This is a genomic window from Zooshikella sp. RANM57, from assembly GCF_050749885.1.
GTDB lineage: Bacteria > Pseudomonadota > Gammaproteobacteria > Pseudomonadales > Zooshikellaceae > Zooshikella.
Genome location: NZ_JBOIUB010000002.1, coordinates 403,700 through 461,370, shown reverse-complemented (window position 1 = coordinate 461,370; position 57,671 = coordinate 403,700). Strand labels below are relative to the sequence as shown.

The following is a 57,671-nucleotide window of genomic DNA, read 5'->3' as shown; positions in this document are numbered from 1 at the left end:
TTTTTCAACCAGCAAGTCGAGCGTTTCCTTTTGGGTGTAACGGGGGTGGAATTGCTTGAGATAATGGGCTGGCATATAGATAAATAAAGGGCTGGGTGCCGCTAAAGCCGTTAAAAACTTAGGGTTGGGGTCTGCCCATTCATAACGCACAGCATGCTTATCAATCACCGTAAACTTGGGAGGTTTACCATTGACCATCAGCTGAATGGGAGGGCCAAAGGGCGATAACTTTTTATTGAGTGCGACATCTTCCCAGTAGTAACGAAAATCTTCACTGGTAAAGGGTTCGCCGTCTGACCAGCGATGTCCTGGTCGGAGGTAAAGTGTGAAGATACGGTCTTCTTTAATATCAATCCCTTGCAGGATATCAGGTACCAGCTCGAAATCCTGGTTATATGCCACCAGACGAGCATAACCATAAACCGTCATCATTCGTATGTCTTTATTTTTAGCCATGAGGGTACGCAGGGTTCCCCCTGGCTTACCCTGCTTATAGGGCGCTTTAAATGTGACGACGGCGGGAATGTCAGGCAAGCGGTCGTTGGCCAGTAGACTACAGGTGAAAATCAGGGAGATGAAAAAACAGCTTAGCGTGCAGGTCAGATGCAGGTTGAACTGATAAGGATGAAAGTGTGGATGCTGATGATTGCTGCTCATATCAGTCACTCACCGTGCACATCCGGACAAAATGTTGATCACTGATCTCCACTAACGCATTGGGAATATGAGGAGATAAGGTGTAGGGAGCAGGCCAATATTCGGGCTGTGATAATGGGGTGACCATATGCTCAAAATCAAGCCGTGCATTGAGGTCGGGTACAGGGACTGCTTCCATTAAGGCCTGGGTATAAGGGTGTTGTGGGTTATAAAATAAATCTTTGGTGGGTGCTATTTCTACCAACTGGCCTCGACACATCACGGCGATTCGGTCTGCTATGTAATCCACAACGGCCAGGTTATGGCTGATAAACAAATACGTAAGTTGTAGCTGGGCTTGTAAGTCTTTCAAAAGGTTGAGGATTTGTGCTTGTACAGAAACATCCAATGCTGACACGGGTTCATCTAAAATTAAAAAGTCGGGTGCCAGAGCCAAGGCCCGTGCGATGCTGATACGTTGTCGTTGCCCTCCTGAAAAGCTGTGGGGGTAACGGTTGAGTAAGGCTGGATCAAGTCCTACCAGGCTCATTAAGTCTTTGACTCGGTTTTCCCGATACTTAGCATCGCCAAGTTGGTGAATGCAAAATGGTTCACTGAGAATTTCCCGAATGGTCATACGCGGGCTGAGAGCACTGTAGGGGTCCTGAAAAACCAGCTGCATTTTGGTACGAAACTGTTGTAATTGACTACCTTGTATGGCTCTCAGGTCTGTTATCTGGCCTCGATCATTGTATTGAATCTGGCCAGTGGTCGGTGAAATAGCCTGCATGACGAGTTTGGAGATAGTGGACTTACCGCAGCCACTCTCTCCTACCAGACCAACACACTCACCTACCCCAATATCCAGTGAAAAATCCAGAACGGCTTTTATTTCCTGTTTTGGCCCGCGACGTAACCAGCCCTGCTTGCGAGTAACATAAATTTTGCTGAGTTCTTTGATGCTAAGGTGTGGACCTGCTTGTTTCGCTTCTTCTGACCAGGGCTCAAAAGACCCCGCTACCTGCTCTACCGAATTTTCAATGCCGCGGATAGGAATAAGGCGCTCATCCGGCTGCATACCAAACCGGGGAATCGCTGTGAAGAGTGAGCGAAGGTATTTATGCTGAGGATGTAGAAAAATATTGCTGACAGGGCCGCGTTCAACGACCTGCCCGTGATACATAACCACCACTTCATCTGCCATGTTAGCAACAACACCCAAATCATGGGTGATTAACAGAATAGCCATATTTAATTCTTGCTGTAATCGCTTCATCAGCTTCAGAATCTGCATTTGTACAGTGACATCTAATGCTGTGGTGGGCTCGTCAGCAATCAATATGACGGGGTGACAAATCAACGCCATAGCAATCATCGCCCGTTGGCGTAATCCACCCGAAAGCTCAAAAGGATATAGATTCATTGCCTGTTCGGAATTACGGAAGCCGACCAGTGATAACATTTCCCGGGTGAGTCGAAGGCCTTCTTTTCGGCTGATATTACGATGGAGAAATAGGGCTTCACTGACTTGGTTGCCAATCGTGTGCATGGCTGACATTGACACCATGGGTTCCTGGAAAATCATGGAAATTTTTCCACCACGAATGGTGCGCAGCTCTGGTCCTCGGCGAGTAAGTTGAGCAATATCTATTGCGGCGGTAGTAGGGTGTTCTTGCAGTAGAATTTGTCCACTGCTGATATAACCATTGCTTGGCAAAATTCCCAGAATAGCCTGTGCTGTAACCGATTTTCCTGACCCAGACTCGCCAACCAAAGCAATGGTTGAGCCATGACGAAGATTAAAGGAAATGCCTTTGACGGCATTAAATACGCCACCAGGCAGTTGAAAATCAACACAAAGATTTTGCACAGACAACAGAAAGGTTTCTTCCTTGGTATTTTGTGCTTCATGTGCTGTTTCTGCCGTTGCCTCGCTCAATCAGCCCCCCTTTAAATGTTGTCACGCTGTAATCAAAAAGGAAAAGAATAGTTATACCAAAGCACATCCTGAAAAATAATTGATTCAGAGAATAGATTAGGCGATTACTGTGGTATTTGTGAAACTATCATGCATTTCTTCTTAGTCTTTTACATATAAGTTATGTCATAACGATGATGAGGCCGTAAGAAAACCTTAATGCATAATATATGACTGTATTTTTAATGATGTTACAAAATTAATCGAGTTATTATCTATATAGCCGACAGTAAGCGGGTATATTGTTATAAATTAGTTTTCGATAGGTTGTTTGGTTAAAGGAAAAAAACACCGATCACTCCAAAAACCAAATAGATGTTGTCCATTAACGGTGTGTTCCACGCTAAGCGCAATGAGCTGATAGAAAACATTTCGGTGTAATCGGGCCCATAAATTATCTCTTATTTCAACATAAGGTATTTCTTCACCCTTCAGTCCCGTATGAATTTTCCAGCCAGTGAGAGTGGATAATTGACAACAGTCACCCGTTTGAGTGGTCAGATTAATATACTGAATAGCATTGTGTACTTGATTGTCCATAATGACGGCAATAAATGGCACGTCTTCGACTTCGATTGTTAACTTTTCAACGGGGGTGACCAACACATATCCTTGCCCTTCTCGTCGTAACACGCGAGAAAACAGCCGAACCAGGGCTGGACGCTGAATAGGGCTGTCTCGGTAGTACCAAGTGCCATGCCAGTCAATTCGCATATCACTGTCACCACACAGTGAGGGGGTCCACCGATTAACGGGAAGTGGTGTGGGTTGTTGTAAGCCTTGTTGGATGTTGGCAGCAATAGCGTCTGGATTTAAACGATTAAACTCCGTCATTCATACCTCATTTCTGTCCGTGTCACTCATGGTCAACCCACGTTAAAAGTTTACATTTTCGCTGTTTTTACGAAAAAAACACTATTTTTAGCGGTACTCTTTTGTTGCTCATGGTATTGATGTGTTTCCTTAAGGGTTATTAATAAGTACCTTTGGGAATAGGCGATGATAAGCTGCGGGCCAGTGATACCAGAGGTGCTTCAAACAACTCATCAGGTTTGTCATTTAAAAAGGTCAGTCGGCCACTTTGTCCTAATACTTCCACTGTATCAACAATTTGCCCTGAGCCTAGTTCAACAATACTGACTTGCCCCCGTATCTGATCCCTACCTACCCGGCGAATATCCTCCGTTTCTTCCCACTCAATCCAGTTACCCACCAGGTCATCGACAAAGAGAAGCTGGGTAAAAATTAAGTAGTTAGCGTGTTGTTGTCGTGCTTCTTGCTGTGCCTTGGCAAATTGAAGTTCCTTAGTCGCAAGATGTGTGTAAGGAAAATAGCGCTTAAATGCAGCCGTAGTGGCTAAGGCAAACCGCTTAGCATAATCGGGTTGATGATGGTCAACAGGGGGGGATTTGTCTGCAATAACCACTATTCGTGCATTATTCGGTAAAACCCAATTTGATGTGCGTTGTTGTTCATGGTTATCGATGATTCCAATATCTTTAAAATACCGCTGGGTTTCTGAGGCAATGTCACTTGGCATACAACCGCTAAGCAGCATTACGACAACCCACAGTATGATAGACCAGAGTATATTTGCTGATGGCTCATTTTGCTGATTTGTGTATTGCCTCATCTGCACTCCCCCTGATAGGTGGGTTATGAATCACTTGTTCACTACCAATGCGTTACCTGGCAACTTTTCGCCACATGAAAAGTATTTGTTACCTTTCTTTTACTGCAGCAAAAACTGTGCCCAAACAGAAAAATCAAACGTTCAATGAAGTGGTTCAGGAGTGTATGAGGTGTTTATCAACACGATAAATATAAACTGAATGATGTGTAGTAAACACTTTGAAAAAATGTTTACTCAGGTGTATTCATTAAAAATTCAGGCGACACCTGGTTTCAACCTAATAGCCTAACAGGTTTCAGGATGTACTACAGGTGTCGGTTATTCTTAAAGACTTTTATAGCCAATAATTGGCTTATTAAGTCACTGGCTCTTCGGCCTCCTGTGTTAAAGGGTTAGTCACAAGTGCGGGTTCTGGCTGGGGAGAGGTTTCTATGGTCTCCTCCGCTTTTTGCACACGAGGCTTAGCTTGTCCGCGATTACCCATACGCACGCCAATGTCCATCATAAAGCGGAAAAATTCTTCCTTATCATGAATGACATTTTGCCAAAACGTGGAGTGATGTATGGCAACCATACCGTGGACCAATGCCCAGGCTGCACAGTAATGGTAGTACGGAGGCACATCCTCTAAAGCACCATCTGTTATCCTTTGCTGAATAATTTCACTTAGCCGTGAGAAATTTGAGGCACGGATTTTATGAAGCTGCTGAAATAATTCAGGGTGAGGATTTCGACGGCTTAGTTTTTGTTCCAAACGATCAAACAGATAATACTTCTCTGGATGACGCATGCGGTATTCAAAATAGGCACGAGGCAGAGCATCTTTGTCCTTGGTTACGGCATCGGACTGAATCAGGTCTGCTAACTCCTGTTCGTAGTCCAACATCAGTCGTAAATAGATTTCTGCTTTGGAACGAAAATGTTTATAGATCGTTCCTTTGCCAATACCAACGGCATCAGCAATCATTTCGACAGTGACGTTATCTTCGCCTTTCTCCAGGAAAAGAGTCAAAGCTGTAGTTAGAATTTCCTCTTCGCGTTGCCTAAAGTCGCGCTGTTTTCTTGATGTTATAGTCATAAGCTGCACCGTAGTTGAGCAACACCATTGTTATTATTGCTGTTTACTTATGGCATTTAATACATACTATTGTGAGGTCGACCGGCAAGAAGTATGCCGTATAAAGGTTTTTATTTGCCACATCCTTTGTGAAAATACATCAGTTTAGGCCTGTTTTCTATACCAAATGGAATAACTGATATTATTTAATTTGATTTCAGCAACTGAAGTAAAGGTAAAATTATGTCGCAATGGAGTCATGAATTTCCACTTGATGAGTCTTTATGTTATCTCAATCATGCCGCAGTAGCCCCATGGCCCATGCGTGCTACACGGGCGGTAGAACACTTTGCACAGGAAAACAGCCGGCTAGGTGCGACTCACTATCCTAGTTGGGTAAAAACAGAAACCCGGCTGAGAAAATTATTAGCAGAATTAATTAACGCGCCTTCTGTCCAGGATATTGCTTTGCTCAAAAATACATCAGAAGCATTATCTGTAGTTGCCTATGGACTCTCTTGGCAAGCGGGTGACAACGTTGTTATCACTGATCAAGAGTTTCCTTCAAATCGAATTGTATGGGAATCGTTACAGGACCAAGGTGTTGAGGTTCGAGCGGTTGCCTTAACAGGAGAGAATCCTGAGGCAGATTTACAGGCGGCCTGTGATGAGCGAACACGAATTATGTCGGTGAGTTCTGTGCAGTATGCCTCTGGGTTTAAGCTTGCTTTAGCAACCTTAGGCGAATTTTGTCAGCAGCAGGCTATTTTATTCTGTGTGGATGCCATTCAAAGCCTGGGCGCTCTGGAGTTTGATGTGCAGGAAATCCAGGCAGACTTTGTCATGGCGGATGGTCATAAATGGTTATTAGGGCCTGAGGGGCTTGCGGTTTTTTATAGTTCACCTAACGGTCGAGATCAGTTAAAGGTGCTGCAGTATGGTTGGCATATGGTAGAGCATATGGGTGACTATACCCGTGATGACTGGTCCATTGCCAAAAGTGCACGTCGCTTTGAGTGTGGTAGTCCAAATATGCTGGGCACCCATGCACTGGTTGCCAGTGTTGAGTTGTTGCTGGAAGTTGAGATGCACCGTGTTGAAGCACAGTTGCTCCATAATGTTGATTATTTACAACGGGCTTTGGCTGCTCTACCAGGCGTCAAACTGCTCAGTGAGACCCGTGAAGGCCGATATGGGGGAATTGTTACATTTGATGTACCAGGTAAGGATACTGAGGCGATGTACGCTAAGCTTAATGAACAGGGTGTTATTTGTGCTCATCGTGGCGGGGGGATTCGTTTATCACCTCATTTTTATACACCGCAGAGTATATTAGACAAAGCTATGGCCTATATTGAAGGCTTGTTATAACGCCTGACAACCTAATTGTACGTTGGCGATTTATGGGGAAAATACTGCACTGGCTCACTCGGTGGTTAATGCGTAGGCCTTCTGATAAAGGGTTACTGTTGTGTGACTTTGAGCGGATACGTTATGAGTTAAAACCCTGTGATGTCATCTTGGTTGAAGGCCGATCACGCATTGCTGAAGTGATTCGACGGATTACGCAAAGTCCGTGGTCACATGCAGCAATGTATATTGGCCGATTACATGACATTGAAGATGCTAATGTCCGTGAGCAGGTTGTATTAAACTGTAATTGTTCTCCTGACACCCAGCTGATTATTGAAAGTGAGCTGGGGTTAGGGACTGTAGTCCGCCCTATTACCGTCTATGAGGATGACCATTTACGGGTATGCCGGCCACGAGGTCTTAAATACAAAGATGCTCAGGAAGTCATTGCCTATGCCGTGAGCAAGCTGGGGCATCACTATGATGTCCGACAGATTGTGGACCTTGCGCGTTTTTTCTTACCGTGGAGTTTTATTCCGCGTCGATGGCGCTCCAGTCTGTTTGCTAAAGCCCCAGGTCCAACGACTAAGACTGTGTGTTCGACGATGATTGCTGAAGCTTTTGGGCGGGTCCAGTTTCCCATTCTTCCATTAGTAAAAGCGAATGATGATAATGGTCGGGTACGTTTATTTATGCGTAATCCCAAGCTGTGTACCCCCAGTGACTTCGATTACTCTCCTTACTTTAAAATATTAAAGTATCCTTTTCTGGACTACAGCTATCACGCCAGTTATCGCCTCTTACCCTGGCATGGGGATGTGTTGTTAGATGATGAAGAAGCGGATTACTATTTACAGGAACATACCGTGGTGGCGAAGACAAAAGACATAGCATCTGGCCGCTCAAAAAAGCAACCAAGTCCATCTGAGTCATCAACTTTTTCTACAAATTCACAAAACAAGATTGAGTCACTTAGCACCGGCGCTGTATCACCTTCCTCTCCATCTAATGAAAATAAATCTCATAAAAATAAGCCTCACCCCAAACATGAAGTCCCAAACAGTGATGAGTTGCAGTCTGGTAAGCTCAGTCGTCACCCAGGAGACATTTACCGAGATGAGTAGAGGGTATTGTTAGTGATCAATACCGCTGTGACACATTGTAACTCTTACCTCAATTTTCACCTCAAAGGTATGCTTACATTCTTTTTAGGGGAGAGATTTAGCCGAAGTTAGATTGCTGAACAGTAAGCTATAACTCACGGACAAAGGGATATCCCTTCTTATGCGAAAAGAGTTTAAGAAATAGTGGAGGATTTTTCGATGTACATAATACTTAGAGTACTGATGTGATTTATTCCCCCTAACAAATCGCATCAGTCTGGGTCATTCGTGACCTTGGTACGTAGGATTGTGTACCTTTGTTTCACTCCTAATGGTCTTTTCAAACCCGATTTCTTCCCCCAGGATTCGGGTTTTTTTTTGCCTATCTTTTTATCAATCTAAGTGATTTAGTTTGAGTATAGATATAACTCGTAATAATTCTATTTTATTTCTGTAATTTATTCGGTGGGTGTGGACGCAGGTGTTGACCAGGGCAAGATAGGCACAGCAGAGACACTGTTTTTAGGTGAGCCTTCAATCACTTTATCGCTATAGGTCAGGTAAATAACAACATGACGCTTGGAATCATAAAATCTGACGACCTGCATTGTTTTAAAAAGAACTGAGGTGCGTTTTTTGAACACTTGCTCGCCATCGTTTTTCCCACTTTTTATGGCTGGAGGAACAATAATGGGGCCGACTTGCCGACAAGCAAGTGATGCATCAGAGGTGTCTTCTGCAAGGCCGAGTGAACCTTTTATGCCGCCTCTTTTCGCACGACTTAAATAGCAGGTAATGTTGGCAATATCGGGGTCATCAAAGGCTTCAACGACGATTTTGTCATTAGCGCCTAATAACTTAAACACAGTACTGACTTCACCAATTTGTTCGGCCTGGCTGGTGGTTGTGAACAACATACTGCTGAGGCCCAAGCCAATCATATAGCGCCAGCGTGGGTTTAACATTGCAATTCTCCTTGACGTTTAAGTTCATGAATGAGGTGGTTTAGCGTGTCTATAGCCTCTTCACTACATTGCAGCATATGTGCACTACTGGACTTTACCTTTTGAGTTTCATCCAATTGTTGGCATATATGGCGGACATGCTCCAAAGCTGTGTTATGGCGAATAGGAAGACTGATGAAGATATGCCATTCACTCATCTCAAGTTGTTGGTTAATGGCTCGTTGCAGAATAGTAACCACCTGTTGTTTACTGACTCGGTAATGAGGGGTGCGTAATCGTGCCAATAAATAAAATAAGCTGCCAAGTATGAGTACACAAATCAGTAAAGTAATCAGGAATAAATAACTCATCAGGCTGACTTTGAGGTTATGTGTTTAAGAAGAATATCGCGTGCCTGATTGAGTTTGCTGGCTAAATAACTACTTCCCCCTTTATCGGGATGAATACTGTGCATAAGGTGCCGATGAGCATTGATGATTTCATCACGATGGGCTGAAATGGAAACACCTAAGATTTGTGCAGCTTCTTCAAGGCTCATTTCCGTGTGAAAGCCTTGCTTTTGCTCACTTTGCTGTTGATAAGCCTGCCATTCATCATGGCGCATCTTCCGCAAGTAGGTTTCTAGCAGTTGGCGGCTATCTGCATCATGCTCCGGACAAGCATTATATAGCTCAGCAATCGCTTCAATGGGCAGGCTGGACAGCATTTTCTGTGCATAGCAACCCGTTAGAACAGTCCCATCAATGGTGCCTGAGGCATGATCCAGAATCATCCGCAGTCGTTCAGTGGTAACTTCTGACTGAGATGATGAAGGCTGTTGGCGACGCTTAAACCAGTCTGCAACTTGTTTAATTTGCTGCCATGAGCCAAGCAGTGATCCAAACCGACGAGCAAAGGGGATCATTGCTGCGAGTAAGGCGAACAAAGCATGAATCCGACCGGAAATCACTAATCCAAAAAGGATGGCTACAGCCAAAGCAATAAGCCCTTTCTTTTGCCATTGTTGCTGAAGTGCGGGAGGTAAACGGCGGTATTTCCAGCCTATCCACAGTAATGCTAGCAGCCCTAAAATAAGCAAAATTCGCACAGCAAAGTCCTTGATGGGTTATTAATTTAGGCTGGTTAACACTATTATGTTTTGTAATAACAATTCAATACCTAACGTAGTTGTCGTTCTAATAAGGCAACCACTTCAGGGTGTTTGGCTCGTAATTTAGTTAACGCGGTGAAGCCACCAACGGCATAAACGGCCACGGCTGTCAGGAGGGTCTGTAACTGGCCAGCACTGTTTTGGTCAAACTGACAGTGCGCCCCATCGGATAACCTGGCTAATTGAGCAAAGCCTTGGCTGGCATGGGCGTCATGCCCTTCCTGAAAGATAAATAATGGTACACTTTTGAGCTTTAATTGGCCTGCGAGCTCAGCCAGTGCATCAATAGGTTCTTCTAAACAGTCACCGACAAATACAAGCGCTTGCAATGGTCCCTGTTGAGTGAGTGCCAGTCCATGTTGTAACACACGGCCTATTTGCGTTTGGCCTCCTAAACACTGCACCTTCAGCATTTCTGCTAATAAAGACTGCGTTTCCGTAAACCAGGGTGAAGTATGGAATGCGCGGTAGCCATGGTAATAACAAAGCTGAATGGCCAGCTTGCCGAGTTCAGCTGTTTCTAAAAACATTTGTCCTTGGAGTTGACAGGCCATGTCCCAGGTAGGTTGTCGGCTTGCTGTTGCATCAATAGCAAACAGCAACCGGCCTTGTGTTGATGGTTTGCTATGGGTTGGTAGCTGTTCCGCCTGTGCTAAAAAGTCAGCAACAGCGGTTGTCTTGGTTTGGCTGGGTAGTTTTCCGTGATCAGTCATGGTTATTTTTCTGTGGAGTGTTCTGTCTGTAAGTGACTTTTGTTGAGTGTAGCGAATTCATCTCAACGCATATCACTTACAGACATTAACGTCAGTTTATGTAACTAACAAATCACCACATTGACGGCTAAGCCACCCAAAGCTGTTTCTTTATACTTGCTTTGCATATCTTTGCCGGTTTCATACATGGTTTTGATAACATCATCCAGTGATACACGGTGAGTGCCATCTCCGCGAATAGCCAAGCGTGCGGCATTAATGGCTTTGATAGCCCCCATGGTATTGCGTTCAATACAAGGGATTTGCACTAATCCACCAATAGGGTCACAGGTCATGCCCAGGCTATGTTCCATACCAATCTCAGCGGCATTCTCGACCTGTCTGACGGTACCCCCCAGTACTGCAGCTAAGGCACCAGCAGCCATTGAGCTGGCAACACCAATTTCCCCCTGGCAACCGACTTCAGCGGCGGAGATAGAGGCATTCTGTTTGTAGAGAATGCCAATGGCTGCAGCTGTTAGAAGAAATTCATACATTCCTTTCAAATCAGCACCATGCACAAACCGCATGTAGTAAGCCAGCACGGCTGGAATAACCCCAGCTGCCCCATTGGTAGGCGCCGTAACAACTCGTCCACCCGCCGCATTTTCTTCATTGACTGCTAAGGCAAAGAGGCTGACCCAGTCCATGAGGGTTAATGGGTCGCGAAGACCTGCTTCTGGTTTAGTAAGCAGGTTTTGATAAATATCGGCCGCACGTCGAGGAACCCCTAAGCCTCCAGGAAGTTGGCCTTTAGTACGACAACCACGCTCAATACACTCAGCCATCACTGACCAAATATCCTGCAGGCGTTCTTCTACCAGGCGTTCACTTTCATGAAGTGCAATTTCATTCGCCATCATCAGCTCAGCGATAGTTAGCTCATGCTCTTCACACTGCTTGAGTAGCGCTTGAGCTGAGTCAAATGGATAAGGCACTGTTTGGCTGTCACTCTCAGTGTTATCAGCACTGAGTTCTTCCTCACTGAGTACGAAACCACCACCAACTGAAAAGTAGGTGCCCTGCCCTATTGTTTCTCCTTTAGCATTTATTGCCAGTAATGTCATGCCATTGGGGTGAGCAGGTAAAAACTCATTGTTATGAAATTGCAGGTCTTGTTCTGGATTGAAGGTGATTAAGTGAGTGCCGCCCAGCAGCAATTTATGCTGCTGATGTATTTCATTCACTTGTTGGGCAGCCAGTTGTGGGTCAACCCGCTCCGGGCGATGGCCAATTAAACCCATGATTACTGCTGTGTCTGTCGCGTGACCTTTACCGGTTAATGCTAATGAGCCATACAGGTGAACCTTTATGGTTCGCACGTGATAAAGGTCTTCACCTAGTGATTCTAGAAAACGGTTTACCGCAACCATTGGTCCAACGGTATGCGAGCTAGAAGGACCTACACCAATTTTAAACAGGTCAAATACACTTAATGCCATAGTCGATATCGTCTTAATGTTAGTATTCTAATTACCATGTTGGCAGGAAAAACGCTCGTTTTACAACTGCTTAGACAACTCAAAGTGCACAGTTGGTGACTGAGTTAAAGATTAGTCATGTTATTAGCATAGACCTCATTATTACTACTTAGAGGCGGAGAGGACTATAAGTGCAGTCATTGGCTGCACTTACAGGGTATGTGTAGGGTGTCTATTCGGTAGCAATGGCTTTTAACGTCGCCACGAGTAAATCCCAAAAGCGCTGAACACTGTGAATGTTAACCTTTTCATCAGGAGAATGAGGAAAACGAATGGTTGGTCCAAAGGAGATCATATCCCAGTGAGGGTAAACCGCTGCCAGTAAACCACACTCCAAACCGGCATGAATGACTTTGATTTCAGGCTTAACCTCAAATAAGCGTTGATGTACGCCAATCATGGTTTGCAGCACTGAGGATTGCATGTTTGGCTGCCAGCCAGGATAGGCACCTTCAAAGCGGATGGAGGCTCCCGCTAAGCGAAAGGTGTTAGCGACAGCATGGGCCAGTGCCTGCCCTGCACTATCGATCAAACTCCGAGCCAGGCTGGCGACATGGATATTACCCTCTTCAACCGTGATGACGCCGAGGTTCGTCGAGCTTTCAACAACCCCTTGCACTGTGTCGCTCATTCGTAAAACACCGTTGGGACAAGCACTCAGTGCATGGCATAGTGTCGCCTGGCTTGTTTCTGGCATGAGCTGAGCCACAGAGTCTATTTCTGTCAAAGTGAGCTGTACGTTTGGCTCAGCATGTTGTAACTCATTGCTCAATATAGCTTGCTGATTTGCCAGCCACTCTTTTAGTTGAATAACTGAATGGTTTGGACAGGCCAGCTTGATAAACGCTTCCCTCGGAATAGCATTACGTAATGAGCCACCTTGTATATGATTGATGCGGAGAGGTAATGCTGCCTGTTCTGCGTCACACAGTAAGCGCGCCATGAGTTTGTTGGCATTGGCACGGCCGAGATGGATATCGACACCTGAGTGACCACCTTTAAGCCCTGTTATCGCTAATTCAAAGCTTTGATAATCAATGGGGGTTGGCTCAGGGCTGTATGTCCAATCCGCACAGATATCGACACCACCAGCACAGCCCAGATACAGTTCCCCTTCATCTTCAGAATCTAGGTTCAACAAGATACTGCCCTGAAGTTGTCCTGGTTCGAGGCCCATAGCACCCGTCATGCCACTTTCTTCATCAATCGTAAACAGCGCTTCTATGGGGCCATATTGTAAGTGGTTTGACTCTAATACGGCAAGAATGGCAGAAACACCAATACCATTATCTGCCCCCAGTGTCGTGTTTTCTGCGGTAACCCAGTCCCCTTCTATATAGGCATTAATGGGGTCTTTAGTAAAGTCATGCTGGGTTACACTGTTTTTTTGCGGCACCATATCCAGATGGGCTTGCAACACAACACCGGGTGAGTGCTCAAAGCCTGCTGTTGCAGGTTTACGGATGATTAGATTTCCTACTTGATCTCGAGTAACCGTCAGTCCTAGGTCAGTAGCCCAGTGCTGAATATATTCAGCAAGTTGCGCTTCATAGCCTGAAGGATGAGGAATTGAGCAAATCTTAGCAAAGTGTTGCCAGAGCGATGAAGGTTGAAGATCGGTTAACTGTTGTGCATTCATATACTGCCTTTCAACAAATTCTTAGCGGGTGATTAGCTACTCAATAAATGACTTTTATGTATCCAATGGCGGTGAAAATATGAAGCAAAACCAGGGGGATGAGATTCTGGATCCCGGAATGATACGACATGCGAAGTACAACACCCTAGCCATGGAGACAGGTATTTTATACGAATACGTTGGTCAAAAGGAGTATTTCTTAGATATTCAATGGAAATACTAAGCTTTTCATTTTCCTCAAGAGGAGTGTCAGCTGTTGTTGGCTGTGCAAACACAGTGGCTATGAAGGACGTTGGCAGTGTGCTACAAGTGATGAGCGTGGTCAGAAATTGGCGGCGTAACATAATCAAATCCTACTTAATCTGATAAAACCAAATGCCTTACTTTGGATATCATGGGGTAACGGGATATACTTCCCGGTTCCATGTAATAACCTATGAATGATGCTGATAGTTTATACTGCTTTATACATTTAGATATTTCTGTATTACTCAAATCTTAATCTTAAATTTTTTTGTGTGAGTAATACTTAGACGTTTATTTAGTTTGGATTGTTGAACGCTGATAGGGGAAGTAAGACAATTGTTAGTATGAGTCTGATGCGATTTTTACGCAGTGTGTGTTGTGGTTTACTCGTGGTGTCTGGTTACCTGCAGGCTGCCCATGCACCACTTACCGTGATTGTCGCAACACCTAAATACGTGGCAAGGACATTTTTACGCTGGCAGCAGAACGAACCCTGTCAACAGGTTAAGCATTATTCATCACCTTATGCTAATCGTGGCACTGTGGAGTTGATCATAATATGCCGAGCACTTTATGAAGCGGGTCTTAACTTTAATTTGGATTTGTTAGAAGTGCCTAACTATTCACGCGCGTTGTTAGATGTCAAATCTGGGCGAGCGATGATCTCGGCAGAAACAGTATGGGATCAGGAAATTACTGAAGAGTTTCATGTCTCTAAGTTGATTATTCCATCAACAAAATTTGTAAAAGGCATTTATGTTCGGTCTGGAGATAATCGTCTTAACAATGTGCGAAGCATTGATGATTTAAGAAAATTTCGTGGGGTTATGGTTAAAAACTGGATTATTGACTGGTACACAATGGAAAATATGAATTTAACTATGTTTCCAGTTAACTCCATAGAGTCTCTTTACTACATGATTGAATCAGAGCGTGCAGATTATACCTTGTTTGAATTTAATCAGACTGTTCATCAAGCTCGACGTGTTAAACATATCCAATTGCAAATTGTTCCTGGAATAAAAATCAGGCTGGAAGGTGAACGTTTTTTTGTCGTCAGTAAAAAAGCAAAATATGCTGATCTGGTTTTTTCTTTCCTGCAACAAGGTTTAGATGTTCTACAAAAAAATGGAGAAATACATCGCGCTTACCGGGAATCTGGTTTTTTTAATCCGGTTATGGATGATTGGACCTTGTTAAATCCGTGATGGTTTTCTGTTATACCTAATGCGAAAGGTATCGTTATTTTCTTGCTCTCCTCTCACGTTGTTTCCTCGTGCCACCCTGTTAAAATGGTCATTGTTTTGTCATATTTATTGCCTGATTGTACTCGGCAACACTTTAAGTGCGTTGCACTTCCTGGTTGATTTCGCGTTGTATCAAATAATTTGTAAGTAATAAGATCAACAAAATAAACTGTGAAGCTGTTAAATGTTATTTGTGTTCAATATGGAACTATATGTCTATTGCTGAAAGTTACTCAACGAACTGGAACAAAATGAATTGAAACAGAACGAAATCAAACAAAAGGAGAGGTCAAAAATATGTTGAGAGCTTGGTTATGTCTCCATAATAAAGGGGCGTAATGTGTTATCTATCAAGAGACCTCTAAAAATGCACTTTTTTAGGGGTACCCTCAAGGAAAAATTATAATAACTACGAAGTAAACAGATAATTATAAAAATAAAATAAACTTGGATTGATCCTGTTTTGATGATTTTTTTGTCTCTGCCAATAATGGTTGTTTTTTGTGATTGCTTTGGCAGTATGGATGCGCGTAAAAAATTATTTTTTTGTTAAATATAAATTTGTTACTAATTAAATGCTTTGTAAATATCCGTAAATAAAGGGTGTCAAGCACTCTATTTGCAGTGTTAAAGCATTTATGCAGGGGAATATAATGAAGTATAGAAGTAGCACACTTATTTTAGTGGGTGCTGCTGTGTCCAGTACTTTTTTTACGCTACCGTCATGGTCAGCAGAAAAAATAAATCTGGAGTATAGCCCATTAACACAGGCTATTCGTAGCTCAGCACCAATCCACGAAATCTTACAGTTAAGCTCAGCAAAAGATGCTGTGATCATTCGTTCGATTAGCACTGCAGATCAGCAGCAAAAGCATCGTTATCAACAGTACTATGAAGGTGTACCTGTTTATGGCTATAGCTTTGTCGCGAGTGAAAGCAGCGCAGGTCAGTTTAGTGATTTTTCTGGCGAGTTACTCGTCGCCCTGGATGAACATAATTTGGAAGTAACCCCTGGTTTAACTGAAGCACAAGCATTACAAGTTGCGGTTGAACAGTCGGGGCATACAGGCTTAATACAGGATAAAATTGAGCATAATAATAAAAAGTTATGGATTTATGCTGAAGACGTTACTAATCCCCGTTTAGTGTATGAAGTGAGTTATTTTACTCACACCGCATCGGGTGAACCTACTCGTCCTTTCTTTATTATTGATGCTCATACTGGTGAGGTTCTTGATCATTGGGAAGGACTTAACCATCAGCAGGCCACAGGCCCTGGCGGTAATAAAAAATCGGGTAAATACCAGTATGGTACTGATCATGGGCCTTTAGAGGTCGATGCGCAGTGTCGTATGAGTACGACGAATGTTGAAACGGTTGACATGAAACACCAGGAAAGTGGTGGTCAGGTTTTTCAGTTTAACTGTCCTGAAAATAACTATAAAGAAATTAATGGTGGTTATTCACCTTTAAATGATGCGCATTATTTTGGCGGTGTTGTGTTTAAACTTTATAAAGACTGGTTTAATACACAACCACTGACGCATAAATTAAGAATGCGGGCACATTATAAACAAAACTATGACAATGCAATTTGGGATGGACAGCAAATGTCATTTGGTGACGGTGGTAGTATGTTCTATCCCCTCACCTCCCTGGATGTAGCCGCTCATGAAGTGAGTCATGGATTCACTCAGCAAAATTCAGGGCTGGCATATCGTGGACAGTCAGGTGGTATCAATGAAGCTTTTTCCGACATGGCGGGTGAAGCGGCTGAGTTTTACATGTTCAAGAAAAACGACTGGTTAGTGGGCGGTACGATTACCAAGAATCAGGAAGCGCTACGTTTTTTCGAACAACCGAGTAAAGATGGTGTGTCAATTGATCATGCCAACCAATACCGAGAAGGTATGGATGTCCATAATTCAAGTGGCGTATTTAATCGAGCATTTTATACATTAGCGACCTCCAATGGTTGGGACATTAAAAAAGCATTTGAAGTTATGGTCGTTGCCAACCAGATGTACTGGAAGCAAAACAGTGATTTTGAGCAAGCCGCCTGTGGTGTTGTAAAAGCGGCAAAGGATAAAGGTTATCCTGAAGCGGATGTTATTGCTGCATTTGGTGTCGTTGGTTTAGGGAAAAGTTGTGGTGGTAATCCCGGTGAGCCACCAGGTCCAGGCCCCCAACCACCTAACCCAAATCCTAACCCAAGACCACCAGGACCTAATCCCCAACCCCCAGGACCTAACCCAGAGCCACCCTGTATTCCTCCTGGTGGACCGAATATGCCGCCCGGAGGGCCTAACATGCCTCCAGGTGGGCCATGGCCTCCAATGCCTCCTGGTGGGCCCAATATGCCACCCGGAGGACCTAACATGCCCCCAGGTGGACCTTGGCCTCCGATGCCTCCTGGCGGACCCAATATGCCACCCGGGGGACCTAACATGCCTCCTGGCGGACCTTGGCCTCCGATGCCTCCTGGCGGACCCAATATGCCGCCCGGAGGACCTAACATGCCCCCAGGTGGACCCAACATGCCTCCTGGTTGGCCGCAAGTAGACTCTGAGGGGCAACAGGTGGATGAGCAGGCCATGTGGCCAGGCCGCCCTGGTCGTCCAGGAAGACCAGGTAGACCAGGACGCCCTGGAAGACCTGGCAAACCAGGTGGTCCTGGTAATCCATGTGTTCCACCCGGAGGACCTAATATTCCACCTGGTGATCCAAATGAACCACCAGGAGGTCCTTGGCCGCCCATGCCTCCAGGCGGACCTGGTGGACCTGGCGGTCCAGGAACTCCCCCTGGCGGACCCAATATGCCCCCAGGTGGACCTTGGCCTCCTGCGCCTCCAGGAGGACCGAATATGCCACCCGGAGGGCCAAACATGCCACCTCCTACAGGTCCATGGCCTCCAGGTCCTCCTGGGAGTGATTGGCCAGTGAATGGACAAGCAGAGGAAAGTGCTTCGCAACAAACTGACGCTGAATAATTTATCTAGCGTGTTTTGAAGGAAAGAATGTCACCTTGGTAAGGGAGTGCTAAGGTGACAACTGTATTGATTAAGCCGTGACCAATTTCGCCAGGTTTTTGGCTGATGAGGCAATCGCGGAAGGTTTTTTAGCAATAAAACCCGCTGCCAAATCGGTTAATGCTGAGGCTAATTGAATGATCTCGCTTACACGGTTTAATGTACGGATTTTTTCTTTGGCTTGCTGAATAGTGCTATTAAGTTCGGCAATGGACGTAGAGAGTGAGTCAATGGCTAAGTCTACAGCAACAGTTGTCGTAAATGTTGAAATACGCATTAATGTTTTAAAGGACTCATTTAAGCACTCATACTCAGAACGGGAAATGCAATTAAAATGTTCTTCTAAGTAAGTGTCGATCGCTTGAGCTGCATCTAAAAAATCATCCGCCAGTGCACGGGCCTGGTCTGTCGATATGGCCATTTTTACTCCCTCCCTGATTTCTTAATAAAAAATATCTAACTTATTTTGGGTGTTAATCAGTGATTATTTTCGCTTTAATGGTTTAATGTAGAATAACCTTAATGTGTTTGCGCATTGTTCTGGCAAAACCATAAAGCTCTTTACTGAGTTCGACAATGTCAAGCTGTTCGCGGTTGTTATAAAGTTCTTGATGGCCCTTTGCTATCGCATCTAGAATGTTTAAATAGGCATCAATGGCTTTCTGTCTTTTCATATTTTCAGTTAACCGAAATTCCTTCCATTCTAATAATGCGACTTTTGCTGCCTGGGAATATCGTTTTTGTTCTAATAAACTATGGTAGTAGCGTTTGATCGATAACTTTTCGATGCGTAAATCTCGCCGAAAATCTTGATCAATAATAGTACGGAGTTCCCCTTTCATGATTTGCTGAAGAGGCTCATTGGCTTTGGTGATCACCTCTTTGACTTGTTGCGCTTGATAGCCTCGTGCTGCGGCTTCAAGGAGCGTATTAACAATACCGCTAGCAGCTTGCTGAGTATTGGTAGATAAGTGTGTATCGAGCTTGCTTAATGACTGGGAAAATGATTGAACGTCATTTGTGTAGTTGATTGTGCTATCAGCTGATAATGTAGCTAAGGAAGACATATAGTCGGCAATAACTGTTAGCAACTGTTGTAAAAGCTGAGCCTGCATGGTTCGTTTTTTTATTTGATTGACCCAGTGAGGGCCTGGATCATAACGCTGTAGTCGCTGAGGGGTATCAGCATAGGTTGTGACAATTTCACTGTATTGAACGGCATTCAGTGATGTTTGAGACCACTCATGAACGGCTGTCAGGTTAATACAGGCTACGAGTAATAAGCAGGTACTGGTGATACAAAAGGTATGAAACCATCCTTGGGTTCGCTGCATGACAATCCCTATAAGCGTCTAAAAAAGATAAGAAATGTGATTAAAGAATAGCAACAGATACACCTGTTGCTCATGACGTTGTTTTTACAACGCTTTAATCAGTGATCGTTATTATCTATTTAAAGTCACTTTTTATAGCCACTTTAGGGTGGTTAGTTAAAGGTATTTAGTCTCTGTTTGTCTGTGAGTTTTAAGGGAAATTACACAGACAGTGTTTGTTGTTGTGCAGACCACTCGTGCTGCAGTAGACCATAAAGTTCAGTATCAGACATTTCACCATTAACAATCCAACGCTCTCGTAGTAAACCTTCTTTGTTAAAACCAAGGCGTTGTAATATGCGTTTTGAAGCATGATTGCGTGGATCGATATCGGCTTCTAGACGATGTAAATCAAGTGCTGTAAACGCAAAGTGAATAAAGGCATTCAGCGCTTCATGCATCAATCCCCTACCCCAATGGTCTCGTTTTAACACATAACCCAGCTCAGCTCGTCTGGAAGCTTGATGAATGCTAAAGAGCGTGCATGTACCAATAAGCTGTGCTGTATTTTGATGTTCTAAACCAAGGCATAGTGCTTGCTGGGTTTGATAGTTAGCGATACAACGCTCAATAAGTTCGTCAGCTTCATGTATTTTTTTTATGGGTGGGCTGCTCCAATAACGCATGGTTTCCTGGTCAGAAAATAGGGAAAAAAGTGCTTGGGCATCGTGAGTGGTTATCGGGCGTAATGTGAGTTGGGAGGTATTGATAGATACGGTGTTAAAACAGGTCATCGTTCGCGCAATCCTTTCTTGGTATTTGATTATGAAATTGGTCTTTGCTGAAGTTTGTTGTTGTGATTAAATTCTTTCATTTAGAATACAGTTGACGTTTAAGGATGTATACGTGCAAATATCAGTTTATATAGCAACCAGTTTGGATGGCTTCATTGCGCGAAAAAATGGTGATATTGATTGGTTAGAAAATGCGGGAAATGGAGACAGTACGACAGATTTTGGCTATGAGGATTTTATGTCGTCAGTAACCTGCTTAGTAATGGGACGTAAAACCTTCGAAAAAGTATTGTCATTTCCTGAATGGCCTTATGACGGTAAGCGGGTTATTTTGCTGAGTCATACACTATCATCCGTGCCTTCTGAACTTGAAGGTAAGGTTGAACTTTATGCTGGAGATATACCCATGTTAGTCGATCGGTTAAAACATGAAGGCGAGCGGCGGGTCTATATTGATGGCGGTGTAACCATTCAAGCATTTTTACAGGCAGAATTAGTGGATGATATAACCATCACACGGATTCCCGTTATTATTGGCGAGGGATTACCATTGTTTGCGCAAATTGGTCATGATGTTTCTCTGACTCACATAGCGACGAAGGTTTATGATAATGGCTTTGTGCAGTCAACGTATCAGTGTTAATGACGTTACATAGTGGATTTGAAGCTCTTTTGGGCACCTCTAAAAAAGTGTATTTTTAGAGGTGCCCTTTTTATCCAAAGGCTGCATAACGCCCTTCGAACACGCCGTGAATCCTTCCCTGGAGGCTTGGTTGCGGCAAACAGTTCGATGTGCATTATCCAGCCTTTGTTTGTCAGTGGCCTACATCGAAATACCATAAGGATTCAAATAATGATTGAGGTATAGCTATGAATGGGCTGGCTGGGTGTGAAACTATTTTTTATGTTGAGCAAGGAGTTTATCCAGATTATTCGCAAACTGTTGGCGATCACTTTGGCTCAGTGCAGGAGAGCCTCCTGTATCAATACCACTGCTGCGTAAGGTGTCCATAAAATCACGCATATTGAGACGTACTTTAATATTGTCTTTGGTATAGAGTTCACCCCGAGGATTAAGGGCGATGCCGCCTTTATCAATCACTTCAGCCGCTAAAGGAATATCCGCAGTGATCACCAAATCACCCGCTGCTGTGCGTTTAACGATTTCATTATCGGCCACATCGAAGCCTGACGTCACTTGCAGAAATTTTATAAAGGGTGATTTAGGTACACGCAGTGGTTGGTTGGCAATCAGCGTGACTGTCGTTGCAGTGCGCTCTGCAGCTCTAAATAATATTTCTTTAATCACAACAGGACAGGCGTCTGCATCTACCCAAATGTTCATAATTTTCAGCAACCTTATATTTGGCTATTTATGTGCAGCATATACCCATAATGCCGTTAAGATGTAAAGGCCTTTAGCCCTGCAAGATTAAATCGATGAATAAAATCGTTAATCCTGCGGCACAAAGCATAATGATCCGAATGCTTAAATTATAGAGGATAGGCTGCCCAGGAATCACATAGAGTATAAAGGGTACACTGTAACCAATCATGGCATTGGTCAGTGCAGCGGCATTATTGGGTTGACCAAAGGCATAGACCAGGTAGCTGACGATTAACAGATGGCCTAGCAAAATCAGTAAAAGCTGGTCGGTTTGACCCAATGTCATGATGAATAATAGGCCTACCAGCACACATCCCGAGAGCTGACCAATCATACGCTGGTTGTATTTAGCGACATCCCCTTTTTTGAGAGACATGACAGCGCCAATAATAGTGATAAACACAAAGACGCTGTCTTTTATGTTAAAAATTAAATAGGCACCAAGGGCTAACGATAAAATAATACCAATGCAGATCATATTGCCTGTCAGTGGTTGAGATTGATCATTTTCGGGAGGTTTCGGTACTAATCCTGGTGCCGGAAATAGAAAAAAAATAGGATACATCAATACCACGGTAATGATAAATGACCAGTAATAATCGGCCAGTAAGGTTCGAGTTGAAACACCCGAAAATCCCAGTATTAAAAACAATGACCAGCTAATTAAGGCAAAAAACCAAGGTGTTTGATTATTATGTTTAGCCGTGTCATGAATAGCGTAAAAACATAACCAGGCGGATATAAGCCAGGCAATAAAAGGATGATTTGCCAATATATCGGTTAATAAACTAGCTCCTAAGGCTAATAACAGACTTTTACCTGTAAGTTGCCACACTAATTGAAAAGATGCTTTGGGTAAATTGATATAAATAATGACCGGAAACAGTAACCAATACATGGGTAGTTTCCAGTTACCTGTTAAGCCAATAGTGGCACCCACCATCATACCCAGGATGATGCGTATAGGTCTGTGGAGTGCAGGATTAATTTTTTTTATCATTACAACACCATACGTGTCAAAGATACTCCGTGCATCCAAATACGGCTAAGTACTGACCAAATTCCTGACTGTTGAGGGACTATCATGGCGGATGCTCGTGAGCCAACAATCAAATTTTTGGGTGTATGATTAAATTGAATACGGACGCGAATACGTTGTTTAGGTCTGACCCAGTGTGTGTCATTTTGCACATCGGCGGCTGACCCTAAGGCTGCTTTGGCAGAAGAAACGGCAGTGTCGACACTACTGATATAGCCTTTGACTAGAGTGGTTGGATTGGCATCAAACACCACTAATGCCTGGCTTCCTGGTTTTAGCTGATCACCGCCTTTTTCAAGAAAGTCTACCGCAAGCCACTGGTTTTCTTGGGCAACAAGCGTGAGCGCCGTTTGCCCAATATGCAAATATGTGCCTTTTGTTAAAGCCAGGTTGGTGACCGTTCCAGCACTTGTCGCGACAATTCTGGTACGACTGACATTGTATTGGGCTTGTTGTAGTTGATTAAGAGCCAACTTGAGTGCCGCATTATCACCATCGCTTTGGATTTTTGCGTGAGCATTAATGACCGCATTATGATTAATAACAACCTGTTGTTGGGCATGAACAAGCTCAGTATCTGCCTTTTCTAAGGCTTCCTTATTGAGAAGTCCTTTACTAAAAAGCTGTCTGACCCGCATGGTGTGTGCCTGCACTTGTTTTAAATCTGTTTGAGCTTGTTTTTCCCTGGCTAATGTTTGTGTAATAGTGGCTTGTAATCCTTGGTTTTGTTCAAGCACTTGAGCCAGTTGTGCTTGGGCATTTTCCAGCGCAAGTTGATAGCGCTCAACATCAAGATCAAATAAGTGGTCACCAGGCATAACCTGATCACCATTGCGCACATAAATCGCAGTAACCTTACCTGCGACCTCTGGTGCTATATCAATAAAACCGGCTTGAATAACGCCTTGGGAAGAAAATGGTGCATAAAAGTCAGCAGCTAACAGAAAACCACTGAGCAGTACCACAATAGCAAATAAACCAAACGAAAGGCGGGTAAGCGCCCGATTAGCCATAGAAACCTCGTTAAAGATATAAGAAAAAAGAAGGAAAAACTTGAATGTTAATATTGTTGCATGTGCAACATTATAGCGATATATGTTGCACATGCAACATTTTTTGTTAAGCTAGCGTTACGTTGAAAATGTTCATATAAAATAAATGGTTTTTAGGGGGCGGCATTGTGCGGTTTAGTGAAATTGATGTGTTGGATGAGTCAATATTTTTTGCGGTAAGCAGCTTGCATTATGTTATGCGGCAAAAAATTACACTGGCTTTAGAACCATTAAATATTACCTCAGAAATGCTCGGGTCCATGTTGATTATTGCGGATAAAGGGCCGTTAACAACTAATCAGTTTTGTTGTTACCAAGGTCGTGGGCGCTCAACTTCGAAACGCATTATTGATCGGCTTCAGCAACGTCAGTTGATTGCACTTGATGACAATGAGTGCGATAAGCGTGTTAAAAATATCCGTTTACTGCCAGCAGGTGAAAAGTTACTTAAGCAGGGATTACAAGCCATTCAACAAGCACGGCAGGCATTAGAAAAAAAAGTCGGTACTAAGCAGCTAACACAGTTTATGGCCAATGTCAGAGAAATGTATACGTTGTTGCAGGATGATCCTGAGTAAATTAAGAGGCATGACTTTCCTGTTTGGGAATCCAGCTATTACCAAACCGATGCCAGGGCCATAGGCCTGGTTTGGACACGTCTGCCTGGATTAAAATGGCTTCCCCTTTTTCTTTTTCACCAAGCCTGAAATAGTAACGATAAATCAGCTTAGCAAGCTGTTTTTTTTCATCAGCATAGGGTGGTTCCTGAAAAAGTGCGTTAAAGCGGTGTAATGCCATGGGTAACCAGTTAGTGGGGAGTGGTTGTTTTACTTCGGCGGCACAACGCGCTGCATTCACTAAAAAGTATTGAGTTTCATGGCCGATTTGATGCTCAATGGTGTGATAAAAATAAGGAAAAAGCTGTGTAGGTTCATAATGAAGAATAAAAAGATTATTCAAGGCTAAATCGTGAAGAGGGTCTTTTTCCAAAACATTTCTGTAGGTAGTAATGGCAAGTCGGGTATTGCCTTTAGCATGATGGGCTCGGCCAATATGCACAAGGGCATCAACCCAGCCAGTCATATCATAGGCTTGATTCAGATGTTGAAATGCCGCAGAGGAATTACCTTGATCAGTATAAATGCGGCCTAATAATAAGTGATATTCTGGTTCATCAGGCTGTTGTGCTAATAATGTCTGGGTTAACTGCATTGCTTCATCGTATTTATTTTGATTAATTAACCAATAGACTAATGTGCGTTTAAAGTAATCATAATGACTAAAATAATGATTGCAAAAATACAGTAAATCCAATCTTTTTTGTAATTCGTTGTGTTCGATAAAAACATGCTCTAAATAACGGGCACAACGATAAGCGGTATCTTCAGACTGCTGTTTTAACCATTCAAACAATGTTTCATTGTTATCATGTTGATGATATGCGTACCAACTTGAAAGAATATTATTGGTTATCACCTGTTGTTTGATGCATTGCTCTATATAAGAATAACGTTGTGTGCTATTGGTTTTTTCAAGCACCTGAAGTTTGGCATTAATGAACCACTCATCCTCAGGCTCATATTCCAACGCCTGATGAATTGTTGACAGTGCTTCATCGTATTTTTCTAATCCCATAAAACAGCGTACTTCTGAGACCATCACATGGCGAGTTAATCCTTGTCGTTGTTCAATGGTTGCCAATTGATCAGCGGCTTGCTGAAAATGATCGTCCATTAAAAACAGGCGTGCAGCAATAGCGGCTTTAGCCGCGCTGGAGAGATAAATTGTATAATCATCTAATTGCTGTAATGCCATTTGCGTATTATTGTTATTGGCAAGGTAACGTAGCACTTGCTCAATATAATTAAAATTATAGGGATATAAATCTAAGAGTTTTTGGGCACAGTGAGCGGCTTTCTCATACAGCTGATTATCATGATAAACCTCAAGCATACGGCTAATAGCCCCAGGTGAAAGCGGTGCTATTTCTATACTTTTAGCATACCACTGCATGGCTGACTGTAATTCACCCTTTTTATCCAGTATTTGCGCTAACCGGTAATAGGCCCCTGCATAGCCTGGCATTTGCTGGGTAATGGTTTGATACATTTGCTCGGCATCATTTAAATAACCCGCACATTCTTTAAAGAAAGCAATATCAAATGCTATGTCATAACGCCATTGATTGTCTTTCAATGCTGTTTTTTGCCACTCATATAATAAATAATTTGCTTGTCGGCTTAGGCCTCCTCTTTCTATGGCCTGATTAAAACACAACAGTGAAAAAGGTTTATGACCTGGTAAATCCTCAGGTAAACAGCCTTTTAATGCCCTAATCTGATCACTGGCCGGACTTTGTCGATGACGTTGGTCGGTAATACCAAAATAAACAGCATAAAGATAACAGGCTTCAAACCAAGACAAGTGTTTTATAAAAGTGTTGTTTTCGGTTAAAGCGATTAAATCCTGATAATCGTTCTCAGAAAAGGGTTTTTGTTGGTACCAGGCTACTTTTAGCGTTTGCCATTGCGTGGTGGGTGTAACTTCGGTTGGTTCCTGTTGATCGTGATTGTCAGGTAGTGACGCTGTTGCATTGTCTTTTTCGTGTTCAAAGGGGCGTAATGAAATCTCTGTTGGTAACAGACTTCGGCCCTGGCGTAATAAGGTTTTGGCGAGATCACTACGATCCTGTTGTAAGTACCAATCAGCGAGTTTGTCATAATTCCAGGGTAATAGTGGTCGAGCCTTAATACATCCCTTAAGGGCTGCTTCGTAATCCAAACCACTGCTGCCCTCCCCTAACAGATAAGCATACTCCTCTTGTAGTTCATAGATGCTGGGACAGGCTTTAATTTGTTCTTGTAACTGTTGGCAACGTGTTTGATAGGATTCGGCGTAAGGTCGGATCAATCTGAGTTTACGTTTAATACTGGTCGATTTAGGGGATAGATCAATCGCCATATTGGCACTGTCCAACGCATCATCCATCAGCCCTAATTCATATTCGGCTTCTGCTTTATACATCCATAAATGTTCAGCAGAGGGTGATTTTGTCAAAAGCTGATTAACACGGGTAAATACTTCAGGCCACTGCTGTTTTGCTCTGGCAACAATGAGTTCCAAATAGTGAGTAAAACCTGTTGGCAGATCATCATGTTGTTGACGGTAGGTATTCACCCACTGTTCAAGGAATTCGGTATCACCGCAATTTAATATTGCTTTTAAGCGCGTAACGTTGTGCTGTTGTTGGTCATCTGCATACTGCTTCATGCACTCGGCAAACTGTTGAGGTGACAGACAAATACCATAGGCATATATGTCTCGGAGGTAGGCACAAGGGCTATTATCATTAATTTTTTGATAGGTAAGTGTTGCCTGATCAGTAGCGTTTTCAGCGGCATATTTACTTAAGGCAATTAACTGTTGTGCATCTTCATGGAAGGGATAACCCGGTAGTTTAGTTTGACTCTGGTGAGTGATAGCAATCAGATAATTACCCGCAGCTTGATAGGCATCGGCTAAGTAATCTTCATCAACAAATTTGGGACTGAGGGATTCAGGGTCGCGAATATAAAAGCCCTGTAATGCGTCATCATAGCCAATAATGACTTCAACATGCGCCATAAATAAAGTGAGTAAATGACCGATCAGGGGGATACCCTGGTTTAACAGCAGTTTGATGGCTGCGGGGGTATTTTGTATGTAGTGGACAGTAAAGCCATTATTCTCCAGGTAGTCTTGCATGCGCCACAGCTCAGTGCCTTCATGACCTTGCATGTTTTGATAAAGCTGTCGTGGATCTAGGGTGATACCTTGAGCATGGGCACACATCGTAATGGCAGTTGGCACACACAGAGAAGGTTCCTGACACATGACGGGTACTGAAATAAGTATTTTTTTGGCATCAGTGGGTGCATTTTTAAGCCGTTGGTAGAAAGAAGGATACGCTGCTTGAGCTAATTTAAGTGCTTCATCTTTCTGATTGTTTAGCCATAATAGATTGACTTGCGTTTGCTCAATCAGGCGTAAATCGGCATTAGGCCAACGGCTTTTTAACTCATTCAAACAATGAATTGATTGGGTTAAGTCGCCAATAAAATAATAAAACTGCGCTTTATAGTGTAAAAACATTAAATCATTAAAATGTTTGGCAGTGGCCTGTCGTAATATTGTACTGGCTTGTGTGAGTTGACCTCGTGCCAGCAGGTTGGAAATCAGTAGACAGTAGCCGTCTGCCCGCTGAGGATAACTTTTGATGGCCTGTTGGCTACAGGCAATGGCAGCATCCCAATCCCGTAAATAACCATAAGCAATCGCCAAGTGACGCCAGGCTAAATAATGTTTTGTCGGAAGTTGTGTTTTTAAATGGGCAATGTGTTCATAGGTTGAACTTATCAGTCCCATTCTGGCGGTAATGCGGACAACAATCGCTTGCTGTAAGGTCCGTTCATCGGGTGTTAAACACAGATGGCTCATGGCTTCTGCTTGGGCCAGGGTATCGCGAATATTTTCCCGTTGAGCTCGAATACCCAGCCATCGTAATTGAATACCTGAGTGGTTTGGAAAATACTTAGCCGCAATTTTAATAAGGGCATTCCCAGTATTGCTTTTTCCTGCGGCAGTGAGGACATCATCCCAAAATAAAGCATCGGCAGGTTGGTTGATCAATTGCTCTTTATCATGACGGTGTTGGTTGAATGCTTGATAAGCCTGAAAACAGTCGCCTTTGGCAAAAATAAGGTAGTGTTTTCTCGCATGACGAGAAAGAAGACCATAAAGTGGGTGGTGGCGACGAAATAACATCAATGAAACTACCTAAAATCAGAATAACGTAAAATAACTGACTGATTAATCAAATATTAATGCTGGTTTGAAGAATAAAACCAAGCTATTTCAGTCACTTAACGATTAATTTGAAAATAATTTGTTCACTTAAGTTTTCCTTAAGTTTAGCTAAGTACGCTTTTTTGTATCCATCAGGTTGGTGAGAGAAAAGTGTATGCAGTCAATAGAACAACAGCAGTCTTCCCAGTGGATATGGTCATTAACCACCGCTCACCCACGCAGAAGTGAGGTTGAGCAGTTTATTCAAGGGGGGTATTGGCGTTATTTTAATGCGTCTGAAATTTCTTTTTTACCCGAATTAACCAGTTTATGGGTTAACAGTCAATTAAAGGCAGCGGCAGGTTATTGCTATGCTGCACATCAAACACTCTTTTTAGAACTTTATTTGAATAAGCCTATTGAGTCCTTGTTAGCCCTTCGTTGGCAGCAGGATATTGTACGAAAGGACATTCTGGAAATTGGTAATTTATTTGCTTCGTTCAGTGGAGGCTTAAGAACTCTTATTATCTTTTTTCTAAGGCTGTGCCAAGCACAACAGATTCCGTATGTTGTCTTTACCGCAACTAAACAGTTGGCGGGTTCATTTCGACGGCTGGGGGTGCCACTTTATGCCCTTGGTAAAGCATCAGCCGCTGCATTAGGTGATCAGCAACAGTATTGGGGGCGTTATTATGAGCATCAACCTCAGGTAGTGGCATTACGGGTAAGTGATGTTGCCGCAGTCCTACCCAAGCTTCAACAAGGACTTCGTTTTGCGCAAGATGTGGAGGTTCACTGATGCGCCAGCAGCTTTGGCACCGATTGCGCCATTGGCAGCAAACCAAGCCTGCATCATTGGCACTTGAAGATGAAAACCAGCAGGTTACATGGGAACAGCTACCCCATTTGATCGAAACAGTTACTGATGCCCTTGCCCCCTGTGGAGGACAAGCTGTTGGTTTACAGTTAGAAAATGGCTGTCCTTGGGTTATTGTGGATTTGGCACTGCTAAGCCGGGGGAATCCTGTTGTCCCCCTACCCTCATTCTTTAGCCAGGCACAAATCTCACATGTATTGAATGATGCGAACCTTCAATGGTTGATAGTTGATCAACCACCTCATTGGTTACAGCCTGCACTGATTCAGCAGCAGTGGTCGTTACCTCTGGGACTTTCGTTGATTCAACTGACTCCAGCCAATAGTGCCCTACTGGCTAGTCAGTCTTCTCGATTAGGACGAGGTGTGGCAAAAGTCACTTATACCTCAGGTACGACGGGTCAGCCAAAAGGGGTTATGTTAAGTGCCACTCATCAACTACGTGTCGCTCAAGCACTGGCAGATCGATTGGCACCACTTGGCTTGCAACGGCATGGATGCTGTCTACCACTGGCTGTGCTACTGGAAAATGTAGCCGGTGTGTATACCGCGTTATGGCAAGGTGCCACTGTCGTAATACCTGCATTATCCAGCCAAGGTTGGCAACAAAGTCGGCTAGTGGATTGGACCCAGTATTTAGCGACCTGGGTCTGCTTTCAACCTGACTCGTTGATTTGGTTGCCTGCCATGTTACGGCATATTGTTCAGCAGCCGGATCTCTCTTTACTTAAAGATAAACTGACGGCGGGTGTTCGGTTCATTGCGGTGGGTGGCGGCAAAGTGACCAGTGCATTACTACAGCAGGCTCAACACCAGGGATTGCCTGTTTATGAGGGATATGGCTTGTCGGAGTGTGCATCAGTGGTCGCGCTCAATACGCCATTTGATAATGTGCCAGGTAGTGTGGGCCACTTACTCCCACATTTACAGGCACAGTGCAGTGCACAGGGTGAATTGATCTTACAAGGTAATACGTTTTTAGGGTATTTAGGTCAGCCTCGTTCAGCCAAACGAAGCGTATGTACTGGCGACTTGGTACGACTTTCTTCATCCAGCAGGCTTACAGTGTATGGTCGTTGTAAAAACACCATTGTGACCAGCTATGGGCGTAATATTAATCCTGAATGGGTTGAAGCTGAGGCTGAAGCCTATCCGACGCTGCAACAGTTTGTGCTGCTTGGGAATGAGCACATGGATCTGACGGCGCTGATTTTTTCGACTGCCTTGGAAGACGACATTATCCACTCGTTATTAGCACTGAATAAATCATTACCCGATTATGCTCAGGTACGTCGTTGGCTTCGCTTAGTTGAGCCAATGACGGTAAGCAATGGCCTGCTTACCAGTAATGGACGCTTGCGGCGTCAGGTTATTCAAGAACGATTTCAGACTGATTTGATGGCATCAAATCAGTCAAAGCTTCGGATGGTGCCCACTACTGCCATTACCAATAATGTAGCTGCGGTAGTGGGTACTGACGGATGAATTGATAGGTTTACCAAGACTCGCTCATTTAATTAAAGAGGTTTTTAAACAATGGGATTTTATACTCAGTTACAAGATGCAACCGCCGCAGTCCGTCAGCAAATGCTGGATGCGCCGGTCTTTACAGCAGTACCTGCGGGTAAAGTACTACTCTCAACGTATACCACGTTTTTAACCCAGGCCTATCATCATGTAAAACACACGGTTCCTCTGTTAATGGCCTGTGGCGCACAACTCGGTCCTCGTTTTCCTGAATTGCAGAAAGCGATTGCTGAGTACATTGCTGAGGAAATGGGCCATCAGGAATGGATTCTGGCGGATTTGGCTGCTTGTGGTATTGATGCGGAGGAAGTACGACATGGGCAGCCTGAGGCACCTATTGAACTCATGGTGGCCTTTTTATATGACGCTATTCATCGTGGTAATCCATTAAGTTTATTTGGCATGGTTCAGGTCTTAGAAGGCACTAGTATAAATCAGGCTCATCGGATGGCCGATGCCTTTCAGACAACTTTGAACTTACCTGACCAGGCCTTTAGCTACTTACGTTCACATGGCACGCTTGATGAAGAGCACTGGCAATTCTTTACTGGGTTAATGAATGGTATCACTGAGCCAGAGGACCAACAGGCCATTATTCATAGTGCAAAACGTGTATATCAGCTTTATGGTCAAATGTTGCACACGTTACCTCTACCAGAGGATGTGACTGGTTATGGTAATACTTTTGCCTTAGCAGGATAGGAGGTATGGTGATGCACAATAAACCTTATCAAGGAAAATTCATTGTTTTAGTGGGTGCGACGGGAGGTATTGGCCAAGCTTTAGCAAAACGCTTGGCTGAGTCTGGTGCAACATTGTTACTTGTAGCACGCAATGAGCAGCGGCTGACCCTGCTTCAGCGAACGTTACCTGGGCAGCACCATTGTTGTGCTACTGACCTTACTTCGGCTGAAGGTAGGGAGAAAATAGTCAGTATGGTTCCCCCTTGCCAACCCCTAGACAGTGTTATTTTTACAGCAGGGATTAATGAGTTTCGTTGGCTGGAAGAACAGTCACCTGAAATGGTGAGCCAGTTAATGATGACGAACTTAACCTCGGTGATTTTACTCACGCATCTACTTTTACCTGTTGTCAAAGCACATAAAGCGCAACTGGTCTATATTGGTTCCACTTACGGTGTTATTGGTTATCCTGGATTTGCAGCCTATTGTGCGTCAAAGTTTGGCTTGCGTGGGTTTGCGCAGGCGCTTGGGCGAGAGCTGGGTAATGAAGGTGTCTCGGTTAAGTATGTTGCACCTCGAGCAACGGATACCTCGTTGAATGATGCCGCTATACGACAGCTTCTTCAGCAGACAGGCAGTCATTTAGATTCACCAGAGGTGGTTGCACAACAGGTTATGCTGGCTCTGCGTGCAAAGCGTAATGAATGGTTTATTGGCTGGCCCGAAAAGTTATTTGTTTGGCTAAACCAGCTTTGCCCTAGTCTTGTAAGTCGCGCTATACGCAAACAGTGGTCAACTATCCGCCACTGTGCTGAAGCTCAGCGTGTTGTGTAGGGATGAAAATGAGGTTTCACAGATTAAAGGAAATCACGAATGCGAGTGTTACTCGTGGAAGATGACAGTATGTTAGCGGATGGTCTGTGTGATGCGCTACAACTGTCAGGGTATACGGTTGACTGGTTGGCGCAAGGACAGCCAGTACTCAGTAGTTTGCGTCACCAGGCATTTGCGGGGGTGGTTTTGGATTTAGGATTACCTGATATGGATGGTATACAGGTTATAAAACAAATACGCCAAGCGAAAATTGATTTACCTATTTTAATTTTGACTGCACGTGATGAGATTGATGACCGGGTTCAAGGTTTAGATGCTGGTGCTGATGATTATCTGGTTAAACCCTTTGATGTGGAAGAGCTTAAAGCCCGGTTACGTGCTTTGCTACGACGATCGCAAGGGCGGCAAGATAATACCATCGTTTTTGGTGATATCACCTTAAACCCTGAAAAACACCAGGTCTATTATCAGGAACATGAAATTACGCTGAGTCGGCATGAATTTAAGTTGCTGATGATTTTATTAGGACGCCCCGGTAAAGTCTTTACCAAGGAAATCTTACAAGAGCTGGTATATGGTTGGGATAATCCACCTGAAAGTAATTCAATAGAAGTGCATATCCACCATTTACGAAAAAAATTTTATACTTCGTTAATTAAAACAATTCGTGGAGTGGGTTATTGTGTTGAAAAAGTACCTGCCTGAACCTTCTATACGTCTTTTTTTATTTTCGGGGGTGTTAGGGCTGGTACTTTTTAGCACGTTGATTAGTTTGATTATTTCTTACCGAAATTCACACCATGAAATAGAAGAGTTATTCGATGCACAACTTGCTGAACAAGCACGCGTTTTATTACCTGTCGTAGAATATTTTTACGCACAACAACAAGCGTTGAGTTCGAATAACACAGATAAAACGAAATCTGATTCGGGGGTATTCCCTTTCGCAAACCAGGTGCTCAGTAAATCGGGGCACCAAATCGTTAATGAGCCTCTGGGCCATCGTTATGAAAAAAAAATAGCCTTTCAATTTTTAACACATCAAGGAGCACTTCTTTTACATTCTGCGAGTGTACCAGAGCAGCCCTTTGTTGAACCTCAGCCTGGTTATATCAATGTTCATTACCAAGGGCATCAATGGCGTTGCTTTTTACTACAAAATCCACAGACGCAGCGTTGGCTGCTCGTTGCTGAACGAGATGATGTGCGTGGAGAACTAATTGAAGAAGTTGTTGAACAAGGAATAATGCCAATGGTCCTGCTTATTCCTTTGTTGTGTTTTTTATTGTGGCAAGTCTTACATCATGGTTTAGCACCGCTTCAGCATTTAGCCGAAGTAATTGCCAGTCGCAGTCCTGATAACCTTGATCCCGTACAGGGCATCCTTCGACGGCGGGAAATTCAACCGATTATTCTTGCCTTAAACCAGCTTTTTTTGCGATTACAACAAGCCCTTGATCGTGAAAAACAATTTACTTCAGAGGCAGCACATGAGTTAAGGACACCTTTGGCGGTTTTGGGTTTATATGCACAAAATGCATTGCAGGCAAAAGATGCAGGAACACGTGACAGTGCATTACACAAACTCATTCTTGGTATTGAACGTTGTAGTCGATTGGTTCAACAATTACTAACACAGGCACGTGTGGACAATGTACAACAGCTGACGTTTGAATCAGTTTCATTGAATAAATTAATTCGGGAAACCATTGCTGAACGTATGCCATTGGCATTGGCAAAACAACAGCAAGTTGTTTTCAATGATCATCATCAGTCTGTTGTTATCAAAGGTCAGTCGACATGGCTCAGTATTTTGGTGAGTAATCTGTTAGACAATGCGATTCACTACTCTCCTGTTGCATCAGAAATTGACGTTGAGTTGACTGAACAAAATGGAGTGATTGTGTTACAGGTTCAGGACTCAGGTCCTGGTGTAACGGATGATGATCTACAGAAGCTAACCACACGTTTTTATCGCGGAAATGCTTCTGGTGCATTGGGTGCTGGATTGGGCCTTGCGATTGTAGAGCGGGTTGTAGCATTACATCATGGTTATTTATATTTTAAAAATAGAAATGATGGATGTTCTGGTTTAATCGTGTGTATTCAATTGCCAAGCGATCAACATAAATAGGAGAATACTCTAATATAGCCGCGGATATAATAGATATTCTCCTTTCTTAATTGCTTATAAATTTACAGCATCATAAGTCTCTTTTTCTGTATTCATTGTGCATTTACGGAACTGAATACCATATTGATGTGATAGCTTGCCATCTATGGTATCTGTGGTGATTAGACCGCGTGCATTTGAATTACCACCATCATTGACTCTTAACTCGGTATTTATGACCACAGGCTCTTTGGCTCCACAGCTTGACCAAACCACTGAGTGAAGACCTAGGCGATCACTGATAAGGTAATTATCATCGTAAGGGCCATTAAAATCAGTTTTTAGGCGAGCTTCCTGTGGATACCTGGCAAAGAAATAACGGGATTGTTGAACTGCATTCACGCCGTTTTCTAAGGAAGCATATCCCCGATAATTAACATCTACAATGGTAAATGCATAACCATTGGGGATGTTAAGTTGTGCCGTTAATGTACAGTTTTTACGACTTTCACGATAAGGTACACTAGGTCCAACTTCGGCAATATAAGCATCAAATCCCAATACAAATGATTTTCCATCAGGTGCTACCGTGGTGGAAACGGTACCAGAAGGACAACCCGTACCTGAATTTTTAACCAGGTCAATAGTGACAGGTATTGAACTACTGGCAGAGGCAATAGATGCAAGCGTTAAACCTGTAAAGAGCGTAAAAACGTTAGATAAACTGAGTGCTTTAATCATCATCAATCCTTGAATAGACAGTTTTCTATTTTGGGTATATCAATCGGGTTTTTCTTTATAAAAAACAACTCAATTACATAGGAAGCGTTGTAATTTATGCATTTAAAATATGACAGCTGTAAAATGATTTAATGAAGAATATGTTGGTGTTGCAAGGTAGGAATTTAAAAGCTTCGTAACGCACGCTGAATGTGATGATTAAAACATAAATAAACAGAAGGCAGGCCCGTTGGGCCTGCTTTTATTTTAATTGAAAGATAATTCGCTGTTTTCTGCTTCACTATTCAGGTTACAACGTCTGAATTGAATACCGTATTGATGAGATAGCTTGCCATCAATAGTATCAGTTGTGATAAGGCCTCTGGCATTACGATACCGACCATTTGAAACGCGAAGTTCGGTATTAATAACAACAGGTTCTTTGGCGCCACAACTTGACCATACAACAGAGTGAAGTCCTAATCTGTCACTAATTAAATAGTTGTCATCATAAGGACCTTGAAAGTTAGTTCTCAAGCGAGCTTCTTGTGCATAACCCGCAAAGAAATAACGCGATTGTTGCATTGCCGTAACATGGCGGTCAAGTGAAGCGAAGCCTCGATAATTAACATCAACAATGGTAAATGAATAACCATTAGGGATATTAAGCTGTGCTGTGATAGTACAGTTTTTACGGCTTTCCCGATAAGGAACACCAGGCCCTACTTCGGCAATATAAGTATCGAAGCCTAGCACAAATGATTTGCCATCAGGTGCAACGGTGGTTGATACCGTACCAGAAGGACAACCCGTACCAGAGTTTCTGACTAAATCAATGGTGACAGGGATTGAACTGTCTGCTGTTGAGAGACCCGCAATGGTTAAGCTGGAGAATGCTAGAAGTGTGGCGCTAAGTTTACGTAATGTAAATTGCATGATTCATTCCTTGATAATGTTATTGTTTTACCTGCCTACTGTTTTATACCCTTCGCGAATCATTTTTAGAGCCTTCTTGACCACCAAAAATGGTAAGAATGCAGTTTATGCAGACGTATTTGACGGTCGCCCCCTAAATATCATTCGCTGTGGGCATCATGAAAAATACACCCTAATTTTACAGATACCACCATAAATATACCTTGCCCTTTTTATAACTAATATCTGTTATTTGGATGTATTTACCCTACCCTTAAGTTGTTATTTTTGGCTTTTTTGGTTGTTATAATTCGCTGATGCATGCATTGTGAGCATACAACGAGCGTCTGTCCTGGCGCTTTGACTGTTTGACTCCTAAAAAACAACGCTAAGGGTTTATACAAACGATTTTCAGTAGGTCATTACATATTATCCTCTTGTAATGACTGAGCACCGCTTGCAAATTCAGATGTAAATATTTTTAATTAGGTTTTATTTTATTTATTTTTTCTAAATTAAATTTATCTTTTGATTAAAGAGGTTTTTATTATATGTTGTTATTTTTTTAGTGTGTAACACTTATGATGCGTTCACTAAAACAGTGACCGTAAAAGCCTGCTTTTTTAGGTGTTAACTGTATTATATGCGACAAATTTTTTGCTTGATCTATAGCAAGCGTTTTGGCTTAACCTTGTGGTTAAAAGTTTGTATCTCTTATACGTTTATTCTGTGACAAAAATAAGTCAGTAGTACTTCTTTATCAAAAGGAATTTATTTTTTGTGATGGGTATCAAATTACTGTTGGGGTGGATTGTTGAGTAAGATTTTTGATGACATTGCACTACTTTAGACTATGCTTAGAAAGCTGTAATCGGATTATAATGATTTTAGTTCAAAGTATTAATCTTTGCCTTTGTAGAAGAAAGCTATTTTTAAATGCTGTATTTTTCCTGGTTTATGTTTGGTTTGGTGCGTTGCTCTGGTTTTTGCGCATTAAAATGTTTTGTGTTATAAATATTTTGTATAACAAGGATTGGCTATGGCAAGTATCACTGAGTTTGGTATGACAAGAGGGTGACAGGTACGTTGCCAGATAAATACAAACTTTAACCAGCTAAACAATTCAAAAGAGTGGATTTATACATCATATGTGTGGGATTGCAGGCGAATTTCGTTTTGATCAACAGAGTCCGGATCTTAGTTTTGCTGATGTCGCGAATAGAATGCAGGCAACACGAGGGCCTGATGCTTCTGGCATTTTTGCTCAAAATAATCAGTTGTTTGCCCATCGTCGTTTAAAAATTATGGATTTATCCCATGAAGCGCAACAGCCCATGGTTGATATGACGCTTGGATTGGGTATTGTTTTTAATGGTGCTATTTATAACTATCGGGAAATTAGAAAAAGATTAATTGATCAAGGTTATCATTTCTTTTCGGATGTTGACACAGAGGTGGTTTTAAAAGCCTATCATGCATGGGGGAAAAAATGCCTGGACCGTTTTAATGGGATGTTTGCATTTGCCATTTGGCGTATTGATGGTAGTCAGCTCTTTTTAGCACGAGATCGGCTGGGTATTAAGCCTTGCTATTATGTAAAAAATCAACAATTTTTTCGTTTCGCTTCTTTTTTGCCTGCATTATTACATAGCTCACATGTATCTCATGAGTTAGACCCAGTCGCAGTACAATTTTATTTGAATTTTCATGCTGTAGTACCTGCGCCTTCAACCCTTTTTAAAGACATACACAAGTTGCCTCCTGGTCACTGGTTAGAAGTAAAGGATGACGGCAGTGTTCAGCAAGCTTGTTGGTGGCAAGTTAATTACGAGCGATCAGCGGATCATGAAGCTCAGTCAGTAGATGACTGGCAAATGATGCTACAGGAAACCTTGCTGCAGTCGGTACGTCGCCGAAATGTGGCTGCTGTTGATGTAGGTATCTTATTATCAGGTGGTGTTGATTCTAGTTTGTTAGTGGCGTTATTAGCAGAAATTAAAGGTTCAGAAATTCAAACCTTTTCCATTGGTTTTGATGCTGTGGGAAATGAAGCCGGTGATGAATTTCAATACTCTGACATGGTTGCCAAACAGTTTGGCACGACGCATCACCGCTGGCGGGTAACTGAGCAGGAATTGCTTAACACCCTGCCTCAGGCGATTAAAGCGATGTCCGAACCAATGGTAAGTCATGACTGCATTGGGTTTTATTTACTGGCCCAAGAAGTGGTTAAACATTGCCATGCGGTCCAAAGTGGTCAAGGTGCCGATGAGATATTTGCAGGTTATCACTGGTATCCACCTTTGTTAGATACCAAGGATGCTTTTACTCGTTATCGCCAAGCGTTTTTTGATAGAAGCTTTAAAGAGTATGAAGAAACTGTTGATACTGCCTGGCGTATTGCGAGTGATGAAGCGGGAGATTGGGTTAAAGCACATTTTGCCCAGCCTGGCGCGCCACTGCCCTTGGATAAAGCCCTGCGGTTAGATACCACCGTGATGTTGGTTGAAGATCCCGTCAAACGAGTGGATAACATGACCATGGCACATGGTTTAGAGGCAAGGGTGCCCTTCTTGGATCATGAGCTGGTTGAACTGGTGGCGAAAATGCCTCCTGCGATGAAAATTCAACAAGGTGATGGCAAGTGGTTATTAAAGCGCTTAGCCAGACAATGGTTACCTGTTGAGGTGATTGATCGGCCAAAAGGTTATTTTCCTGTCCCTGCTTTGAAATATCTGAAGGGTACAGTGCTAAATCAAATTACGGAGGCGCTTCATCAACCTCAAGCTAAACAGCGAGGATTATTTAATTCCGCTTATTTAAATAAGTTATACCAAAATCCTGAAGCTCATATTACGCCATTACGCAGTTCAAAATTGTGGCAGCTAGGATTACTTGAACTTTGGTTGCAAGCACAAGGTATTTAACATGACTACCCGTTTGCGGAATCGGTCACGGATTGTACGAAAACAACAGCCTTCTTTTGAGCAGCTGCAAGCAGCTTGCTTGCGTGAGGAAAATGACCGTAGTCAGCCCCAAAATGTCACAGTGGATTGTGGTTGGGGAATATTGATTATGGGGCATACGTTTGCATCCACCGATTTGATTGCGAAGCCTTTATTAGAAGAGCCTTCAGGTCAACGAAATATTGCTTTTTATGTTGATCAGCCTCATGTGCTTTTAGCCAATGCACCACAGTCATTTTTTTTAGACCCGTCTGATACCTATCGTTTATGGATGACAAATTATCGACCTCGGCAACGTATTATCAGTAGTATTACCGTTCGGCGTGCGACGTCGAGTCTTGATGCAGAAGCATTGAATACCATTTTATTAAAACGAGGTATGGTCCCTATTCCGATTAAGCATATTTTACAACACCGACGTTCAAAGAAATTGTTGTATTTGGTGGCAGTAGACCGAAAGTCAGGCGAAGTGGTAGGTACGGTGATGGGGCTTAATCATGAAAAGTTATTTGATGACCCCGATAAAGGCAGTAGCCTGTGGTCTCTAGCGGTTTCGCCAGAGTGTAAACACAGTGCAGTGGGTGAAGTGTTGGTGCGTTATCTTGTTGAATATTTTCAGGTTCGAGGATGCCAGCTTCTGGATTTGTCTGTGTTACATGATAATACAAGTGCCAAAGCACTCTATAAAAAGCTGGGTTTTGAGCGTTTAAATACCTTTGCGGTTAAAAAGAAAAATGCCATTAATGAAAAATTATTTGTAGGGCCTCAGGCTTGCCTAAAGCTAAATCCTTACGCCCAGATTATTATTGATGAAGCACTGGCTCGTGGTATAGAAGTTGTTGTTGATGATGCGGCTGAAAGTTTATTTACCTTACGCCATGGCGGGCGAGTTATTCGTTGTAATGAGTCATTAACGGATCTTACCTCTGCCTATGCATGTAAGCTTTGCCAAAATAAATGGTTGACGCATAAGACGTTAATGCGTGCTGGGTTAAAAGTACCTGAGGCCTTGTTGGTTGACGATGACAATACCGAAAAAATTCAGGATTTTATTGATAAAGTAGGATCAGTGGTTGTTAAACCCTTGGATGCTGAGCAAGGTCAAGGTATATCCGTGGGGCTCTCAACGCTGGATGAAGTGAAGACTGCCATTCAGTATGCGAAACAAGTGTCCTCCCAGGTGTTACTGGAAAGCTTTCATCATGGGCTGGATTTACGAGTGTTGGTGATTGATGATCAGGTTGTTGCGGCTGCTATTCGAAAGCCTGCTGAAATTGTGGGGGATGGGGCGAGCTCTATTCGGCAATTAATTAGCAAACAGAGTCGGCGCCGTCAGGCTGCAACGGGTGGTGAGAGTACAATCCCTGTCGATCAGGAGACCATTCGTTGTGTTAAGCAGGCTGGATGGACGATAGATGATGTATTACCACAAGGAGAAGTGCTCCAGGTACGAAAAACGGCTAATTTGCATACGGGAGGCACGTTGCACGATGTAACGGATAGCTTGCATCCGGATATTGCTCAAGCAGCTCTGGAGGCGACGAAAGCCTTAGGTGTGCCTGTTGCTGGCATTGATTTTATGGTGCCTGATCCTGGGCAAGCTATTTATGTCATTATTGAAGCAAATGAACGGCCAGGCTTGGCAAATCACGAACCGCACCCGACTGCGCAACGGTTTGTGGATATGTTATTTCCTATGACGAAACAGCATTAAGCTATCCAGCTGGAAGGATTAATCCTGCTATGAATAAAGGCATCGATATTCCAATTGATATGGCGTATTTGCAACAGGTTATGTTAGAACTGTTTGCAATCCCCTGCCCTACAGGATTTACAGATCGTGTGGTTTATTATGTTTGTAATAAGTTACAAGAGCTGGGTATTAGTTATGACTTAACCCGACGAGGCACGATTCGCGCGCACTTAAAAGGGGCTGAACAACGTCCTGATCGGGCGATTGTGACTCATCTTGATACTATTGGCGCGATGCTGCGTGAAGTTAAAGGCAATGGACGGCTGAGTATTACGCCGATTGGCCACTGGTCAAGCCGGTTTGCGGAAGGTGCTCGGGTGACTATTTTTTCTGATGACAACAGCTTTCGAGGAACCGTTTTGCCCCTGTTAGCGGCAGGACATGCTTTTAATGAGGCCATCGATAGTCAACCCATTAATTGGGATCAGGTTGAGGTGCGTATTGATGAACATGTTTATACGGCTGATGATGTATATAAACTAGGTTTAGATGTTGGCGACTTTATTGCTTTTGATCCTAATCCTGAACTCTTGGACAATGGGTATATCGTATCTCGACACTTGGATAATAAAGCAGGCACTGCAGCGCTTCTTGCCGCTTTGAAAGCTGTTCTTGAATATAACATACCTTTGGCGATTGATTGTCACCCGATTTTTACGCTGACGGAGGAAGTTGGTTCGGGGGTGGGCCATGCTTTGGATGAAATGGTGACAGAGTTTGTTGGCGTTGATATTGCGCCTGTTGCACCTGGTCAGAACTCGACAGAGTTTGGCGTCACGGTTGCTCTAAAAGACTCCAGTGGTCCTTTTGATTATCACCTGTCGAGACATCTCATCAATTTATGTAAAGCGAAAAATATACCCTATCAGCGCGATGTATTTCGTTTTTATTATAGTGATGCGTTATCTGCTGTGCAGGCAGGTCATGATATTCGTCACTCACTCATCACCTTTGGCACTGATGCCACCCATGGTTACGAGCGAACACACTTATCGGCGCTTGAGTGCGTGGCAAAATTATTGGTAGCTTATATGGAAAGTGGTCCAGCACTCGACAGTGATAAAGTGGATGCCGCGCCAATGGAAGAATTTGCTAAACAACTTAAGCCTGAAAATATGCCGAAAAAAAATACCAGTGTGCCAGACATTAACAGTCTTTGATCTTTTGGGTAAATGTTGCTTTGATGGCGTGTAAGGTTAGTCTGATTTATTGAAGGTGAGGTAATTATGAATAAATGTAGGGATATCAATAGCACAAAATATCTGGTCATTTATTTCAACTGAACCAATGATAAGTTTGTAGGGGTCATCAAGTGGGGATTCGCTTTGTTCAATAATGTCTTCAGTGACATTTAAAATTTCACCGACACCATCAACTTTAAGTCCGTAAATACCATGATTGATTTCGTACGTGATGATTTTTTGATCGTGTGTTGGGTTAGTATAATTCAAATGTAGTATACTGCTGGCATCGATCAGGGTAAGTATTTCACTACGGTAGTTAATAATACCACTTACAAACTCAGGAGCGCCTGCAACACCAACAGGCGCAATGAAGTCGAGGATTTCTCTGATCACGCTGGTTTCGTGAAGACACCACACCTCACCAATCTGAATCGTTAGCCATTGTTTTGTCTGAGACATAACGCTCGCTTGTGTTGGTGTATTTATTAGTCAAGTATAGTCAACTATGATCAGGTGACTTCAAAAAATACTTTTTTTTTACACTTTTGATGTCACCAGCTTTTACTCAAAAAAGGGATTACCCTTCTGCTTTTTTTAGTGATGCCTTGATAAGTACTTGCCAAATAATGGCGGTGTTTGTGTTAGGATCTACCCGACGACGTGTTTGTTGCTGATTGGGTTTGATGATCTGTTCGGGGAGGAAGAGATAATCATTGCTTTTTAAAGAGCGATTTGATTTTAATTTGGCTAATAAAGAGAGTTTTCCATCAGGTAATGTTGTGAGTAGAAACTCCAAATGGGTTTTCTGGTCTGACAAGAAAATACTGGCTTCTTTATTGCTTTCCAAGTCAAGCGAAATGGTATCGAATTGCTGTTTGCCTACCTGCAGTTTACCTTGTAAATGATATAAGCCATCAGCCATATTAAAAGGGGCATACATTAAAAAAATACTGGTAATGCCGACCAGCAGCATACGATTAAGCAGCATAAAACTTATATTCCTGATAAATATAGGGTTTCCTGAAGCATGTTTTAATGTGAGTCATAAGAAAAAATATTATAGGGAACTTGCGGTGTAACGACAGCCTTTTAGCTGGATAATTGCTGTTTGCTTTAAGTAATTATTCGCTTTGTGACGTGGTTTAATGTTTTCACTGGGCATGGCGATAAGAGTTGTGGCAAATATAACCACAATCTTAAGGGTACCTCTAAAAAAGTATGTTTTTAGAGGTACCCTTAAAGTTTGGTACGTTTTTATTAATTTATGAAGGAATAGTCAATAACTGGATCAATTCTGTTTTATTTTGGGTGATATCTTCCAAGGTATAGCGATCCATTTCGAGCAAAAACGCTTCCATCGCTTTTGCCAAAGCCTGTTGTAGTGCGCAGTGTTCAACCAGTTTACAACGAGGTGTATGGCATTCAACGGCTTGCAAGTTACCTTCTAAGGCCCGAATAACATCGCCGAGTACAATCTCACAGGGTTTCTTTGCCAACCGAATCCCCCCACCTTTACCTCTCACGCTATAAATAATCCCAAGTCTTGTGAGTTGGTTGACGACCTTTACCAAATGGTTTCGTGAAATGTCATAGCGTATAGCCACATCGCCAACACTGGTCAATGAGTCGGCGGGTAATGTAGTCAGGTAAATGAGGGTTCGTAAACCATAGTCGGTGTATTGAGTAAGCTTCATACAGGGTCAATGCAGTTAACTAAAATCACTTGCTTCAGGTTAAATATATATTTAAGATGCATATTTTAAAATATGTATTTGAAATATAACTTTAAAATAACCGCTTACCTTGGAGCTTAAGAACATGCTTGACGCACAAACCATTGCTACTGTTCAGGCTACTATTCCTCTGTTAGAACAAGCTAATACGGCAATTACAACACATTTTTATCAGCGCATGTTTAAGTGGAATCCTGAACTCAAGCATATGTTTAACCTGAGCAATCAACATAACAGCACCCAGCCCCGAGCACTCATTAATGCAATTTTGGCCTATGCCAAGCATTTACATGAACCTGATCGTTTGGCACAAATGGTTGAACATATTGCGCAAAAACATACGGGATTTATGATTTTGCCTGATCACTACCCTATTGTTGGACAGCATCTGTTAGCAACGTTAGAAGAGCTTGCTCCTGATGCTGCAACACCAGAGGTGCTTGCAGCTTGGGAAAAAGCGTATGCTGTCTTGGCTAATATTTTTATTCAACGTGAAGGTCAGCTTTATGAACAGCGAGAATCTGTAACAGGTGGCTGGCGTGGACCTCGTTCATTTTGTGTTATTCGCAAGGAACGTGAAAGCGAATGTATTACGTCATTTGTGTTAGCGCCTGAGGATGGTGAAGCGGTGATGGACTTTCAACCAGGGCAATATCTTAGCGTTATTACACCTTCAGGTTCGGCTTCAACCTATCAACAAATTCGACAATATTCACTTTCGGATAAACCAAATGGGAAAACCTATCGAATTAGCGTAAAACGAGAGCAATCTCCACAACCAGGCTTAGTTTCTAATTATTTACACGAACAAGTGAAGGTAGGAGATAAACTAAATATATTACCTCCTGCAGGAGATTTTTACCTGCAAGCGGATCATAAAACACCCGTAGTATTAATATCAGCCGGTGTTGGGGTGACGCCTATGATGAGTATGTTAGAAAGTCTTTTGGATAGGCAGCATGCTGAAAAAATCTATTTTTTGCATGCCTGTGAGCATGGTGATGTTCATGCATTTGGTCGTTCTCTGTCAGCCTTAAAACAACAATATGCGAATTTAATAACGTATACATGGTATCGAAAACCAACGACTCAAGATCGTAAACTTAATGATTATGACTATGCAGGAATAATGAATTTAAGTTTATTAAATAAGTCACTGTTTAGCCCTGAACACCAATATTATTTGTGTGGGCCTTTATCTTTTATGGAAAATATTTATCAACAATTAATGACTATGAAGCGAATATCATCTGATCAGCTATTTTATGAAGTATTTGGACCTCATAATTCATTGGAAACAGATAATTAAACTATCAACGAGTGAAAGTTTAATTAATTTTTTGCTAAATAATATTTTTTGTGTTAAGAGTAAAGTTTCATTGGTGAATTAAAAATAAAATATATTCCTTATGTTTATGCTATCAAATATTGGTGATCTTTAAAGATAAGTGTCACCAGTCTGTCAACTTTATTTGGTTTAATTAATTCCCATCATTCATCGTGTGGGCTTTATTGCCAGTCTTAAATAACAGCTCTAGGGAAGTAGCTGTTATTCAACTTGTTTTGCAAATTACCAACATTTGCCAGACATCTGTGATAAAACGGCGTGCATATTTTATGCGATAAGTGGTTAATTCATTGCACTGAGCTGTAAGTTAACTCTCAGCAAGTCGTTACCTTAATGGCTTTGACTCAAAGTGTGAGCAGTGTGGGATTGACTATATCGTTTTGGCACGATGCAGAAAAACTCTAACATAAATAAAGAGAATATTATGCAAAATGTTGAATCTAGTAATGCTTATTATCTATCGAAATTTAACCAGTCATTTGGTGATAAGCCAACTGAAGTCAGGGATACGGAACATTACAAAGATGAATATGTGACAACATTTGTCGAAAAGTGGGATCAACTGATTGATTGGGATCGACGCTGGGAAACTGAAGGCTACTTTTTTATTGAACAATTGCGTTCACGAGGTGTAAAGAAGGTTTTAGATGTTGCGACGGGGACCGGTTTTCACTCTGTTCGTTTACTTGAGTCAGGGTTTGATGTGGTCAGTGCTGATGGGAGCCCTGCAATGTTGGCGAAAGCATTTGAAAATGCAAAAGCGCGTGGTCATATTTTACGAACGGTTCAAGCTGATTGGCGTTGGCTTAATCGTACGATTCATGAGCAATTTGATGCGGTTATTTGTTTGGGAAATTCATTTACGCATTTATTTAATGAACGGGATAGGAGAAAGGCGCTTGCAGAATATTACGCTACATTAAATCATGATGGACTGTTGATTTTAGATCAAAGAAACTATGACTCAATACTTGATGAAGGCTATAACTCAAAGCATAAATATTATTATTGTGGGGAAGCTGTTGTTGCTGAACCTGAGTATATTGATTCTGGATTAACACGATTTCGTTATTTTTTTCCTGATGGAAGCCAATATCATTTAAATATGTTCCCCCTACGTAAGCAGTACTTACGACGTTTATTACATGAAGTTGGTTTTCAAAAGATCGAAACATTTGGCGACTTTCAGGAGACATTTAAAGCAAATGAACCAGACTTTTTAATCCATGTGGCCGAAAAAGAGTATAAAAATAGTTATAGTGAGGTGTAAAAATGAATGAATCTCATAGTCAGGAAGTCAATAAAACAAAAGCGTATTATAATAGTTGTGATGCAGATAATTTTTATGCTCATATTTGGGGAGGAGATGATATTCATATTGGAATGTATGAAAATAATACAGATACGATAAAACAAGCAAGTCATCGAACCGTTCGTAAAATGGCGAATTTATCAAACATAAATAGGTCATCCAAAGTACTTGATATTGGGTCTGGCTATTGTGGGGCTGCACGTTATTTAGCAAAGACGTTTAATTGTAAAATTACAGCATTGAATCTCAGTGAAAAAGAAAATCAGCGAGCCAGGCAATTAAATAAACAAAACGCTTTGTCTGACCAGATAACCGTTATTGATGGTTCTTTTGAGCGTATGCCGTTAGAAAATAACAGTTTTGACCGTGTTTGGTGCCAAGATGCCATACTTCATAGTGCTAATAAACAAAAAGTATTTGAGGAAGTAGCAAGGGTACTTAAGCCTGGAGGCTGTTTTGTTTTTTGTGACCCTATGCAAACAGATCACTGTCCTAAAGGTGTATTACAACCTATTTTAGATCGTATTCATTTGTCTGCTTTGGCAAGTCCTGCATTTTATCGTAATATTGCATATCAAACTGGATTTAAAGATATGTTGTATTATGACTATAGCGTTCAATTAACACGGCATTACCAGTCTGTATTAAATGAAACGAATCGAAGGGAGAAGGAGCTTAAAAAACATGTTACTATCACTTACTTAAATCAAATGAAAAAAGGATTAAGTCATTGGATTGATGGTGGGCTCAAGGGGCATTTGTGCTGGGGTATATTTAAGTTTAATAAGATACAGGCAAATAACGCTGGTATTAACTAGCTGTGACCTGTCTCCTTCCCATGATTGAAATGCTTATTCTTTAAAGCCTAATGAGGGTTAAATGTTGTTATGGCTTTATCTCAAAAAATTAATCTGACTTAGAAGTAAAGCAGATTCTAATAAAAAATAACTCGTTGTTTTAACAGCTCTTCTACAAAAGTATTGGCTGATATTATCAAATATAAAATCAGTGATTGAAGTTCAATAAAACAAGAAGTGTATCAGTATTAGGTATAATAATGGTTTTTAGTTTTTTACTTTTTTTAGGTTTATTTGCAATCATTGGGATCAGTTCAACACTGGTAAGTCGTGGCACCAAAAAAGACTATTATTTGGCGAGTAAGTCAGTACCTCCAGCTTTTGTAGGGTTATCTGCTGTTGCAACCAATAACAGCGGCTATATGTTTATTGGTGTTATTGGGTACACTTATGTAACAGGATTGGCGGCTATTTGGTTAATGATTGGTTGGATCGCTGGAGACTATTTAGCATCAACCTTTGTTCACTCTCGGTTGCGAAAAGCAACAGGACAAACCGATGAAGTCAGTTTTGCTGGCGTGCTTAATCATTGGCATGGTCGGCAGGCTATGTTATTACAACGAGTAATTGCTCTGATATCCTTCGTTTTTTTGCTGGCATATGCCAGTGCACAGTTGGTTGCTGGCAGTAAAGCATTACATGTACTGTTAGGCTGGCCCGTTTGGGCTGGTGCCACCATAGGTGCGTTTTTAGTTATGTTTTATTGTTTATCTGGTGGTATTCGCGCTTCAATTTGGACAGATGTTGTTCAGTCAGTCGTCATGATTACGGCAATGGCGGTCATGTTAGTTGTTGCAACGGCCTCTTTTGGTGGTCCATCTCAAGTGATTATGGAAATGAGTCAAGTGGATGGTTTTTTAGACTGGTTTCCAAAAGATCTGGCTCTGCCAGGCATTTTGGGAGGATTACTGTTTGGCGTTAGTTGGGCTTTTGCTGGGTTATCGGTGATTGGCCAGCCACATATTATGGTGCGCTTTATGACATTGAGTAGTGCCACTAAAATGAGGCAGGCTCTATACATGGTTTGTTGCATTTTATGTGATGGCAACAACTGTTGGTATGATATCAAGAATTTATTTAAGTGATACAAGTGCATTTGATGCCGAATTAGCATTGCCAACGATGGCTTTGGAGCTGTTATCTCCTTTTATGGTTGGTTTGGTGTTAGCCGGTATTTTTGCAGCAACGATATCTACTGCTGATTCTTTAATATTAAGCTGCTTATCAGCCCTGACTCACGACTTATTACCCCATAACATTGAAAACACCTGGGTGTTAAAAATAACAACGGGATTAATAACGTTACTGGCACTTCTCTGGGCTGTTTTTAATCAACAAACGGTATTTAGTTTGGTTATTATGGCATGGTCATCACTCGCCAGCGCTTTTGCCCCATTACTGATTTGTTTATGTTTGGGAGGAAACCCAAAGCCTAAAGTCAGTCTCCTCGCAATAATAATGGGATTATCTACTGCATTAATCTGGCGATATTTAGGCTGGCACACAGTCATTTATGAAGGGATGCCGGGTATTTTGGTAGGGTTAATTGTGCTGTATTCACCTTTACTGTTAGCATTGTTTCAGACAACGGTTGTTAAACTTCGTTATTCAATAAAACCTTAAAATAATTAAAAGTGGTTTTTATTCTTTTGCCCTGCTTCACTTATACTATCCTTAGTATTTGCTTGGCAGTGGTGATTCAAATAGTGTTAACAGGCCCTAGTATTTATTTCCTGTAATGAGTGATATCGCTATGTCTGGTTGGAGTCCGGATTGTTATTTACAGTTTGCAAATGAACGCTTAAAACCCATTCAAGACTTAATTCACCGTATTTCATATGAACGACCTAAAAGGGTTGTCGATTTAGGATGTGGTCCTGGTAACAGCACTGCAGAATTAAGAAATCGTTGGCCTTATGCGGAAATAATGGGTATTGATCAGTCTAGTGAGATGCTGAACAAAGCTAGACAAAGTGGTTTGCAGGCTAACTGGCTCAAAGCCGATATCAGTCATTGGCAGGCTCTTGATTCTGTAGATGTTTTGTTTGCAAATGCCGTATTGCACTGGTTGCCAAACCATGAAGTACTATTTCCTCGATTGATTGATCAACTTACTACTTCCGGCATATTGGCTGTGCAGATGCCAGCCAACTTCGATACCCCACTTTATCAGCTTGTCGATGAATTGGTGTCGTCTGCTTATTGGCATAAACGCTTTAAGTCTTTTGAAAAAGCGATAACATTCGAAAAAACAGCATTTTATTACGATGTATTAGCGCCTTTATGCTCATCTATTGATCTTTGGGAAACCTGTTATTGCCACGTGATGGAAAATCATCAGGCTATTCTCAACTGGTTTCGAGGCACAGGATTACGCCCTTATTTAACAGCGCTTGATAATAATGACTGGCAGCAGGAATTTGAGCAGCAAATATTAATGGGATATCAGCAAGCGTATCCTAAACAAGAAAATGGCTATATTTTATTTCCCTTTCGTCGTCTATTTATCGTTGCTCAACGTTAATTCTATGGATTTTAAAGCCAAATCTAAAAAATTTTTAACATCCTAAGCAGAATTAATTCAATCACAACGGTGATAATGGTAATAATACAAACGACCAAAAAAGCATCAGTATTTTCTGTGCCTGGTAGTCCACCCACATTTATTCCCAGTAATCCTGTTAGAAAACTAATCGGTAGAAAAATTGCCGCAACAACGGTAAGTAAATAGGTGTTACGGTTTAGCTTTTCTGAAAGTTGTTGTTGTAGATTATCTTTGATAATGATGGCACGTTCACGCATTGTTTCTAACTCTTCAGTGACCCGAGTAATGTCATCTTGTACATTACGAAAACTAAAGCCCTGTTCGTGGTTTAACCAGGAAAGTTGGCTAAGGATCAAACTTGATAACGCGGTGACTTGGGGGGCAATATATCGCCTTAATTTCGTGACTTGATTACGAAGTTGTGTGACTTCACTGATTAAACGTGAAGTGGCGGTTAAGTCATCATTATTTTCTAAGTTATCAAGTTGCTCATCAAGCTGTTCGAGGTAAATCGCCATTTTATCAGTGAGTCCTGATATTAACCAAACAAGCAGCTCTGCCGTGTTTTCAGGATAAATACCCTCAATAAATTGCTGTTGAAGCTCATTTACGGTCACGAAGTGATATTTACTCAGGGTGATTAAGCGTTTTCCTTGAATCCAACACCGGATTGAAATCATTTCTTCAGGCGTTGCCCCTGGATTATGGTTAATACCTCGTAAGTTGAGCAAACAGTTATTCTGGTAAAGCTCACAACGTGGACGGGTATCTTCTGACAAAAGCGCTAAACTTATAGCTTCTGGTAGTTTAAGTTGATCTATTAACCATAAATCAAGGTTAGGTGTATCTCGTTTGAGGTGAATCCATACAAAGCGATCAGGATGAGGAGGTGTCAAAAGTTGCTCAGGGGTTAATGTTTGTCCTCCGCCTTTACCATCAAAAATCCAAGCAGCTTGCAGTGCATCTTCAATAGTTTTTAGGTCTGGAGTGGTATGACTCATCATTATCTCATTTTGGGCTGAACAAAAGTAAACGACGTAAGTCGTTTAATGGAATTAACCCTTGTATATCATTCTATTTTAAGTTTGTTAACATTTGTGAATATTTAGACATGAACTTCTTCTGTAGTCTTTAGGACTGCTCAATATTTTATCAAAATGTGGTCGTGTATTCTTTTGATAAGGAATGTACAGGTTGAACGAGCAATCGATTAATTGACACGAAGCTCAATTAAAGTAGCGAAGTTCATTTGACATCGGTGTGATGAGGTTAGTATTGAAGGATATCAATTTGAGAGCCACAACGTGCAAAAATAAACTGGTTAATGGGGTATCAGTTTCTTCTGGTCTTGCATGGGGACGAGCTTATCATTACCAGGATATTCTCTGGCGTGAGCATGATCATTATGCTGTAAGTAAACAACAGCTGACAAATGAGTATGATCGCATTGATACAGCGATTAGTGATGTACAAGACGACTTAATGCACTCAGCTCAGAATACGAAGGAGCATTTAAATGATGAAGTAGCCGATATCTTTCAGGTTCAGTCAATGATGTTGGATGACTTGACGTTACTTGATCAGCTTAAGGACACGCTGCGGACAGAACAAATTAATGCAGAACAAGTGATTAAAATCGTTTTCCGACGCTTAGCTGAACAATTCCGTGATGCCAAGGATGAGGCATTTCGTAGTAAAGCGGATGATATTGAAGATTTATGTCGCCGCCTTTTAATGTCGCTGGGTGGCATTCAAGCCCACATGCTGGAACGTCTTCCACCACACAGTGTAGTCATCGCCAGACGACTGTTACCCTCAGACACCATTTACTTATCCCGACAAGCCGCAGCCGGAGTGGTTTTGGAACAAGGCGGCTTAGGCTCTCATGCAGCCTTATTAACCCGCGAGTTAGGTATTCCCTGTGTAGGTCATGTGCAGGATATTTTTAACACGGTTAGCAACCGTTCGTTATTATTACTCGATGGTGATAATGGTACGGTTGTTGTTGATCCTGATCGAGAGACATTTCTTGGATTTCGTGATCTTGTCAAAAATCAGCGGAAACGCCTTCGTAAGGCACAGCAGCAACGGTTTGCTCCTGCAGTCAGTGCGGATGGTGAACTGATTTCGGTGATGGCCAATGTGAATTCACCTGAGGATGTACTAAACGCAAAAGCTCAGGGATGCGATGGGATTGGTTTATACCGGCTAGAAGGTGTTTACCTGAGCAATAAACTGGTGCCCAGTGCAGATGAGCTCTACAGCTATCTCCGTGAAGCGTTATATGTAGTGAGAGATCAGCCTCTCGTAATCCGATTATTAGATGCAGGTGGGGATAAAAGACCGCCCAGCCTTAATTTACCGGATGAGCCTGATCCCTTTTTGGGGCTTAGAGGTATTCGATTATTACGTGAAAACCTCGACTTACTGAAGACTCAGCTTGAAGTCCTGGCAAAGCTGTCATTGACAATGAAAGTCACCATTTTAATTCCAATGGTGACGCTGAAAGAAGATATTTTAGTTGTTAGAAGAATGTTACAAGCTGTTGTGGCTGAAAAAGGCTATCGCCAGGTACCACCATTAGGTTTTATGGTTGAAACACCGGCTGCCGCTTTATGTATTGAGCAGCTGCTACCTCTGACTGATTTTATCAGTATTGGGAGTAATGATTTAACGCAATATACGATGGCGGCAGGCCGAGAAAATATGTCAGTCAGTAGCTACTATATAGAACACCACCCTGCTGTTTTGAGCTTGATACAACAGGTTGTGGCCAGTAGCCACACACACATACCGGTATCATTGTGTGGTGAGCTTGCGGCAAATAAGCAGCATATTACGACACTGTTACGGTTAGGGTTAAGGTCTTTTAGTGTCGCCCCACCGATGATTCCTGAAGTGAAATCTATTATTCGTTTATGTCGAATTAAGGAATCACTCCAGGCGTAGAATTTACAGCCACTTAATAAGTGCGGCAGCAGAAAGACACAACGTTAATAAAGAAATAGTCACTGGTAATAACCAGCGATTGGTCTTAGGTGGTGTTGGAGGCATTGTTCCAGTATCAACGGTTAAGTTAACTTCTTCCTCAGGTAAATCTAAATCTGGTTCACAGTTAATGAGCGATAGCTTGGGTGGTTCATGTCTACTGGTATGGTGGTGCATGGGGGCTGTTGAGGTGTGACCAGATTGCGCACAATAAATTAATGCCAGTCGTGTCATAATAATTTGCTTATTAGGTTCACATATGTACTGAAACCAGTTTGCAGGAAAATCAATATAACGCAGGCCAACGGTAAGGATATGACCTGCAGGGATACGCAAATAACCATTGTCTTCAATAAACAAACTGAGGAAAGCTTGATCGTCTTCACTTAAACCGTTGTGATGCCCTTTTAGTGGTTGCATAAGACGCACAATAGCCTGATCTGTTGTATGAGCAAGTACCAGCACTGCACATGTCTGATCGGTCCACGTTAAAAGTGCGGGGTATGGAAACTGATCTGGCTGCAGCGCCTCATAGTTGATCGGAAATGCTGATTTACTTGCAGGTTCATTGGTTGGACTGGTAAGCAGTAAGTTGAGTCCAGCATAGACAAAGTCTCGCTGCAAAGGATACTCATCAAGGGGTAAGCAACAACTGCGAATCAGCGCATTCAGTTCGTATTGGAATAATGAGGGATGTAATGTGGTGTTTTCATGGAAATAGTTATAGATCGCTTCATTTTCAACCGAAAAGCCATGGCCTTTAAAATAAGGGTGCTGGCGATGGCTTAGAAATAAACTGGGTCGTTCACCTGCTTGATTTGACCAACTAAAATTAATGCCAATCTGATATTCGTTAACAGGAAATAAACGTTCCCAAACAGGTTTTAGCTGGCTATCAATCAGTTTCAGGTAACGGTCCACTCGCCGCATACTTATGATCCTATCCCTTACATTAACGAGGCATACCCTTTTGAACGGGATTACAACCGGTGATGGGTGCATGATACCTGGAATTCAGCTTTTAAACTGTTGGCTATGTTGCAAACTGTTCGACATTATTTATCGTGCTTGGTTTTTGACTTTTTTGCTGATCACTTTCTACTTTGATGATGTTTACGTTGGCTGTAGGGAAAATTATTTATCGTGCCTATTTATACCCCTAAAGAGGTATTTTACAGCATAAGCTTTGGACATTATGTATTTGTCTGCAGAATTTGAAATTATGTACTTAACTATTGGACATGGATTAGAGGAGAAAAAAGGAATGAACTCCCAGTCAATCATTTTTTTGAACGAGATTAAATTATCATGAAATCACTGGTAACGGTCTTATTTATTAGCTTGTTTTCAATCGGTAATGTAACTGCAGAAAAACTAAAAATTGCGGCAAATTCTTGGGCTCCTTTTGTTGGAGAGGAGCTATTGAATAGAGGGTTCTCTACAGATTTAGTGACGAATATTCTGATTAAGGCCGATTATGAATATGAAGTGCATATTGTGCCCTGGGCACGGGCATTAAATGGCACTTTTGATGGAGATTATGATGCGATATATATTGCTTGGTATAGTGATGAACGCGCTAAAAAACTCAATTATGCTGAGCCATACTTAGTTAACCGAATTAAATTTATTAAGCGCAAAGGTGAAAAAATCACCTATAAAACATTGGAAGATCTAAAGCCTTATAAAATAGGAATTGCACGTGATTATGCGTATCAAGCCGAGTTTGACAATGCCTCATATTTGAAAAAAGAGCCTGCAAGAACATTTGTTTTGAATTTAAAAAAACTACTGTCTAAGCGAGTCGATCTGACCTTGGAAGATGAGTGGGTGGCTAAATATGAGATTGCGAATAAGGCCAAAGATGCTGAGGGCAAGGTTGAATTTATTGATAATGCCCTCAGCGAAAATCCATTACATTTTGCAGTAAGTCGAAAAAATCCTAATCATGAGACCATTGTGAAAAAATTTAATGAAGCGCTGGCTGCTCTCAAAAAAGAGGGTACTTATGATGAGATCAAAACGCTTCATGGTTTTTGATAGCTAAGTTACTCATGTTGGTCGAATGGTTGTAGCAGTAGCTGTAAATCTTCGTCGGTCAGCGATGTTTTGACCGTGGGAGCTTCATTGTATAAAGCATCCGCCAACTGTTGTTTTTTAGCCTGTAACATGAGCATTTGCTCTTCAATGCTGTGCTGAGTCACTAACCGATAAACAAATACAGGTTTGTCCTGGCCGATACGATAGGCTCGGTCGGTGGCTTGCTGTTGAACGGCAGGATTCCACCAGGGATCATAGTGAATCACCGTATCAGCTGCCGTTAGATTTAACCCTACTCCCCCAGCTTTAAGACTGAGTAAGAAGATAGGGATTTCACCTTGCTGAAACTCTTTAATGACAGCATGTCGATTTCGAGTTTGCCCTGTAAGTTTTACATAGGGTAATTGTTTGTCTGCTAACTCTTTTTCAATTAATTGCAGCATGCTGGTAAATTGCGAGAAAACCAGAATTTTTCGGTCTTCAGCCACCAGTTGCTCTAACATGTCGATAAGCATTTCGCGTTTAGCCGATTGGGTGACTTGTTGAGCTTCAGGGAGCTTAACCAGCTGTGGGTCACAACAGACCTGGCGTAGTTTCAAAAGAATATCCAGTATTTCAATTTGACTACGTTTTAAGCCTTTTTCTGCGATCAAGTTAGATACTCTATCTGCCATAACCTCGCGTAACGTGGCATACAACTTCCGCTGTTTGCCTGTAAGGCATACCAGCTTGGTCATTTCGGTTTTAGCGGGTAGTTCTTTTGCGACTTGGGCTTTGGTTCGACGGAGTAAGTAGGGCCGAATACGTTGGGTAAGTTCAGCCTGACTTTGACTGTTTTCTTGTTGTTCAATGGGTTTTCGGTAGAGTCGACGAAACTGTTGTCTTGTGCCCAGTAGTCCTGGCGTCAGGAAGTCAAATAGCGCCCAAAGTTCTTCAAGGTGATTTTCGACGGGTGTTCCTGTCAGACACAAACGATGTTGAGCATCGATCAGGCGTACCGCAGTTGCAGCCTTCGAGCGGGCATTTTTAATGGACTGTGCTTCATCAAGCACCATTAAATAAAAAGGTGTGTTTGAAAGGTGGGCTGCATCTCGTTGCAAGGTGCCATAGCTGGTAATGAGCATATCAATGTGGTTACCCGCTATTTGCGACCAAAGCTTCATTCGGTCTGTACCGTGCCAAATTAACGTTTTTAATTGAGGGGTAAAGTGATTTGCCTCTTGCTGCCAGTTTTCCAATAAGCTGGTAGGTGCAACGATCAATGCAGGTTGTTTTAGTCTCCCTTTCTCTTTTTCATAAAGAATATGGGCAAGTGTTTGCAGTGTTTTACCTAAACCCATGTCATCGGCCAAGATACCGCCCAGGTGGGATTTTCGTAAAAACTGTAACCAGTTTAAACCTTGATGCTGATAGTCTCGCAGCTGAGCTTTAAGTCCTTTAGGAGGAATCACTACTTCCATCAGGTCATGATTCAACTGCTTACCTAGCCCAAAAAGTGCTTTGTCTCCCTGGCGATGGATGTTATGCAGTTGCTCGGTTAACTGATGAATTCTACCCAAAATGGCTTTAGGTAATGAAAGGCCTTGTTTCCGCTTTAATGTTGGGCGTTCATAAAGCTCAACCAAAATACCAATGATGGGTGCAACTTCTTCTGCAGGTAAGGTAATCCAACGCTGGCCACTCGGATGTAATAAGACAACCGGATCAGGTAATGGGTCATCAGGTTGCAGTGTTGTGCGCTTCATCCAATCGATGATTAATGGCAGTAGCGCAATGTCTTCACCATCAATATTAATGGTGAGATTGAGTAGTACTTGGCTTTGTGTTTCAGGTTGCAAAGCAATTGACCATTGCTCTGCTTCTATAAATAGTTTTTCAGCGCTGTCTTTGATATCAACAGACCAGCCCTTTTGCGTCAGGTTATTAAGCTGCTGGCTAAAAAATTGATAGTTACTGAGAGGATCCTCTTTGGCATCCGGTAAGGGAAATGGCAACTTGATGTCTGTGGTTAACTGGCAATGCTCATTAAACACGGCTAAAGCTGTCAGCAGCTCAGTTGTTAATGTTTTTTCTTGTGCCAAGTCGCGCCTCAGTGTGACTGATTGGCCTTGTTCAACACTAAAGGTATGGTATGTATCTGCCGTTGTATCACCAGCAAGGAAATGTTGTTGACCATAAATAAATAAGGCATTGATAACATAATGCGTTTCAACCCACTGGATTAGCAGTTTAGGTTCAGGTGATGCTGTGGGTTTACTAATCGTTTCTGGTGAGGGTAAAGGTAGTACTTGTGAAAGCTTTTCTTGTTGGATAAATGCACTCAGCTCGTCAAACTGTGAAGCACTTATGCCTGGCATATAACGAAGTGCGTCAAATAAGCTGCTATCTAAGGGCTGCTCAATAATGCCACAGGCACCCGAAGTTTCATCTATATAAAAGGTGGGCGTTGTGGCTATTGATATCCAGTCTTTCGGAGTGTTCTGGAGGACTATTTCAAGTTTATAGTGGCCTTTGACTTCAGCCCATCTTAATGTTGTTTGCCGTGCATTATCTAAGAATAACTTATGGCCTTCAGTTTGAGTTAAGTAGGCTCTACCTG

At 42.3% G+C, this 57,671-nt stretch carries 48 protein-coding genes and 1 pseudogene (2 of these 49 running past the window's edge); 22 read left to right on the top strand and 27 right to left on the bottom strand.

Features of this window, described 5'->3' with window-relative positions; translation table 11 throughout:
• The 5 genes from ACQ96U_RS06680 to ACQ96U_RS06660 form a co-directional block, all read right to left on the bottom strand.
• Window positions 1-657: the start of an ABC transporter substrate-binding protein gene (locus tag ACQ96U_RS06680; protein WP_431720465.1), read on the bottom strand. The gene continues 1,227 nt to the left of window position 1, outside the view; the window shows 657 of its 1,884 coding nt (coding positions 1-657); it begins with the start codon at window positions 655-657; the stop codon falls past the left edge of the window.
• Between the two features lies 1 nt (window position 658).
• Window positions 659-2,575 carry an ABC transporter ATP-binding protein gene (locus ACQ96U_RS06675; protein ID WP_431720464.1) on the bottom strand — a complete coding sequence of 639 codons (1,917 nt, stop codon included), beginning with the start codon at window positions 2,573-2,575 and terminating at the stop codon, window positions 659-661.
• Window positions 2,576-2,866: 291 nt separating this feature from the next.
• A complete protein-coding gene (locus ACQ96U_RS06670; protein WP_431720463.1) occupies window positions 2,867-3,448 on the bottom strand; it encodes a DUF1285 domain-containing protein in 582 nt (193 codons plus the stop codon).
• A 139-nt stretch (window positions 3,449-3,587) separates the two neighbouring features.
• Window positions 3,588-4,247: a DUF4823 domain-containing protein gene (locus ACQ96U_RS06665; RefSeq protein ID WP_431720462.1), complete on the bottom strand. Its 660-nt coding sequence runs from the start codon at window positions 4,245-4,247 to the stop codon at window positions 3,588-3,590.
• A 355-nt stretch (window positions 4,248-4,602) separates the two neighbouring features.
• Window positions 4,603-5,325 carry a TetR/AcrR family transcriptional regulator gene (locus ACQ96U_RS06660; protein ID WP_431720461.1) on the bottom strand — a complete coding sequence of 241 codons (723 nt, stop codon included), beginning with the start codon at window positions 5,323-5,325 and terminating at the stop codon, window positions 4,603-4,605.
• A 222-nt stretch (window positions 5,326-5,547) separates the two neighbouring features.
• Between ACQ96U_RS06660 and ACQ96U_RS06655 the strand changes: the two genes are divergently transcribed.
• Window positions 5,548-6,675 carry an aminotransferase class V-fold PLP-dependent enzyme gene (locus tag ACQ96U_RS06655; RefSeq protein ID WP_431720460.1) on the top strand — a complete coding sequence of 376 codons (1,128 nt, stop codon included), beginning with the start codon at window positions 5,548-5,550 and terminating at the stop codon, window positions 6,673-6,675.
• 32 nt (window positions 6,676-6,707) lie between these two features.
• Complete coding sequence (locus ACQ96U_RS06650; protein WP_431720459.1) at window positions 6,708-7,781, top strand: YiiX/YebB-like N1pC/P60 family cysteine hydrolase; 1,074 nt, start codon at window positions 6,708-6,710, stop codon at window positions 7,779-7,781.
• Between the two features lie 437 nt (window positions 7,782-8,218).
• Here ACQ96U_RS06650 and creA read toward each other — a convergent pair whose 3' ends face one another.
• The 7 genes from creA to ACQ96U_RS06615 all read right to left on the bottom strand — a co-directional run bounded on the left by creA (window position 8,219) and on the right by ACQ96U_RS06615 (window position 14,091).
• Window positions 8,219-8,725: a protein CreA gene (gene creA, locus ACQ96U_RS06645; RefSeq protein ID WP_431720458.1), complete on the bottom strand. Its 507-nt coding sequence runs from the start codon at window positions 8,723-8,725 to the stop codon at window positions 8,219-8,221.
• Window positions 8,719-9,075 carry a hypothetical protein gene (locus tag ACQ96U_RS06640; RefSeq protein WP_431720457.1) on the bottom strand — a complete coding sequence of 119 codons (357 nt, stop codon included), beginning with the start codon at window positions 9,073-9,075 and terminating at the stop codon, window positions 8,719-8,721. Before ACQ96U_RS06640 ends, creA begins: the two co-directional genes overlap by 7 nt.
• Window positions 9,075-9,812: a molecular chaperone DnaJ gene (locus ACQ96U_RS06635; RefSeq protein WP_431720456.1), complete on the bottom strand. Its 738-nt coding sequence runs from the start codon at window positions 9,810-9,812 to the stop codon at window positions 9,075-9,077. Before ACQ96U_RS06635 ends, ACQ96U_RS06640 begins: the two co-directional genes overlap by 1 nt.
• A 71-nt stretch (window positions 9,813-9,883) precedes the next feature.
• The gene (locus tag ACQ96U_RS06630; RefSeq protein WP_431720455.1) at window positions 9,884-10,588 is read right to left on the bottom strand and encodes a VWA domain-containing protein; all 705 of its coding nucleotides are present in this window, start codon (window positions 10,586-10,588) and stop codon (window positions 9,884-9,886) included.
• 104 nt (window positions 10,589-10,692) lie between these two features.
• Window positions 10,693-12,069, bottom strand: coding sequence for an L-serine ammonia-lyase (locus tag ACQ96U_RS06625; protein ID WP_431720454.1), 1,377 nt, complete (start codon window positions 12,067-12,069; stop codon window positions 10,693-10,695).
• Window positions 12,070-12,280: 211 nt separating this feature from the next.
• Entirely contained in the window at window positions 12,281-13,747 is a 1,467-nt protein-coding gene (locus ACQ96U_RS06620; protein WP_431720453.1) for an aminoacyl-histidine dipeptidase, read from the bottom strand.
• A 32-nt stretch (window positions 13,748-13,779) separates the two neighbouring features.
• Entirely contained in the window at window positions 13,780-14,091 is a 312-nt protein-coding gene (locus ACQ96U_RS06615; RefSeq protein WP_431720452.1) for a hypothetical protein, read from the bottom strand.
• Between the two features lie 246 nt (window positions 14,092-14,337).
• Here ACQ96U_RS06615 and ACQ96U_RS06610 point away from each other — a divergent pair, with 246 nt between their 5' ends.
• Entirely contained in the window at window positions 14,338-15,201 is an 864-nt protein-coding gene (locus ACQ96U_RS06610) for a hypothetical protein (protein WP_431720451.1), read from the top strand.
• 692 nt (window positions 15,202-15,893) lie between these two features.
• On the top strand, window positions 15,894-18,230 hold the full coding sequence (locus ACQ96U_RS06605; RefSeq protein ID WP_431720450.1) for a M4 family metallopeptidase: 2,337 nt from the start codon (window positions 15,894-15,896) through the stop codon (window positions 18,228-18,230).
• Between the two features lie 70 nt (window positions 18,231-18,300).
• On the opposite strand, the gene ACQ96U_RS06600 is transcribed toward ACQ96U_RS06605, so the two are convergent.
• The 3 genes from ACQ96U_RS06600 to ACQ96U_RS06590 form a co-directional block, all read right to left on the bottom strand.
• On the bottom strand, window positions 18,301-18,690 hold the full coding sequence (locus ACQ96U_RS06600; RefSeq protein ID WP_431720449.1) for a hypothetical protein: 390 nt from the start codon (window positions 18,688-18,690) through the stop codon (window positions 18,301-18,303).
• Between the two features lie 82 nt (window positions 18,691-18,772).
• Complete coding sequence (locus ACQ96U_RS06595; RefSeq protein WP_431720448.1) at window positions 18,773-19,603, bottom strand: hypothetical protein; 831 nt, start codon at window positions 19,601-19,603, stop codon at window positions 18,773-18,775.
• Window positions 19,604-19,803: 200 nt separating this feature from the next.
• A complete protein-coding gene (locus ACQ96U_RS06590; protein ID WP_431720447.1) occupies window positions 19,804-20,376 on the bottom strand; it encodes a GNAT family N-acetyltransferase in 573 nt (190 codons plus the stop codon).
• Window positions 20,377-20,488: 112 nt separating this feature from the next.
• On the opposite strand from ACQ96U_RS06590, the gene ACQ96U_RS06585 reads away from it, so the two are divergent.
• Window positions 20,489-21,019, top strand: a complete 531-nt coding sequence (locus ACQ96U_RS06585; RefSeq protein ID WP_431720446.1) for a dihydrofolate reductase family protein — start codon at window positions 20,489-20,491, stop codon at window positions 21,017-21,019.
• A 252-nt stretch (window positions 21,020-21,271) separates the two neighbouring features.
• Here the strand turns inward: ACQ96U_RS06585 and ACQ96U_RS06580 are convergent, their stop codons facing one another.
• The 3 genes from ACQ96U_RS06580 to ACQ96U_RS06570 form a co-directional block, all read right to left on the bottom strand.
• Window positions 21,272-21,721 carry a YaiI/YqxD family protein gene (locus ACQ96U_RS06580; RefSeq protein WP_431720445.1) on the bottom strand — a complete coding sequence of 150 codons (450 nt, stop codon included), beginning with the start codon at window positions 21,719-21,721 and terminating at the stop codon, window positions 21,272-21,274.
• 73 nt (window positions 21,722-21,794) lie between these two features.
• A complete protein-coding gene (locus ACQ96U_RS06575; RefSeq protein WP_431720444.1) occupies window positions 21,795-22,763 on the bottom strand; it encodes a DUF2955 domain-containing protein in 969 nt (322 codons plus the stop codon).
• Window positions 22,763-23,815 (bottom strand): HlyD family secretion protein, encoded by a 1,053-nt coding sequence (locus tag ACQ96U_RS06570; RefSeq protein ID WP_431720443.1) that lies wholly within the window; start codon window positions 23,813-23,815, stop codon window positions 22,763-22,765. Before ACQ96U_RS06570 ends, ACQ96U_RS06575 begins: the two co-directional genes overlap by 1 nt.
• 167 nt (window positions 23,816-23,982) lie before the next feature.
• Between ACQ96U_RS06570 and ACQ96U_RS06565 the strand changes: the two genes are divergently transcribed.
• On the top strand, window positions 23,983-24,432 hold the full coding sequence (locus ACQ96U_RS06565; protein ID WP_431720442.1) for a MarR family winged helix-turn-helix transcriptional regulator: 450 nt from the start codon (window positions 23,983-23,985) through the stop codon (window positions 24,430-24,432).
• A gap of 1 nt (window position 24,433) precedes the next feature.
• Here the strand turns inward: ACQ96U_RS06565 and ACQ96U_RS06560 are convergent, their stop codons facing one another.
• Window positions 24,434-28,657, bottom strand: coding sequence for a tetratricopeptide repeat protein (locus tag ACQ96U_RS06560; protein ID WP_431720441.1), 4,224 nt, complete (start codon window positions 28,655-28,657; stop codon window positions 24,434-24,436).
• Window positions 28,658-28,853: 196 nt separating this feature from the next.
• Between ACQ96U_RS06560 and ACQ96U_RS06555 the strand changes: the two genes are divergently transcribed.
• Genes ACQ96U_RS06555 through ACQ96U_RS06530 form a run of 6 tightly spaced genes read left to right on the top strand, consistent with a single transcriptional unit; the run spans window position 28,854 to window position 34,732 of the window.
• On the top strand, window positions 28,854-29,477 hold the full coding sequence (locus tag ACQ96U_RS06555; protein WP_431720440.1) for a thermostable hemolysin: 624 nt from the start codon (window positions 28,854-28,856) through the stop codon (window positions 29,475-29,477).
• Complete coding sequence (locus ACQ96U_RS06550; protein ID WP_431720439.1) at window positions 29,477-31,039, top strand: AMP-binding protein; 1,563 nt, start codon at window positions 29,477-29,479, stop codon at window positions 31,037-31,039. Before ACQ96U_RS06555 ends, ACQ96U_RS06550 begins: the two co-directional genes overlap by 1 nt.
• A 51-nt stretch (window positions 31,040-31,090) precedes the next feature.
• Entirely contained in the window at window positions 31,091-31,783 is a 693-nt protein-coding gene (locus tag ACQ96U_RS06545; protein ID WP_431720438.1) for a TenA family transcriptional regulator, read from the top strand.
• 11 nt (window positions 31,784-31,794) lie between these two features.
• On the top strand, window positions 31,795-32,598 hold the full coding sequence (locus tag ACQ96U_RS06540; protein ID WP_431720437.1) for an SDR family oxidoreductase: 804 nt from the start codon (window positions 31,795-31,797) through the stop codon (window positions 32,596-32,598).
• Window positions 32,599-32,637: 39 nt separating this feature from the next.
• Complete coding sequence (locus tag ACQ96U_RS06535) at window positions 32,638-33,303, top strand: response regulator (RefSeq protein ID WP_431720436.1); 666 nt, start codon at window positions 32,638-32,640, stop codon at window positions 33,301-33,303.
• Window positions 33,281-34,732 (top strand): ATP-binding protein, encoded by a 1,452-nt coding sequence (locus ACQ96U_RS06530; protein WP_431720435.1) that lies wholly within the window; start codon window positions 33,281-33,283, stop codon window positions 34,730-34,732. Before ACQ96U_RS06535 ends, ACQ96U_RS06530 begins: the two co-directional genes overlap by 23 nt.
• A gap of 54 nt (window positions 34,733-34,786) precedes the next feature.
• Here the strand turns inward: ACQ96U_RS06530 and ACQ96U_RS06525 are convergent, their stop codons facing one another.
• Window positions 34,787-35,452 (bottom strand): DUF4360 domain-containing protein, encoded by a 666-nt coding sequence (locus ACQ96U_RS06525; protein WP_431720434.1) that lies wholly within the window; start codon window positions 35,450-35,452, stop codon window positions 34,787-34,789.
• 246 nt (window positions 35,453-35,698) lie between these two features.
• Window positions 35,699-36,367: a DUF4360 domain-containing protein gene (locus ACQ96U_RS06520; RefSeq protein WP_431720433.1), complete on the bottom strand. Its 669-nt coding sequence runs from the start codon at window positions 36,365-36,367 to the stop codon at window positions 35,699-35,701.
• 1,127 nt (window positions 36,368-37,494) lie between these two features.
• On the opposite strand from ACQ96U_RS06520, the gene ACQ96U_RS06515 reads away from it, so the two are divergent.
• The 3 genes from ACQ96U_RS06515 to ACQ96U_RS06505 are packed head-to-tail and all read left to right on the top strand — an operon-like array spanning window position 37,495 to window position 42,225.
• A complete protein-coding gene (locus ACQ96U_RS06515; protein ID WP_431720432.1) occupies window positions 37,495-39,273 on the top strand; it encodes an N-acetylglutaminylglutamine amidotransferase in 1,779 nt (592 codons plus the stop codon).
• A gap of 1 nt (window position 39,274) precedes the next feature.
• The gene (gene ngg, locus ACQ96U_RS06510) at window positions 39,275-41,026 is read left to right on the top strand and encodes an N-acetylglutaminylglutamine synthetase (protein WP_431720431.1); all 1,752 of its coding nucleotides are present in this window, start codon (window positions 39,275-39,277) and stop codon (window positions 41,024-41,026) included.
• 29 nt (window positions 41,027-41,055) lie between these two features.
• Window positions 41,056-42,225 (top strand): osmoprotectant NAGGN system M42 family peptidase, encoded by a 1,170-nt coding sequence (locus tag ACQ96U_RS06505; protein ID WP_431720430.1) that lies wholly within the window; start codon window positions 41,056-41,058, stop codon window positions 42,223-42,225.
• Between the two features lie 36 nt (window positions 42,226-42,261).
• Here the strand turns inward: ACQ96U_RS06505 and ACQ96U_RS06500 are convergent, their stop codons facing one another.
• From ACQ96U_RS06500 to ACQ96U_RS06490, 3 genes are all read right to left on the bottom strand, one after another.
• Window positions 42,262-42,708 carry a chemotaxis protein CheW gene (locus ACQ96U_RS06500; protein ID WP_431720429.1) on the bottom strand — a complete coding sequence of 149 codons (447 nt, stop codon included), beginning with the start codon at window positions 42,706-42,708 and terminating at the stop codon, window positions 42,262-42,264.
• 118 nt (window positions 42,709-42,826) lie between these two features.
• Window positions 42,827-43,237 carry a hypothetical protein gene (locus ACQ96U_RS06495; protein WP_431720428.1) on the bottom strand — a complete coding sequence of 137 codons (411 nt, stop codon included), beginning with the start codon at window positions 43,235-43,237 and terminating at the stop codon, window positions 42,827-42,829.
• Between the two features lie 274 nt (window positions 43,238-43,511).
• The gene (locus ACQ96U_RS06490) at window positions 43,512-43,943 is read right to left on the bottom strand and encodes an Rrf2 family transcriptional regulator (RefSeq protein ID WP_431720427.1); all 432 of its coding nucleotides are present in this window, start codon (window positions 43,941-43,943) and stop codon (window positions 43,512-43,514) included.
• 124 nt (window positions 43,944-44,067) lie between these two features.
• On the opposite strand from ACQ96U_RS06490, the gene hmpA reads away from it, so the two are divergent.
• The 5 genes and pseudogenes from hmpA (at window position 44,068) to ACQ96U_RS06465 (ending at window position 50,023) form a co-directional block, all read left to right on the top strand.
• Entirely contained in the window at window positions 44,068-45,291 is a 1,224-nt protein-coding gene (gene hmpA, locus ACQ96U_RS06485) for an NO-inducible flavohemoprotein (RefSeq protein WP_431720426.1), read from the top strand.
• A 463-nt stretch (window positions 45,292-45,754) separates the two neighbouring features.
• Complete coding sequence (locus ACQ96U_RS06480; RefSeq protein WP_431720425.1) at window positions 45,755-46,600, top strand: class I SAM-dependent methyltransferase; 846 nt, start codon at window positions 45,755-45,757, stop codon at window positions 46,598-46,600.
• Between the two features lie 2 nt (window positions 46,601-46,602).
• Window positions 46,603-47,460, top strand: coding sequence for a methyltransferase domain-containing protein (locus ACQ96U_RS06475; protein WP_431720424.1), 858 nt, complete (start codon window positions 46,603-46,605; stop codon window positions 47,458-47,460).
• 239 nt (window positions 47,461-47,699) lie between these two features.
• A pseudogene (locus ACQ96U_RS06470) lies at window positions 47,700-49,122 on the top strand (sodium/proline symporter).
• Window positions 49,123-49,252: 130 nt separating this feature from the next.
• Window positions 49,253-50,023 carry a methyltransferase domain-containing protein gene (locus tag ACQ96U_RS06465; protein ID WP_431720423.1) on the top strand — a complete coding sequence of 257 codons (771 nt, stop codon included), beginning with the start codon at window positions 49,253-49,255 and terminating at the stop codon, window positions 50,021-50,023.
• A gap of 23 nt (window positions 50,024-50,046) precedes the next feature.
• On the opposite strand, the gene ACQ96U_RS06460 is transcribed toward ACQ96U_RS06465, so the two are convergent.
• The gene (locus ACQ96U_RS06460; RefSeq protein WP_431720422.1) at window positions 50,047-51,048 is read right to left on the bottom strand and encodes a CorA family divalent cation transporter; all 1,002 of its coding nucleotides are present in this window, start codon (window positions 51,046-51,048) and stop codon (window positions 50,047-50,049) included.
• Between the two features lie 286 nt (window positions 51,049-51,334).
• Here ACQ96U_RS06460 and ptsP point away from each other — a divergent pair, with 286 nt between their 5' ends.
• Complete coding sequence (ptsP, locus tag ACQ96U_RS06455) at window positions 51,335-52,993, top strand: phosphoenolpyruvate--protein phosphotransferase (protein WP_431720421.1); 1,659 nt, start codon at window positions 51,335-51,337, stop codon at window positions 52,991-52,993.
• 3 nt (window positions 52,994-52,996) lie between these two features.
• Here ptsP and ACQ96U_RS06450 read toward each other — a convergent pair whose 3' ends face one another.
• Window positions 52,997-53,962, bottom strand: a complete 966-nt coding sequence (locus tag ACQ96U_RS06450; RefSeq protein WP_431720420.1) for a hypothetical protein — start codon at window positions 53,960-53,962, stop codon at window positions 52,997-52,999.
• Between the two features lie 378 nt (window positions 53,963-54,340).
• Between ACQ96U_RS06450 and ACQ96U_RS06445 the strand changes: the two genes are divergently transcribed.
• Entirely contained in the window at window positions 54,341-55,072 is a 732-nt protein-coding gene (locus ACQ96U_RS06445; RefSeq protein WP_431720419.1) for a substrate-binding periplasmic protein, read from the top strand.
• 8 nt (window positions 55,073-55,080) lie between these two features.
• On the opposite strand, the gene ACQ96U_RS06440 is transcribed toward ACQ96U_RS06445, so the two are convergent.
• Window positions 55,081-57,671, bottom strand: partial view of an SNF2-related protein gene (locus ACQ96U_RS06440; RefSeq protein WP_431720418.1) — the 3' portion only. 733 nt of this gene lie beyond the right edge of the window; only the last 2,591 of its 3,324 coding nucleotides appear in the window; the start codon falls outside the window, past its right edge — the gene reads right to left on this strand; it ends in the stop codon at window positions 55,081-55,083.

Excerpts from the sequence above, each read along its gene's own strand:
- ACQ96U_RS06670 (WP_431720463.1), bottom strand. The coding sequence starts at position 3,448 with ATGACGGAGTTTAATCGTTTAAATCCAGACGCTATTGCTGCCAACATC.
- ACQ96U_RS06665 (WP_431720462.1), bottom strand. The coding sequence starts at position 4,247 with ATGAGGCAATACACAAATCAGCAAAATGAGCCATCAGCAAATATACTC.
- ACQ96U_RS06660 (WP_431720461.1), bottom strand. The coding sequence starts at position 5,325 with ATGACTATAACATCAAGAAAACAGCGCGACTTTAGGCAACGCGAAGAG.
- ACQ96U_RS06655 (WP_431720460.1), top strand. The coding sequence starts at position 5,548 with ATGTCGCAATGGAGTCATGAATTTCCACTTGATGAGTCTTTATGTTAT.
- ACQ96U_RS06650 (WP_431720459.1), top strand. The coding sequence starts at position 6,708 with ATGGGGAAAATACTGCACTGGCTCACTCGGTGGTTAATGCGTAGGCCT.
- creA (WP_431720458.1), bottom strand. The coding sequence starts at position 8,725 with ATGTTAAACCCACGCTGGCGCTATATGATTGGCTTGGGCCTCAGCAGT.
- ACQ96U_RS06640 (WP_431720457.1), bottom strand. The coding sequence starts at position 9,075 with ATGAGTTATTTATTCCTGATTACTTTACTGATTTGTGTACTCATACTT.
- ACQ96U_RS06630 (WP_431720455.1), bottom strand. The coding sequence starts at position 10,588 with ATGACTGATCACGGAAAACTACCCAGCCAAACCAAGACAACCGCTGTT.
- ACQ96U_RS06625 (WP_431720454.1), bottom strand. The coding sequence starts at position 12,069 with ATGGCATTAAGTGTATTTGACCTGTTTAAAATTGGTGTAGGTCCTTCT.
- ACQ96U_RS06620 (WP_431720453.1), bottom strand. The coding sequence starts at position 13,747 with ATGAATGCACAACAGTTAACCGATCTTCAACCTTCATCGCTCTGGCAA.
- ACQ96U_RS06615 (WP_431720452.1), bottom strand. The coding sequence starts at position 14,091 with ATGTTACGCCGCCAATTTCTGACCACGCTCATCACTTGTAGCACACTG.
- ACQ96U_RS06610 (WP_431720451.1), top strand. The coding sequence starts at position 14,338 with ATGAGTCTGATGCGATTTTTACGCAGTGTGTGTTGTGGTTTACTCGTG.
- ACQ96U_RS06605 (WP_431720450.1), top strand. The coding sequence starts at position 15,894 with ATGAAGTATAGAAGTAGCACACTTATTTTAGTGGGTGCTGCTGTGTCC.
- ACQ96U_RS06600 (WP_431720449.1), bottom strand. The coding sequence starts at position 18,690 with ATGGCCATATCGACAGACCAGGCCCGTGCACTGGCGGATGATTTTTTA.
- ACQ96U_RS06595 (WP_431720448.1), bottom strand. The coding sequence starts at position 19,603 with ATGCAGCGAACCCAAGGATGGTTTCATACCTTTTGTATCACCAGTACC.
- ACQ96U_RS06590 (WP_431720447.1), bottom strand. The coding sequence starts at position 20,376 with ATGACCTGTTTTAACACCGTATCTATCAATACCTCCCAACTCACATTA.
- ACQ96U_RS06580 (WP_431720445.1), bottom strand. The coding sequence starts at position 21,721 with ATGAACATTTGGGTAGATGCAGACGCCTGTCCTGTTGTGATTAAAGAA.
- ACQ96U_RS06575 (WP_431720444.1), bottom strand. The coding sequence starts at position 22,763 with ATGATAAAAAAAATTAATCCTGCACTCCACAGACCTATACGCATCATC.
- ACQ96U_RS06570 (WP_431720443.1), bottom strand. The coding sequence starts at position 23,815 with ATGGCTAATCGGGCGCTTACCCGCCTTTCGTTTGGTTTATTTGCTATT.
- ACQ96U_RS06560 (WP_431720441.1), bottom strand. The coding sequence starts at position 28,657 with ATGTTATTTCGTCGCCACCACCCACTTTATGGTCTTCTTTCTCGTCAT.
- ACQ96U_RS06555 (WP_431720440.1), top strand. The coding sequence starts at position 28,854 with ATGCAGTCAATAGAACAACAGCAGTCTTCCCAGTGGATATGGTCATTA.
- ACQ96U_RS06550 (WP_431720439.1), top strand. The coding sequence starts at position 29,477 with ATGCGCCAGCAGCTTTGGCACCGATTGCGCCATTGGCAGCAAACCAAG.
- ACQ96U_RS06545 (WP_431720438.1), top strand. The coding sequence starts at position 31,091 with ATGGGATTTTATACTCAGTTACAAGATGCAACCGCCGCAGTCCGTCAG.
- ACQ96U_RS06540 (WP_431720437.1), top strand. The coding sequence starts at position 31,795 with ATGCACAATAAACCTTATCAAGGAAAATTCATTGTTTTAGTGGGTGCG.
- ACQ96U_RS06535 (WP_431720436.1), top strand. The coding sequence starts at position 32,638 with ATGCGAGTGTTACTCGTGGAAGATGACAGTATGTTAGCGGATGGTCTG.
- ACQ96U_RS06525 (WP_431720434.1), bottom strand. The coding sequence starts at position 35,452 with ATGATTAAAGCACTCAGTTTATCTAACGTTTTTACGCTCTTTACAGGT.
- ACQ96U_RS06520 (WP_431720433.1), bottom strand. The coding sequence starts at position 36,367 with ATGCAATTTACATTACGTAAACTTAGCGCCACACTTCTAGCATTCTCC.
- ACQ96U_RS06515 (WP_431720432.1), top strand. The coding sequence starts at position 37,495 with ATGTGTGGGATTGCAGGCGAATTTCGTTTTGATCAACAGAGTCCGGAT.
- ngg (WP_431720431.1), top strand. The coding sequence starts at position 39,275 with ATGACTACCCGTTTGCGGAATCGGTCACGGATTGTACGAAAACAACAG.
- ACQ96U_RS06505 (WP_431720430.1), top strand. The coding sequence starts at position 41,056 with ATGAATAAAGGCATCGATATTCCAATTGATATGGCGTATTTGCAACAG.
- ACQ96U_RS06500 (WP_431720429.1), bottom strand. The coding sequence starts at position 42,708 with ATGTCTCAGACAAAACAATGGCTAACGATTCAGATTGGTGAGGTGTGG.
- ACQ96U_RS06495 (WP_431720428.1), bottom strand. The coding sequence starts at position 43,237 with ATGCTGCTTAATCGTATGCTGCTGGTCGGCATTACCAGTATTTTTTTA.
- ACQ96U_RS06490 (WP_431720427.1), bottom strand. The coding sequence starts at position 43,943 with ATGAAGCTTACTCAATACACCGACTATGGTTTACGAACCCTCATTTAC.
- hmpA (WP_431720426.1), top strand. The coding sequence starts at position 44,068 with ATGCTTGACGCACAAACCATTGCTACTGTTCAGGCTACTATTCCTCTG.
- ACQ96U_RS06480 (WP_431720425.1), top strand. The coding sequence starts at position 45,755 with ATGCAAAATGTTGAATCTAGTAATGCTTATTATCTATCGAAATTTAAC.
- ACQ96U_RS06475 (WP_431720424.1), top strand. The coding sequence starts at position 46,603 with ATGAATGAATCTCATAGTCAGGAAGTCAATAAAACAAAAGCGTATTAT.
- ACQ96U_RS06465 (WP_431720423.1), top strand. The coding sequence starts at position 49,253 with ATGTCTGGTTGGAGTCCGGATTGTTATTTACAGTTTGCAAATGAACGC.
- ACQ96U_RS06460 (WP_431720422.1), bottom strand. The coding sequence starts at position 51,048 with ATGATGAGTCATACCACTCCAGACCTAAAAACTATTGAAGATGCACTG.
- ACQ96U_RS06450 (WP_431720420.1), bottom strand. The coding sequence starts at position 53,962 with ATGCGGCGAGTGGACCGTTACCTGAAACTGATTGATAGCCAGCTAAAA.
- ACQ96U_RS06445 (WP_431720419.1), top strand. The coding sequence starts at position 54,341 with ATGAAATCACTGGTAACGGTCTTATTTATTAGCTTGTTTTCAATCGGT.